General features: G+C 64.6%; 69 protein-coding genes and 1 tRNA gene (1 of these 70 cut by a window edge). 15 read left to right on the plus strand and 55 right to left on the minus strand.

Translation table 11 applies throughout. From position 1 onward, the window contains the following. Positions 1–141: 141 nt before the first annotated feature. Both ABF821_RS01520 and ABF821_RS01525 read right to left on the minus strand, forming a co-directional pair. On the minus strand, positions 142–1398 hold the full coding sequence (locus ABF821_RS01520) for an FAD/NAD(P)-binding oxidoreductase (protein WP_415528840.1): 1257 nt from the start codon (positions 1396–1398) through the stop codon (positions 142–144). A 97-nt stretch (positions 1399–1495) separates the two neighbouring features. Further along, a complete protein-coding gene (locus tag ABF821_RS01525; protein ID WP_114725014.1) occupies positions 1496–1738 on the minus strand; it encodes a DUF3297 family protein in 243 nt (80 codons plus the stop codon). 191 nt (positions 1739–1929) lie between these two features. Here ABF821_RS01525 and ABF821_RS01530 point away from each other — a divergent pair, with 191 nt between their 5' ends. The 5 genes from ABF821_RS01530 to ABF821_RS01550 all read left to right on the plus strand — a co-directional run bounded on the left by ABF821_RS01530 (position 1930) and on the right by ABF821_RS01550 (position 7192). Then, complete coding sequence (locus ABF821_RS01530; protein WP_415528841.1) at positions 1930–3186, plus strand: multidrug effflux MFS transporter; 1257 nt, start codon at positions 1930–1932, stop codon at positions 3184–3186. A gap of 303 nt (positions 3187–3489) precedes the next feature. Then, positions 3490–4275 carry an MlaE family ABC transporter permease gene (locus ABF821_RS01535; protein ID WP_182974469.1) on the plus strand — a complete coding sequence of 262 codons (786 nt, stop codon included), beginning with the start codon at positions 3490–3492 and terminating at the stop codon, positions 4273–4275. Continuing rightward, the gene (locus tag ABF821_RS01540) at positions 4272–5063 is read left to right on the plus strand and encodes an ABC transporter ATP-binding protein (protein ID WP_415528842.1); all 792 of its coding nucleotides are present in this window, start codon (positions 4272–4274) and stop codon (positions 5061–5063) included. The genes ABF821_RS01535 and ABF821_RS01540 overlap by 4 nt, the downstream gene beginning before the upstream one ends. 129 nt (positions 5064–5192) lie before the next feature. After that, the gene (gene radA / locus ABF821_RS01545) at positions 5193–6596 is read left to right on the plus strand and encodes a DNA repair protein RadA (RefSeq protein WP_182974403.1); all 1404 of its coding nucleotides are present in this window, start codon (positions 5193–5195) and stop codon (positions 6594–6596) included. Beyond that, on the plus strand, positions 6593–7192 hold the full coding sequence (locus ABF821_RS01550; protein ID WP_415528843.1) for an IMPACT family protein: 600 nt from the start codon (positions 6593–6595) through the stop codon (positions 7190–7192). Before radA ends, ABF821_RS01550 begins: the two co-directional genes overlap by 4 nt. A gap of 91 nt (positions 7193–7283) precedes the next feature. On the opposite strand, the gene ABF821_RS01555 is transcribed toward ABF821_RS01550, so the two are convergent. Beyond that, complete coding sequence (locus ABF821_RS01555) at positions 7284–8180, minus strand: DMT family transporter (protein WP_415528844.1); 897 nt, start codon at positions 8178–8180, stop codon at positions 7284–7286. Positions 8181–8366: 186 nt separating this feature from the next. Between ABF821_RS01555 and ABF821_RS01560 the strand changes: the two genes are divergently transcribed. Then, the gene (locus ABF821_RS01560; protein ID WP_182974405.1) at positions 8367–9317 is read left to right on the plus strand and encodes a helix-turn-helix domain-containing protein; all 951 of its coding nucleotides are present in this window, start codon (positions 8367–8369) and stop codon (positions 9315–9317) included. Here ABF821_RS01560 and ABF821_RS01565 read toward each other — a convergent pair. The 3 genes from ABF821_RS01565 to ABF821_RS01575 form a co-directional block, all read right to left on the minus strand. Further along, positions 9292–11244: an EAL domain-containing protein gene (locus ABF821_RS01565; protein ID WP_415528845.1), complete on the minus strand. Its 1953-nt coding sequence runs from the start codon at positions 11242–11244 to the stop codon at positions 9292–9294. The two genes, ABF821_RS01560 and ABF821_RS01565, sit on opposite strands and share 26 nt — an antisense overlap. A 204-nt stretch (positions 11245–11448) precedes the next feature. Further along, on the minus strand, positions 11449–12330 hold the full coding sequence (purU, locus tag ABF821_RS01570; RefSeq protein ID WP_415528846.1) for a formyltetrahydrofolate deformylase: 882 nt from the start codon (positions 12328–12330) through the stop codon (positions 11449–11451). Positions 12331–12399: 69 nt separating this feature from the next. Continuing rightward, positions 12400–12663 (minus strand): hypothetical protein, encoded by a 264-nt coding sequence (locus ABF821_RS01575; RefSeq protein ID WP_415528847.1) that lies wholly within the window; start codon positions 12661–12663, stop codon positions 12400–12402. 157 nt (positions 12664–12820) lie between these two features. Here ABF821_RS01575 and ABF821_RS01580 point away from each other — a divergent pair, with 157 nt between their 5' ends. Both ABF821_RS01580 and ABF821_RS01585 read left to right on the plus strand, forming a co-directional pair. After that, entirely contained in the window at positions 12821–13309 is a 489-nt protein-coding gene (locus tag ABF821_RS01580) for a DUF2721 domain-containing protein (protein WP_182974409.1), read from the plus strand. 320 nt (positions 13310–13629) lie between these two features. Then, positions 13630–13761, plus strand: coding sequence for a hypothetical protein (locus ABF821_RS01585; protein ID WP_259654542.1), 132 nt, complete (start codon positions 13630–13632; stop codon positions 13759–13761). Positions 13762–13926: 165 nt separating this feature from the next. Here ABF821_RS01585 and ABF821_RS01590 read toward each other — a convergent pair whose 3' ends face one another. From ABF821_RS01590 to ABF821_RS01670, 17 genes are all read right to left on the minus strand, one after another. After that, entirely contained in the window at positions 13927–14883 is a 957-nt protein-coding gene (locus ABF821_RS01590) for an ABC transporter substrate-binding protein (RefSeq protein WP_415528848.1), read from the minus strand. A gap of 143 nt (positions 14884–15026) precedes the next feature. Then, positions 15027–16685, minus strand: a complete 1659-nt coding sequence (locus ABF821_RS01595; protein ID WP_415528849.1) for an ArnT family glycosyltransferase — start codon at positions 16683–16685, stop codon at positions 15027–15029. Positions 16686–16784: 99 nt separating this feature from the next. Further along, positions 16785–17558 carry a glycosyltransferase family 2 protein gene (locus ABF821_RS01600; RefSeq protein ID WP_375288976.1) on the minus strand — a complete coding sequence of 258 codons (774 nt, stop codon included), beginning with the start codon at positions 17556–17558 and terminating at the stop codon, positions 16785–16787. After that, on the minus strand, positions 17555–18049 hold the full coding sequence (locus tag ABF821_RS01605; RefSeq protein ID WP_182974412.1) for a F0F1 ATP synthase subunit B: 495 nt from the start codon (positions 18047–18049) through the stop codon (positions 17555–17557). The genes ABF821_RS01600 and ABF821_RS01605 overlap by 4 nt, the downstream gene beginning before the upstream one ends. A gap of 31 nt (positions 18050–18080) precedes the next feature. Continuing rightward, the gene (locus ABF821_RS01610; RefSeq protein WP_310888876.1) at positions 18081–18692 is read right to left on the minus strand and encodes a hypothetical protein; all 612 of its coding nucleotides are present in this window, start codon (positions 18690–18692) and stop codon (positions 18081–18083) included. A gap of 14 nt (positions 18693–18706) precedes the next feature. Beyond that, positions 18707–18931: an ATP synthase subunit C family protein gene (locus ABF821_RS01615; RefSeq protein WP_012224283.1), complete on the minus strand. Its 225-nt coding sequence runs from the start codon at positions 18929–18931 to the stop codon at positions 18707–18709. 58 nt (positions 18932–18989) lie between these two features. Further along, complete coding sequence (locus ABF821_RS01620; RefSeq protein ID WP_114725044.1) at positions 18990–19739, minus strand: F0F1 ATP synthase subunit A; 750 nt, start codon at positions 19737–19739, stop codon at positions 18990–18992. A 13-nt stretch (positions 19740–19752) separates the two neighbouring features. Further along, positions 19753–20094: an AtpZ/AtpI family protein gene (locus tag ABF821_RS01625; RefSeq protein WP_183008054.1), complete on the minus strand. Its 342-nt coding sequence runs from the start codon at positions 20092–20094 to the stop codon at positions 19753–19755. 267 nt (positions 20095–20361) lie between these two features. Continuing rightward, the gene (locus ABF821_RS01630; protein WP_375288975.1) at positions 20362–21069 is read right to left on the minus strand and encodes a hypothetical protein; all 708 of its coding nucleotides are present in this window, start codon (positions 21067–21069) and stop codon (positions 20362–20364) included. A gap of 121 nt (positions 21070–21190) precedes the next feature. Then, a complete protein-coding gene (gene purH / locus ABF821_RS01635; protein WP_182974415.1) occupies positions 21191–22768 on the minus strand; it encodes a bifunctional phosphoribosylaminoimidazolecarboxamide formyltransferase/IMP cyclohydrolase in 1578 nt (525 codons plus the stop codon). Between the two features lie 224 nt (positions 22769–22992). Beyond that, positions 22993–23790 (minus strand): aminotransferase class IV, encoded by a 798-nt coding sequence (locus ABF821_RS01640; protein WP_182974416.1) that lies wholly within the window; start codon positions 23788–23790, stop codon positions 22993–22995. Beyond that, entirely contained in the window at positions 23787–25166 is a 1380-nt protein-coding gene (locus tag ABF821_RS01645; protein WP_415528850.1) for an anthranilate synthase component I family protein, read from the minus strand. Before ABF821_RS01645 ends, ABF821_RS01640 begins: the two co-directional genes overlap by 4 nt. Positions 25167–25172: 6 nt before the next feature. Continuing rightward, a complete protein-coding gene (ptsP, locus tag ABF821_RS01650) occupies positions 25173–27026 on the minus strand; it encodes a phosphoenolpyruvate--protein phosphotransferase (protein ID WP_415528851.1) in 1854 nt (617 codons plus the stop codon). After that, the gene (locus ABF821_RS01655) at positions 27013–27333 is read right to left on the minus strand and encodes an HPr family phosphocarrier protein (protein WP_415528852.1); all 321 of its coding nucleotides are present in this window, start codon (positions 27331–27333) and stop codon (positions 27013–27015) included. Before ABF821_RS01655 ends, ptsP begins: the two co-directional genes overlap by 14 nt. 6 nt (positions 27334–27339) lie before the next feature. Beyond that, positions 27340–27795, minus strand: a complete 456-nt coding sequence (locus tag ABF821_RS01660; protein WP_182974420.1) for a PTS sugar transporter subunit IIA — start codon at positions 27793–27795, stop codon at positions 27340–27342. Next, the gene (gene rapZ / locus ABF821_RS01665; RefSeq protein WP_415528853.1) at positions 27792–28847 is read right to left on the minus strand and encodes an RNase adapter RapZ; all 1056 of its coding nucleotides are present in this window, start codon (positions 28845–28847) and stop codon (positions 27792–27794) included. Before rapZ ends, ABF821_RS01660 begins: the two co-directional genes overlap by 4 nt. A 132-nt stretch (positions 28848–28979) precedes the next feature. Continuing rightward, positions 28980–29432, minus strand: coding sequence for an HPr kinase/phosphorylase (locus tag ABF821_RS01670; RefSeq protein ID WP_415528854.1), 453 nt, complete (start codon positions 29430–29432; stop codon positions 28980–28982). A 94-nt stretch (positions 29433–29526) separates the two neighbouring features. Here ABF821_RS01670 and ABF821_RS01675 point away from each other — a divergent pair, with 94 nt between their 5' ends. Continuing rightward, complete coding sequence (locus ABF821_RS01675; RefSeq protein ID WP_182974423.1) at positions 29527–29850, plus strand: hypothetical protein; 324 nt, start codon at positions 29527–29529, stop codon at positions 29848–29850. 57 nt (positions 29851–29907) lie between these two features. On the opposite strand, the gene ABF821_RS01680 is transcribed toward ABF821_RS01675, so the two are convergent. The 4 genes from ABF821_RS01680 to ABF821_RS01695 all read right to left on the minus strand — a co-directional run bounded on the left by ABF821_RS01680 (position 29908) and on the right by ABF821_RS01695 (position 32211). Continuing rightward, the gene (locus ABF821_RS01680) at positions 29908–30420 is read right to left on the minus strand and encodes a UPF0262 family protein (protein ID WP_310889103.1); all 513 of its coding nucleotides are present in this window, start codon (positions 30418–30420) and stop codon (positions 29908–29910) included. A 146-nt stretch (positions 30421–30566) separates the two neighbouring features. Then, positions 30567–31313: a 2-keto-4-pentenoate hydratase gene (locus tag ABF821_RS01685; protein ID WP_415528855.1), complete on the minus strand. Its 747-nt coding sequence runs from the start codon at positions 31311–31313 to the stop codon at positions 30567–30569. 55 nt (positions 31314–31368) lie between these two features. Further along, positions 31369–31800 (minus strand): YjjA family protein, encoded by a 432-nt coding sequence (locus tag ABF821_RS01690; protein ID WP_183008062.1) that lies wholly within the window; start codon positions 31798–31800, stop codon positions 31369–31371. Between the two features lie 102 nt (positions 31801–31902). After that, positions 31903–32211: a YggT family protein gene (locus ABF821_RS01695; protein WP_415528856.1), complete on the minus strand. Its 309-nt coding sequence runs from the start codon at positions 32209–32211 to the stop codon at positions 31903–31905. A gap of 126 nt (positions 32212–32337) precedes the next feature. On the opposite strand from ABF821_RS01695, the gene ABF821_RS01700 reads away from it, so the two are divergent. Then, positions 32338–32413 (plus strand) — tRNA-Ala (locus tag ABF821_RS01700). 122 nt (positions 32414–32535) lie between these two features. Here ABF821_RS01700 and ABF821_RS01705 read toward each other — a convergent pair. Beyond that, positions 32536–32853, minus strand: coding sequence for a hypothetical protein (locus ABF821_RS01705; RefSeq protein WP_415528857.1), 318 nt, complete (start codon positions 32851–32853; stop codon positions 32536–32538). Between ABF821_RS01705 and ABF821_RS01710 the strand changes: the two genes are divergently transcribed. Then, positions 32847–33260, plus strand: coding sequence for a hypothetical protein (locus tag ABF821_RS01710; protein WP_415528858.1), 414 nt, complete (start codon positions 32847–32849; stop codon positions 33258–33260). The two genes, ABF821_RS01705 and ABF821_RS01710, sit on opposite strands and share 7 nt — an antisense overlap. On the opposite strand, the gene ABF821_RS01715 is transcribed toward ABF821_RS01710, so the two are convergent. From ABF821_RS01715 to ABF821_RS01820, 22 genes are all read right to left on the minus strand, one after another. Next, positions 33235–35685: a lytic transglycosylase domain-containing protein gene (locus tag ABF821_RS01715; RefSeq protein WP_415528859.1), complete on the minus strand. Its 2451-nt coding sequence runs from the start codon at positions 35683–35685 to the stop codon at positions 33235–33237. The two genes, ABF821_RS01710 and ABF821_RS01715, sit on opposite strands and share 26 nt — an antisense overlap. After that, a complete protein-coding gene (locus tag ABF821_RS01720; RefSeq protein WP_415528860.1) occupies positions 35675–37228 on the minus strand; it encodes a hypothetical protein in 1554 nt (517 codons plus the stop codon). Before ABF821_RS01720 ends, ABF821_RS01715 begins: the two co-directional genes overlap by 11 nt. Before the next feature lie 5 nt (positions 37229–37233). Continuing rightward, positions 37234–37860, minus strand: a complete 627-nt coding sequence (locus ABF821_RS01725) for a hypothetical protein (RefSeq protein WP_415528861.1) — start codon at positions 37858–37860, stop codon at positions 37234–37236. Further along, a complete protein-coding gene (locus ABF821_RS01730; protein WP_415528862.1) occupies positions 37857–38285 on the minus strand; it encodes a DUF2824 family protein in 429 nt (142 codons plus the stop codon). Before ABF821_RS01730 ends, ABF821_RS01725 begins: the two co-directional genes overlap by 4 nt. After that, positions 38285–38509, minus strand: a complete 225-nt coding sequence (locus tag ABF821_RS01735) for a hypothetical protein (RefSeq protein ID WP_415528863.1) — start codon at positions 38507–38509, stop codon at positions 38285–38287. The genes ABF821_RS01730 and ABF821_RS01735 overlap by 1 nt, the downstream gene beginning before the upstream one ends. Further along, a complete protein-coding gene (locus ABF821_RS01740) occupies positions 38490–38711 on the minus strand; it encodes a hypothetical protein (protein WP_415528864.1) in 222 nt (73 codons plus the stop codon). Before ABF821_RS01740 ends, ABF821_RS01735 begins: the two co-directional genes overlap by 20 nt. Beyond that, positions 38711–38902 (minus strand): hypothetical protein, encoded by a 192-nt coding sequence (locus tag ABF821_RS01745; RefSeq protein WP_415528865.1) that lies wholly within the window; start codon positions 38900–38902, stop codon positions 38711–38713. Before ABF821_RS01745 ends, ABF821_RS01740 begins: the two co-directional genes overlap by 1 nt. Then, positions 38899–39369 carry a DUF5681 domain-containing protein gene (locus tag ABF821_RS01750; protein WP_415528866.1) on the minus strand — a complete coding sequence of 157 codons (471 nt, stop codon included), beginning with the start codon at positions 39367–39369 and terminating at the stop codon, positions 38899–38901. The genes ABF821_RS01745 and ABF821_RS01750 overlap by 4 nt, the downstream gene beginning before the upstream one ends. Continuing rightward, positions 39369–39545 (minus strand): hypothetical protein, encoded by a 177-nt coding sequence (locus tag ABF821_RS01755; RefSeq protein ID WP_415528867.1) that lies wholly within the window; start codon positions 39543–39545, stop codon positions 39369–39371. Before ABF821_RS01755 ends, ABF821_RS01750 begins: the two co-directional genes overlap by 1 nt. 217 nt (positions 39546–39762) lie before the next feature. Then, entirely contained in the window at positions 39763–40476 is a 714-nt protein-coding gene (locus ABF821_RS01760) for a hypothetical protein (protein WP_415528868.1), read from the minus strand. A 327-nt stretch (positions 40477–40803) separates the two neighbouring features. Beyond that, positions 40804–43335 (minus strand): DUF927 domain-containing protein, encoded by a 2532-nt coding sequence (locus tag ABF821_RS01765; RefSeq protein WP_415528869.1) that lies wholly within the window; start codon positions 43333–43335, stop codon positions 40804–40806. Next, positions 43332–43646, minus strand: coding sequence for a hypothetical protein (locus ABF821_RS01770; protein ID WP_415528870.1), 315 nt, complete (start codon positions 43644–43646; stop codon positions 43332–43334). The genes ABF821_RS01765 and ABF821_RS01770 overlap by 4 nt, the downstream gene beginning before the upstream one ends. Further along, positions 43643–44515 carry a hypothetical protein gene (locus ABF821_RS01775; RefSeq protein WP_415528871.1) on the minus strand — a complete coding sequence of 291 codons (873 nt, stop codon included), beginning with the start codon at positions 44513–44515 and terminating at the stop codon, positions 43643–43645. The genes ABF821_RS01770 and ABF821_RS01775 overlap by 4 nt, the downstream gene beginning before the upstream one ends. Before the next feature lie 349 nt (positions 44516–44864). Then, positions 44865–45107, minus strand: a complete 243-nt coding sequence (locus tag ABF821_RS01780; protein WP_415528872.1) for a hypothetical protein — start codon at positions 45105–45107, stop codon at positions 44865–44867. A 302-nt stretch (positions 45108–45409) separates the two neighbouring features. Next, the gene (locus ABF821_RS01785; RefSeq protein ID WP_415528873.1) at positions 45410–45607 is read right to left on the minus strand and encodes a hypothetical protein; all 198 of its coding nucleotides are present in this window, start codon (positions 45605–45607) and stop codon (positions 45410–45412) included. A gap of 17 nt (positions 45608–45624) precedes the next feature. Beyond that, positions 45625–45819 carry a hypothetical protein gene (locus tag ABF821_RS01790; RefSeq protein ID WP_415528874.1) on the minus strand — a complete coding sequence of 65 codons (195 nt, stop codon included), beginning with the start codon at positions 45817–45819 and terminating at the stop codon, positions 45625–45627. Next, positions 45819–46088 (minus strand): hypothetical protein, encoded by a 270-nt coding sequence (locus ABF821_RS01795; protein WP_415528875.1) that lies wholly within the window; start codon positions 46086–46088, stop codon positions 45819–45821. Before ABF821_RS01795 ends, ABF821_RS01790 begins: the two co-directional genes overlap by 1 nt. Further along, positions 46085–46213 carry a hypothetical protein gene (locus ABF821_RS01800; RefSeq protein ID WP_415528876.1) on the minus strand — a complete coding sequence of 43 codons (129 nt, stop codon included), beginning with the start codon at positions 46211–46213 and terminating at the stop codon, positions 46085–46087. The genes ABF821_RS01795 and ABF821_RS01800 overlap by 4 nt, the downstream gene beginning before the upstream one ends. Further along, complete coding sequence (locus ABF821_RS01805) at positions 46210–46503, minus strand: hypothetical protein (RefSeq protein ID WP_415528877.1); 294 nt, start codon at positions 46501–46503, stop codon at positions 46210–46212. The genes ABF821_RS01800 and ABF821_RS01805 overlap by 4 nt, the downstream gene beginning before the upstream one ends. Then, the gene (locus ABF821_RS01810; protein WP_415528878.1) at positions 46500–46772 is read right to left on the minus strand and encodes a hypothetical protein; all 273 of its coding nucleotides are present in this window, start codon (positions 46770–46772) and stop codon (positions 46500–46502) included. Before ABF821_RS01810 ends, ABF821_RS01805 begins: the two co-directional genes overlap by 4 nt. Next, entirely contained in the window at positions 46769–46978 is a 210-nt protein-coding gene (locus ABF821_RS01815; protein WP_415528879.1) for a hypothetical protein, read from the minus strand. Before ABF821_RS01815 ends, ABF821_RS01810 begins: the two co-directional genes overlap by 4 nt. Before the next feature lie 11 nt (positions 46979–46989). Next, positions 46990–47181, minus strand: coding sequence for a hypothetical protein (locus tag ABF821_RS01820; protein ID WP_415528880.1), 192 nt, complete (start codon positions 47179–47181; stop codon positions 46990–46992). A gap of 112 nt (positions 47182–47293) precedes the next feature. Here ABF821_RS01820 and ABF821_RS01825 point away from each other — a divergent pair, with 112 nt between their 5' ends. The 3 genes from ABF821_RS01825 to ABF821_RS01835 all read left to right on the plus strand — a co-directional run bounded on the left by ABF821_RS01825 (position 47294) and on the right by ABF821_RS01835 (position 49568). Beyond that, on the plus strand, positions 47294–47554 hold the full coding sequence (locus ABF821_RS01825) for a helix-turn-helix domain-containing protein (RefSeq protein WP_415528881.1): 261 nt from the start codon (positions 47294–47296) through the stop codon (positions 47552–47554). A gap of 3 nt (positions 47555–47557) precedes the next feature. After that, positions 47558–47737: a hypothetical protein gene (locus ABF821_RS01830; protein WP_415528882.1), complete on the plus strand. Its 180-nt coding sequence runs from the start codon at positions 47558–47560 to the stop codon at positions 47735–47737. 1033 nt (positions 47738–48770) lie between these two features. Then, positions 48771–49568, plus strand: coding sequence for a DUF1828 domain-containing protein (locus ABF821_RS01835; protein ID WP_182984903.1), 798 nt, complete (start codon positions 48771–48773; stop codon positions 49566–49568). 164 nt (positions 49569–49732) lie between these two features. Here ABF821_RS01835 and ABF821_RS01840 read toward each other — a convergent pair whose 3' ends face one another. Then, positions 49733–50962 (minus strand): tyrosine-type recombinase/integrase, encoded by a 1230-nt coding sequence (locus tag ABF821_RS01840; protein WP_415528883.1) that lies wholly within the window; start codon positions 50960–50962, stop codon positions 49733–49735. Between the two features lie 533 nt (positions 50963–51495). On the opposite strand from ABF821_RS01840, the gene ABF821_RS01845 reads away from it, so the two are divergent. Continuing rightward, complete coding sequence (locus ABF821_RS01845; RefSeq protein WP_415528884.1) at positions 51496–51720, plus strand: DUF333 domain-containing protein; 225 nt, start codon at positions 51496–51498, stop codon at positions 51718–51720. 41 nt (positions 51721–51761) lie between these two features. Here ABF821_RS01845 and ABF821_RS01850 read toward each other — a convergent pair whose 3' ends face one another. The 4 genes in view from ABF821_RS01850 to ABF821_RS01865 are tightly spaced (at most 36 nt apart) and all read right to left on the minus strand, a layout consistent with a single transcriptional unit that may run on beyond the window. Continuing rightward, on the minus strand, positions 51762–52442 hold the full coding sequence (locus tag ABF821_RS01850; RefSeq protein ID WP_415528885.1) for an SOS response-associated peptidase: 681 nt from the start codon (positions 52440–52442) through the stop codon (positions 51762–51764). 3 nt (positions 52443–52445) lie between these two features. After that, positions 52446–53330, minus strand: a complete 885-nt coding sequence (locus tag ABF821_RS01855) for an aldose 1-epimerase family protein (RefSeq protein ID WP_415528886.1) — start codon at positions 53328–53330, stop codon at positions 52446–52448. A gap of 36 nt (positions 53331–53366) precedes the next feature. Next, positions 53367–53816 carry a protoporphyrinogen oxidase HemJ gene (gene hemJ, locus ABF821_RS01860; RefSeq protein WP_182974430.1) on the minus strand — a complete coding sequence of 150 codons (450 nt, stop codon included), beginning with the start codon at positions 53814–53816 and terminating at the stop codon, positions 53367–53369. Continuing rightward, a protein-coding gene (locus ABF821_RS01865) for an HAD family hydrolase (RefSeq protein ID WP_182974431.1) crosses the window boundary here: on the minus strand, positions 53813–53908 show its 3' portion. It continues 627 nt past the right edge of the window; 96 of the gene's 723 nt are visible here — the last part of the coding sequence; its start codon lies off the right edge, out of view; its stop codon occupies positions 53813–53815. The genes hemJ and ABF821_RS01865 overlap by 4 nt, the downstream gene beginning before the upstream one ends.

Consider the following 53908-nt stretch of genomic DNA (forward strand, 5'->3'; position numbering starts at 1 on the left):
TCGTGCGACACAATCGCTCATGGGCGCCAAAAACAGCTTGATCAAGACGGATACTTTGCCCTTGACCCACCAAAGGGCGGCGGCCCTTTGGAAACCCAATCGTCTGGCGATGATTGGGGAGTTGGGATGGCCGCCGGGGCTTCAGATATCCTTGATGGGCTTGTGCGGCAGATGCACGTCGCGGCCGGTCAGCATCATGTTCCAGTAAAGCCGTGGGAACACTTTCGTCTTGAGCGCCCAGGCGAAGCGGCTGGGCTTGCGCTGGTCGTAGTGGAAGCTGGGGGCCGGCACGCCGCCATAGAGGAATTCCGCCAGCACCACGCGCCCGTAGGACACCGTCAGCGGGCAGGCACCGTAGCCGTCATAGGCGCCGGCCAGCGGGCGGCCATCGAGCGAGGCCAGCAGGTTTTCGACCACCACCGGCGCCTGGGCGCGGGCGGCGGCGGCCGTCTTGGCATTGCTGGTGCCGATGACATCGCCCAGGCCGAACACGGTGTCGAAACGCGCATGGCGCAGGGTCGTGGCATCGACATCCAGCCAGCCGGCGGTGTTGACCAGCGGGCTGGACTTGATGAAATCGGGCGCGCTCTGCGGCGGAGTGACATGCAGCATGTCGAAACCGCGCGTGACCATGCTGCTGCTGCCGTCGGGCGCGGTGACGGCGAAGGTCGCCTGCCGCTTCGGCCCATCCACCGCCACCAGATTATGCTTCAGTTGCAGGTCGATGCCGTAATAATCGATGGCATCCTGGAGCGAAGGCACGAAATATTTGACCCCGAACAGCGCATCGCCCGCCACCGCGAATTCGACCTTCATGCGGCTGAGCACACCCTCGCGCCGCCAGTGGTCGGACGCCAGATAGGCGATTTTCTGCGGGGCGCCGGCGCATTTGATGGGCATGGGCGGCTGGGTGAACAGCGCCGTTCCGCCCTTGAGCGACTGGATGCAGGCCCAGGTATATTCGACCGTATCGCGCGAATAATTGCTGCACACGCCGTTGCGGCCCAGCGTCTCCGTCAGGCCGTCGATCTTGCCCCAGTCCAGTTGCAGGCCGGGGCAGACCACCAGGCGGCGATAGCCTATACGCCGGCCGTCGGCCAGGGTGACGGCGTTTTCTTCCGGCGTGAAGGACGCGACGGTGGCCCGCAGCCAGCGTACGCCCTTGGGGATCAGCCCGCCTTCCTGCCGCAATGTGTCTTTCAGGGACATGACGCCGGCCCCCACCAGCGTCCAGCCCGGCTGGTAGGCATGGGTGGTGGCGGGGTCGATGACCGCGATCGACAGGTTGGGCCGCGCGCGCCGCAGGCGTGCGGCGACCGTCAGGCCCGCCGCACCGCCGCCGACGATGACGACGGTGAAGCGATCGCTGTCGGGAATATCCGTCTGGGTCGGGGCCATGGGTGTCTCCTTACGCTGGTATTCGTATGGAGGACGATCCTAATGGCCCGGTTCCGAAATTCGTAAGCGAAATTCGGAGGTCAGCCGAGCGGGCGGGTTACTCCGCGTCCTTGAACCAGACTTCGACCGGGCCCTGGAGCTTGATCGTCATCGGGTTGCCGCGCCGGTCCGTCGTGCGGCCGACGGCCAGGCGGACCCAGCCCTCGCTGATGCAATATTCCTCGACATTCGTCTTCTCGACGCCCTTGAAGCGCACGCCGATCCCGCGCTCCAGCAGGGCGGCGTTGTGGAACGGGCTTTCGGCATTGGCGCACAGGCGATCGGGGGGCGTGTCACTCATTCAGAGGGGACCTTATGCTAGGGACGTTCGGTAATTGGTGGTGACATAGCGGGTCCGGGCCGCCAATCCAACCACGGGCGCGCATCTGCCATGTGCCGGTGCGGCATCACGCCCGCCGAATGCAATGGACAGATGGCGCGGAAACCGTGACATACGGTCCCTTTCGTTATTCGTATCCACGGCGCGGCCCCATGTCGTTTTCCAGTTCTCCCTCCTCGTCCGCACTGGCCTATCGCCACCGCATTCCCGTTGGTTCGCTGCCTGCTTGGCTGGTGATCCTGCTGGGGCTGGTGACGGCGATCGGGCCGCTGGCGACCGACATGTACCTGCCGGCCTTTCCCGCCGTGGACAGCGAGCTGGGGGGCGGACCCGGCTCGGCACAGATCACGCTGGCCGCGTGGTTCGCCGGGCTGGCGATCGGGCAGTTTTCGCAGGGGCCGCTGTCCGACCGGCTGGGGCGGCGGGTGCCGCTGCTGGGCGGGCTGACGCTGTTCAGCATCGCTTCGGCCGGGTGTGCGCTCTCGACCGATTATCACATGTTCTGCGTCTGGCGCTTTCTGGGCGCGTTGGGCGGATCGGCCAGCGTGGTGGTGCCGCGCGCCATCGTGCGCGATATCGCCACCGGTGCCCAGGGCGCGCGGATCATGGCGCAACTGACCCTGGTGTTCGGCCTGATGCCGATCCTGGCCCCCAGCCTGGGCAGCCTGGTGCTGTCGGTGGGCCACTGGCGCTGGATCTTCTGGTTCGGGACGCTCTACGGCATGGCCGGGGTGATCGCCATTGCGTGGACCCTGCCGGACACATTGCCGCGCGACCGGCGGATTGCGCTGTCGGCCTCGACCGTACTGTGGCGCTATGTCGGCATCGCACGGGAGCCGATGTTTCTCTCGGCGGCGCTGCTGCTGGGGTTCTCGGCTTTCGTGATGTTTGCCTACCTTGCCAGCGCGCCGATCCTGTTTGAACAGATCCTGTCCTTCACGCCGCAGCAATTCGGGCTGTTCTTCGGCATGAATGCCGCCCTGTTCATCGCCGGTGCCCAGATCAATGGCCGGCTGGTCCACCGCGTGGCGCCGCATGTGCTGATGCAGCGCGGGGTGGTGGCGATTACGCTATCGGCCGGGCTGTTCCTGACCCTGTCCGTCGCCGGGCTTGCCGGGCCGCGCCATCCGCTGCTGGTCTGCGCCATGGTCGGGCTGGTCACCGGCTCGCTGGGTTTCGTCAACCCCAATGCCACCGTGCTGGCCTTTACCCGGCACGGGCACCATGCCGGCAGCGCCTCGGCCCTGCTGGGGACGCTGCAATTCACCATCGGATCGCTGAGCGGGGTGCTGCTGGGCTACCTGCCGCTGACCAGCGCCGTGCCGGTGGCGGCCACGATGGCGGGCGGCGTCGCCGGGATGATGGGCTGCATGCTGTGGCACCGGCGGCATGCCGCCGCCGAGATATGACGCGCCGAGATATGACGCGTGGGGGCATGACGTGCCGGGGCGGGATGCGCGCGGATATATTGCATCGCACAATTTTCTTGACTCGGGGCGTCTTCACGATTATGAGATAACGTCGAAGTAGCACTGTTACGCGCTTCATGGACGTTTCCTCCCTAGACTACGGCGGCGCACTTCGGGGCGCCGTTTTTTTTCGGGGGTCGTCCTGTTTTTCCTTCCTTTGACGCGCCGGGCCTGCCGCGCTACGGCAGGAGACATGATGCGCTCCACCCCTGTTGCCCGGCCGGCTGGCCGGTTATGCCCCGCGTGAACGCCGTGCTCGATTTCATCGCGGCGCTCGGACGGGCGGCGTTGAATCTGGTCCGGACCGCCGGTGCCCTGACCCTGTTCGGCGTTGCCGCGCTGTCGCATCTGGTGCGGCCACCCTTTTACTGGCGCATCTTCTTCGGTTCGCTGATCGAGATCGGCTTCTTCTCGCTGCCGGTGGTGGCGCTGACCGCCCTGTTCTCGGGCGGGGTGATCGCGCTGCAATCCTATACCGGCTTCGCGCAGTACCATGCCCAGGGCGCGATTGCCGGCATCGTCGTGCTGGCGGTGACCCGTGAACTGGGGCCGGTGCTGGCCGGGCTGATGGTGGCCGGGCGGGTGGGCGCGGCGATGGCGGCCGAAATCGGCACCATGCGGGTGACCGACCAGATCGACGCCCTGACGACCCTTTCGACCAACCCGATGAAATATCTGGTCACGCCCCGCCTGCTGGCCGGCACGATCGCCCTGCCCTGCCTGGTGCTGGTGGCCGATATCCTGGGCGTGCTGGGCGGGTTCGTGGTGTCGGTCGTGAAGCTCGATTTCTCGGCGCCGGCCTATATCGCCGCCACCTTCACGGCGGTGAAGACGATCGACGTGACCGTGGGGCTGGCCAAGGCGGCGGTGTTCGGCTTTCTGATCACGCTGATGGGCTGCTACCATGGCTATACCAGCCGGGGGGGCGCGCAGGGCGTGGGGTCGGCCACCACGGCCGCCGTGGTGGCGGCGTCGATCCTGCTGCTGGCATCCGATTACCTCCTGACCGACGTGTTCTTCTCGCAATGACCCAGACCACGCCCAAGATCCGTATTCGCGGCCTGCGCAAGGCGTTCGGGCCGAAAATCGTGCTCGACGGGATCGACCTCGATGTCATGCCCGGTACCTCGATGGTGATCATCGGCGGGTCGGGGAGCGGCAAGTCCGTGCTGCTGCGCTGTATCCTCGGGTTGATTCCGGCCGATGCCGGGACGATCGAGATCGACGGTGTGGATGTGCTGTCGCTGCCTGCCCGGCGGCGGGAAGCGGTGATCGAGACCATCGGCATGCTGTTCCAGAACGGGGCGCTGTTCGACAGCCTCAGCGTGTGGGAAAATGTCGCCTTCGGGCTGCTGGCCGCCGGGCGACGGCATGGCAAGCGCCCCAGCCGGGCCGAAGCCCGCGCCACCGCCGGCCGGGTGCTGGAACAGGTGGGGCTGGACCCCTCGGTGGGTGCGCTGTCGCCCGCGGAGCTTTCGGGCGGGATGCAGAAGCGCGTGGGCCTGGCCCGCGCCATTGCCGGCCAGCCCGATATTCTGTTCTTCGATGAGCCCACCACCGGGCTGGACCCGATCATGGGGGCGGTGATCGACGGGTTGATCGTGGATTGCGTGCGCAGGCTGGGATCGACCGCGATTGCGATTACGCACGACATGGCCTCGGCCCAGCGGATCGGCGACCAGGCGGCGATGCTCTACAAGGGCAAGCTGATCTGGCAGGGCCCGGCGACCTCGCTGCTGAACAGCGGGAACCCGATGGTGGACCAGTTTACCCATGGGCGGCGCGAAGGGCCGATCAGCATGGAATTGCGGCGGTGAACGCAAAAAGACTTTCATCCGTTCAGGAACACCGCAAGTCCCCCCCCCCAAGGCGCCTGAACGAATCAAAGTTTTTTGGTTCTTTTTTTCAAAAAAGAACAGGCTTCCCTTACCCTTCCCGGAGTCACCGTGGCCCGCCGTCCTTCCGTCCATTACGTCTGCCAGTCCTGCGGCGCCGTCTTTCCCAAATGGGCCGGGCGATGCGAGAGCTGCGGCGCGTGGAACAGCATTGTCGAGGAAGCCGCCGAGCCCGCCGCCACCGGGGGCACCGCGCCGCGTCGCGGCCGGGGGGCCAAGGTCGCGTTCGTCAGTCTGGCCGGCACGGCCGAGCCGCCGCCGCGCATCGGCACGCGGATGGCCGAACTGGACCGCGTGCTGGGCGGCGGGCTGGTGCCGGCCTCGGTCGTGCTGGTGGGCGGGGACCCTGGCATCGGCAAATCGACGTTGCTACTTCAGGCGGCCTGCGCGCTGGCGGCCGCCGGTCGGCGGGTGAAATATATCTCGGGCGAAGAAGCGGTGGACCAGATCCGCCTGCGCGCGCGCCGGCTGGGGCTGGATGCGCCGGGGCTGGAAATCGCCGCCGCCATCAACGTGACCGACATTGCCGGCACGCTGGAGAGCGAACCCGATATTGCGCTGGTGGTGATCGATTCGATCCAGACCATGTGGCTGGAATCGGTCGAGAGCGCGCCCGGCACCGTCAGCCAGGTGCGGGCTACCGCGTTTGAACTGATCCGGCTGGCCAAGCAGCGAGGGTTCAGCCTGATCCTGGTGGGGCATGTGACCAAGGAGGGCGCGCTGGCCGGACCGCGCGTGCTGGAGCACATGGTCGATGCCGTCCTGTATTTCGAGGGCGATCGCGGCCATCAGTTCCGCATCCTGCGGGCCGCCAAGAACCGGTTCGGCGCGACCGACGAGATCGGCGTCTTTGCCATGACCGACCAGGGGCTGGTCGAGGTGCCGAACCCTTCGGCGCTGTTTCTGGCCGAACGGCGGGGGAATATCGCGGGTTCGGCCGTGTTTGCCGGGATCGAGGGCACGCGGCCGGTGCTGCTGGAGGTGCAGGCGCTGCTCTCGCCCAAATCGGGCGATTCCGCGCCGCGCCGCGCCGTGGTGGGCTGGGATACCTCGCGCCTGAACATGCTGCTGGCGGTGCTGGAAGCCCGGTGCGGGCTGAAGCTGCATGGGATGGATGTGCATCTGAACATCGCGGGCGGGCTGCGCGTGCTGGAACCGGCGGCCGATCTGGCGGTGGCGGCGGCGCTGGTTTCGGCCGCCACCGGCAAGCCTACCCATGCCGGGGCCGTCTATTTTGGCGAGATCGGTCTGTCCGGGGAAATACGGCAGGTGGCGCAGGTCGATGCGCGGTTGAAGGAGGCCCAGAAGCTGGGCTTCGATGCCGCGTTCCTGCCCCGGCGCATCGCGCGCGGCAATACGCGGCTGGTGGCGCCCGAGGGGCTGCATTTGAATGAGATCGGCCATCTGGGCGATCTGGTGGCCCTGTTCGGCGGCACGGACAGCGAGGAGGCATGAGCGCCGACGGCCTGGTGATGCTGGCCGAACCCGCCCGACTGGAACGCGAGGTGCGCAAGAGCCTGTTTCTGGCCCAGGCGGCACCCGTGACGACGCCTGCCGACGCCCTGGCCTTTGTCCGCGCCGTGTCGGACCTGGATGCCACGCATAATTGCTGGGCCTATCGCATCGGGCAGGATTATCGCAGCGATGACGACGGCGAGCCCGGCGGCACGGCCGGCCGGCCGATCTTGCAGGTGATCGACGGGCAGGGTTTCGACAATGTGGTGGTGGTGGTCACCCGCTGGTTCGGCGGCATCAAGCTGGGTGCGGGCGGGCTGGTGCGCGCCTATGGCGGCACGGCGGCGGAATGCCTGCGTCTGGCGCCGCGCGTGCCGATCGTGCGGCGGACGCGCCTGACCTTTCATTGCGGCTTTGGCGATCTGGCGCTGCTTCAGGCGCGCCTGCCCGCGCTGGATGCGGTGGTGGAGGACGAAGCGTTCGACGCGGAGGGGGCGCGGATGGTGATTGCCGTGCCCGAAGGGGACGTGGAGAACGCCATTGGCCGGATTGCCGACCTGACGCGGGGGCAGTCGGTTCCTCGGGTGGTGGCGTGAAGGAGTCTTCTTTTTCTGAAGAAAAAGAAGCAAAAAGACTTTTGATCGTTTGGGGACGTTGCGTGTCCCCAGCACAAGGCTCCTGAACGAATCAGGGTTTTTTGGTTCTTTTTTGCAAAAAAGAACGAACATTGTCGATCCGGGCGAAGGTCACGAGATTGCCCGCCAGCACCAGCCCGACCCCCCGCGTCATGCCCGCCGTCCAGTGCGTGCCCTCGAACAGGATCGAGATCAGCAGGGCCACGACCGGGGACAGGATGGTGGTATAGGCCGCGCGGTCGGCGCCGATCCGGTGCACCAGATGCAGATAGGCCAGGAAGGCGACGACCGATCCGGGCAGGGCGAGATACAACAGGGCCGCGATCCAGGCTGGATCGGTCGATCCGGCCAGCGATTCCCCGCGTGCCACCTGCGAGACCGCCAGCACCGCGCAGCCCCAGAGCATGCCGCGATAGACCGCGTTGGGCAGGTCCACCCCCGCCATCGCCACCCGGCGCGACAGGATATTGCCGCAGGAGAACAGGAAGGTTCCCGTCAGCGCCAGGGCCGCGCCGGTCTGCGAGATGCCGGCGACCCCGCCCATGCCGGTGAGGCAGGCGACGCCGGCGATGGCGATACAGCCGCCGGCAATGCTGCGCACGCTGGGACGCAGGCGGAAGAACAGCCACTGATTCAGTGTGTTGAACAGGGTTGCCACACTGAAGATGACCGAGACGGTACCGCTGGCCAGAGTGATCTCGGACCGGTAGATCGCCAGGAAATTGCATGAAAACATGCATGCCCCCATCGGGGCGAGCCAGAGATGCGTACGCCATGGGACCCGGCGGAGCCGGCCGGACAGGTACAGCCATGCGCCCATCGCGGCCGACGCGATCATGAACCGCCAGAAGATCGCCGTGCCCGGCACGGTGACGCCGACCTGCACATGGATGGCGAACCAGGTGGTGCCCCAGATGACCACGACACACAAAAACAGCAGGCCGAGCATGCGGTTTCCTCTTCGAAAGACCGTCATCCTACCGGGCCGCCTGCCTTGCCGCGCGGGGGCGGCTGTCAGAATCCTGCGCTTTCCTGCATTGCGGCGTGGCGCGCGGCCGTCGATCGCGGTCTATAGTCGGGAGGGCGGCGCCGGCCATCCAATCCGTTCACCCTCCGCTCCCTGCCCTTGTCCATCATGACCGCACTGGCCGACCTGACGATTGTCCGTACCCTGCACGCGACGGGCGCCACCCGGCGCGCGGCGGCCCATGTCGGCCACGGGTTGGCCGTCGCGGTGTGGGATCGCGACGAGATCGCCCAGACCCGATACGACACGCCCAACCACCATACGCTGAGCCTGTATCTGGAACATGGCGAGGGGTTTCGCAAACGTCTGGGCAATAGCTGGAAATGCAGCAACGGCGCGGGCGACCTGTGCCTGATGCCCGCGCGGGCGACCAGCGACTGGGAGGTGTCCGGGCCGATCCGGATGTTCCATCTCTATATCGTTCCACAAGCCTTCGATCGCGCGACGGTGGAACTGTTCGACATGGACCCCGCCCGTGTCACCCTGCGGGAGGACGCCTATTTTCGCGATCCACGGATCGAGGCGCAGGTGCGCGCGATGATCCTGTCGCGGCATTGGAGACAGCCGGCGGACAGGGTGGCCGTCACGCAGGCCGGAACCGAGCTGATGACCTATCTGCTGGCGCACATGACCGATCGCCGGCCGGACATGCCGCGCCGGGGCGGGCTGTCGCAGGCGGCGTCCCGCCGGGTGCGGGCGCTGATCGACGCGCACATGGAACGGCCGCTCTGCCTGGACGACCTGGCGGGCGCGGCGGGGCTCAGCAGCTTTCATTTCGCGCGGGCGTTTCGCCAGACGCATGGCGAAACGCCGCATCAGTTCCTGACCCGCTTGCGGATCGAACGCGCCCGGCAGTTGCTGCGCCGCGACTTACCGCTGGCGCGGATCGCCGAATTGTGCGGATTCAGCAGCCACAGCCACCTCACGGCCCGTTTCCGTGCGCAGACCGGGCTGACACCCAGCGATTACCAACGCCATTGTGGCGTGCGGCCCGAACCGGGTTTCGGTGGCAATGCTCCGGGTGACCGGATGGTCAGCGGGGCAGATCGGACCGGTTGATCTTTTCGGCAAACGGGCCGATTTCTTCTGCCGGACAGGGGCGGCTGATCAGGAAGCCCTGGATTTCAGAACAATTGATGCCCTTCAGGTAATCGAACTGTTCCTGCGTCTCGACCCCCTCGGCGGTGGCGACGACATTCAAACTTCCGCACAGGCCGGTAATCGCCCGGATGATTGCCGCGCCATCCCCCTCCCCCCCATGAAGATCGTTGACGAAGCTGCGGTCGATCTTGATCCGCGTGAACGGCAGGCTGTGCAGGAAGCTGAGCGAGGAATAGCCGGTTCCGAAATCGTCCAGCGCGATCTGTATTCCCTGCTCGCGCAGACGCTTCAGGACGCAGGCGGCCCTGGGCACGTCGTCGATCATCGCGGTTTCGGTAATTTCCAGTTCCAGGCGCGAAGGCGGGCAGCCCGTACGTTGCAGGGCCGTTTCCACATTGTCGATCAGGCCATCGTGTCGGAACTGCGCCGCCGAGACGTTGACCGAGACCATGATATCATCCGGCCAGTCCTTCGCCTGCCGGCATGCCGTCTCCAGCGTCCAGGCGCCGATCTCGTGCATCAGGCCCATCCGCTCGGCAACCGGGATGAAATCGCCTGGAGGAATCAGGCCCTGTTTCGGATGTCTCCAGCGGATCAGGGCTTCCACCCCGACGATGCGGCCACTGCGGACATTCAGGAACGGCTGGTACAATAATATGAATTCGTCCCTGGCCAGCGCGTGATGCAGATCGCGCTCCAGATCCATACGCCGCTGGCGCAGGCTGTCGCGTTCGGGATCGTAGAAACAGATCCCGTCATCAATGCCACCCTTGGCACAATGAAGCGCGACATCGGCTTTGGACATCAGTGTGTCGCGATCGTCGCCATCGGTCGGAAAACGCACGACCCCGATCGCGACGCCCACCGTCACTTCATGTTTGAGGACCGACAGGGGGCGGGAAAGGACGCTGCGCAGCATCCGGGCAAACCGGCGAATCGCCTGGTCACCCTGTTCGGAGTGCAGAATCAGCGCGAACTTGTTGCCCCGGATATGGGCGACGGTATCTCCCACCCCCACCGTGCGCCGCACCCGCAAGGCTGCGATCCGCAGCAATTCGTCACCTGCCGCGTGGCCCATCGAATCATTGATGCGCTTGAACCCGAACAGATCGAAATAGAGGACCGCGAACGATCCCGATGCCCGTTCGCACAACGTGCCCAGTTGCAGTCGCAGCCCCTGGAGGTTGGCCAAGCCGGTAAGGTCGTCATGCTGTTCGAGAAAACGTGTGCGATTTTCCAGCCGCCGCAGGTCGGTGACATCGCGGCACAGCAGCAGGAAGCGCCCATCCTGCAAGCTGATCCAGGAGAGGGCCAGCGTACGCCCGAGCCGCAGGATTTCGGTCGACCAGCCTTTGGACAAGGCGGGCCGGGCAGTCTCTTCCGTGGTCCATTCCGTGCGGGTCAACGCGGCGAGAATCGTTCGGGCGGCGGCGCCAGGATTCAACCCATCCTCTACCCGACCGATCAGGGCATCGAAGCGCATATTATAATGCAACAGGCTCTCATCGGCGCCGAACAGGGCGATGCCGTCGGGCAGCGCGTCCAATGCCCCGTGCAGTTCTGTACTCCCCTGCCTTGCCGCGTCCGGATCATCCTGCGCGATCGCGACCGTCACCGGCACATCGATATCCGCCCGCTTGCCGGACAGGGCGTGGCGGCGGACGCGAACACACAGATGCACCCCGTCCTGACGGACGAATACCCCCACATGCCCGTCCGGCGCGTGGGTAGCGGCTGCCGAAGCGGGAGGAGAAACAAGGAACAGGCCGGAAAAGGGGCTGCCGACCACATCATCGGCAGTATGCCCGGTCAGCCGCTCGGCTTCCCGGCTCCAGGACGTGACGCGCTCCGCCGGATCGAGAAGGCAGACGAAATGTTCAGACACGCGCGCGCATTCCGTAACCCGGAACCGCACCATGACGGCCGGCCATCCAATTCAGATCTCTGTCAAAAAACAAGGAAAAACCCAAATCGTCTATGCATGCCTCAATGCCTTCCGCACCATGTCGCGGCAATAGAGCCCAGGAAATGACACCAAAAAAGAATTAAGAAAATATACCCTCGACCGCGCGATCCGCGGGGAACGCGATCAATCTCCAAATACGACCGTCTTGCTGCCATTCAGGATCACCCGGTCGTCCAGATGGCAGCGCACGGCGCGCGCGAGAACGCGCCGTTCGATATCACGCCCCTTACGCACCAGATCGTCAGGCGTGTCGCTGTGGCTGACACGTTCGACATCCTGCTCGATGATCGGTCCTTCATCGAGATCCGCCGTTACATAATGCGCCGTGGCGCCGATCAGCTTCACCCCACGTGCGTGGGCCTGATGGTAAGGACGCGCGCCCTTGAAGCCCGGCAGGAAGGAATGATGGATATTGATGCACTGGCCTGACAGCCGCGCGGACAGGGAATCCGACAGCACCTGCATGTAGCGGGCCAGCACGACCAGTTCGGCATTGGTCCGCTGCACCAGGCCCCACAATTCTTCTTCCTGTTCCGCCTTGTTGTCGCGCGTGACCGGCAGGTAGTGGAAGGGAATGCCCCCCATGTCGATATGGGCGTAGGTCTCGCGCGGGTGATTCGCGACGATCGCGGTCGGGGTCATCGGCAGTTCACCGATTCGCCAGCGATAGAGCAGGTCGACCAGGCAGTGGTCGAATTTCGAGACCATCAGCAGGACCCGGCGGCGCACCGCGCGGTCATGCAGCGTCCAGTTCATGCGGAAGCGCGACGCCACGGCATCGAGCCGCGCCCGCAGCCATTCGGTCCGCTCGGCATCGGCCCGGCCGGTGAAGACGACGCGCATGAAGAACACGCCGCTTTCCGTATCGTCGAACTGCTGGGCCTCGATGATATTGCCATCGGCTTCGTACAGGGTCGTGGCGATCGCCGCCACGATGCCCGGCCGGTTGGGGCAGGACAGAGTGAGTGTCCAGGTTGTCGGCCCCTGCGCCCCGTGATCAGTCATGCCGGACAATCCACCAACAGAAGCTCCTGAAAACGCACGCCCGATACCATAGGGGGCGCCTCCGGGAACTCAAGCCCCCCGGTTGCGTTCCGCCGGCGGCCGCACGGCCCGCCATGCGGCTTCCAGCGCATCGGCCATCGTATCGAACGGCGCGCTCCATCGGTCTGCCGGGCAATCGCCGCTCCCCGCCTCGCCGATCGCGGCCCGCCAGCGCGGGGCCTGCGCAGCATCCGGCGCGCGTTCGATCCGCACGACGCGGTCCTCGGGGATGCGCGACAGCAGGCGGGCCAGGCGGCGCTCCGGTGTCATGGGCGTTGCGTAATTATGAGACATCGGCCGTTCTCCCGACAGTGAAGCTGGGCCGTCTGGCGGCATCGGGCAAGTGGTTTCGGTTGCATCGGAAGCCCCGAGCGGTTTCAACAGTGGAACGCCCCCGGACCCTTCGTCCGCCCGCCATCCCCCGCAGCAGCACCATATATAAGGAGCCCCCGTGTCCCCTTTCCCCGGCTTTCTGCCCGACGAACCGATCGACAGTGTCGCTCACCTGATCCAGACCGCGCTGACGCCAATCTTCATGCTGTCGGGGATCGGCACGCTACTGAACCTGTTCAACACCCGGCTGGCACGGGTATCGGACCATATCGAGAAATCCAACGACGCGCTGGCAACGACCAAGGCCCCGACGGAGCGCCGCCATCTGCGCCAGCATATCCGGCACCTGCACCGGCGCACCCTGCTGCTCGATGCATCGATCCTGCTGGCCGCCGTCGGCGGAGCGGCCACCTGCGGCGCGGCCTTCGTGCTGTTTCTGGGCAGCCTGCGCGACTCCTCGGTGGCGTCCTGGCTGGTGGTGATGTTCGGCATGGCCCTGATCTGCACAGTGGCCGCGCTGGCCGCGTTTCTGTGTGACAGCCTGGCCGCATGGCATGGTCTGCGCATGACCACATCCTGGGCACGGTCCACCCACCCGAAAGACTGAGCGATCGGCCGGCAGGGGCCGGATTTCTTCATTAAAAATGTGAAAGGCCATATAATGGGCAATATGCCTATTTTATGCGCTTTCTTGTTGAGTCCAGTCGTCGGTCGCCCGTGTTCCGCACAAAAATTCGCCAGAAACGGGCCGATTCGTTTTTCTGACTCCGGACAATAAACAGGACGCTGTTTACGAAGTGAACAGACTATTCATCCGATGGTTACTATGCGTTTTTTAACCATCAGGTCTCATGTTCTTTTGTATTGCGAGAGACCCGATTTCGGTGTTGGTTCCGCACCCAACACCAACCCATAGGATTTCGGATAATGTTTATTCAGGAAATTGGCAATCTCGTCGCCAGTTCGATGAACGTCGCGTCGTTCCTCCCGCTCGTCGCATTTCTGCCGATCGTTGCCGCGCTGATGCTGGCCACTGCCGTCGCCGACCGCATCGCCTGATGCGGCGGCCATGGCGGCCGGTCTGTGTGACCTGCACCATGGCCTGCCTGCCTGACGGCGGGCATAAGGTCCGGCCTGAGTCGGATCCGGCTGGCTCTGTCCTGGGGGCGGGCCTATCTTTGACCGAGACTTTCCCCATGCCCCGGCCTGCTCGGGCCGTCGTTGTTACGGCGCGCTGTCGGTCGGATCGATCGCGTAGGCGGAGAGGTCCAGCGTGCGGTGCATCACGCCCTGGGCGCGCAGGAAATCCATGAAAACGCGATAACGCCGGCCGTTGAGCAGCGCCGGCTGCTTGCAGACGCGCGGCAAGGTCGCGGTCCAGGCGGCGCGGTTCAGCGGCGTGTCGAGTTCCGGGTGGTCGTGCACCGCCTGGGCCAGGATCGCGTCCGGATGGTTCAGCAGGGCGTTGGTGCCTTCTTCCAGCGCCTGCATGAAGCGGACGATCTTCGCATCGCGGGCATGGTCGCGCGGGGCGAGAAAGATCAGTTCGTCATTCAGCGGAACGCCATGTTCCTCGGGATAGAACGCCACCGGGTCGAACCCCTTCTGCCGGAGGTCGATCAGTTCGTAGGTCCGGGTCGCGCCGATCACCGCATCGACCGAATGCGACATCAGGGCCTGTTCGAGCTGGAAATTGACGTTTACCTGCCGCACGTCGGACAGCGACAGGCCGACCGACCCCAGCATCGCCGCCAACACCGCGTCATCGACGCCGGCCATCGAGATGCCGATTGTCTTGCCTTTCAGATCCTTCAGGGATTTGAGGCCCGGTGCCGCGATCAGCGTATCCAATGGCGTGTCGATCATCGTGCCGACCCGGACCAGCGGAATGCCCTGGTCGGCGAGCATGCCGAGCTGGGTCTCGTAGGACACCGCCAGATCGGCCTGCCCTGCCGCCACCAGCCGCGCCGGCGAGCCGGGGTCGGACGGTGCGATCAGGCGCACCTGCAACCCGTGACGGCGAAAGGCGCCGCTGTAATCCGCCGCCAGCAGGGCCGCGTGATCGGCGTTCAGGAACCAGTCGAGGATCACCGTGACCGTTTCGGGTGCGTCGGCTCGTGCCGTTGGGAGGCCGAGGAACACACACGACAATATTATCAGCAGGCGGCGCAGGGTGATCATGGGGGCTCTCTCTTCTTCTTTTTCTGAAGAAAAAGAAGCAAAAAGACTTTTATCCGTTCAGGGACATCGTATGCCCCAGGCACAGGGCTTCTGAACGAATCAAAGTTTTTTGGTTCTTTTTTTCAAAAAAGAACGACCTTCCGTTACGGCGGTGTCGGACCGAACAGGCCGATATCAAGATGCTTGCCAGTCGAATAGTTCAACCCCGAGACGCGCCCGAATTCGATCACATCCAGCCCATCGGCATGGAGACGGTCGCGGAATGCCGGCTCGTCCTTTCTGTCCACCAGCGCCAGGCCGCAGGCCCGGTTGTCGCGCAGTACGTCTGCCGCATCCTTCGGGCCGACCAGGACCGTGTTCTGCCCTACGAGGAAGACCAGGCTGGGCTCGGAGAAGGAGGGCGAGACGACCAGCGTATCGGGGCATGGCCGGTAATCATCGACCAGCGCCGCCAGACGGGGGCTGAGCCAGATCGTCTTCAGCGCCGGCACCACCGTCAGGAACAGACCGACATGAATGATGATCGCGGCGGCGATGGCGGACATCGCCGCGTGCAGTATCTGGCGGCGGACCAGAAGCCGGGTGGCGATGACCAGCAGCGGTAGCGCGCCGAGGGGTATCAGCAGGGACGCCGGCACGATTTCATGTTCTAGCCACCACAGCAGCACCGGTCCGGCGACGGACAGGACGAGGCCGACCGCCAGCCATAATGCGCCATATAGCGCCAGCACTGCGCGGCCGGCGCGCGAGGCGGGCCAGCGCCAGCGGTCGGGCGTGGTCATGATCGCCGCTGCCGCCAGCAGGGCGATGGCCGGGTAGGTCGGCAGGACGTAATGCGGCAGCTTGGTTGCGATCGCCTCGAACACCAGCCAGTGCGGCACGATCCAGCACAGCAGGAAGCGCACGGGCGGCGTGTGGCGCCGTGCCCAGACGAAGGGCAGCGCCAGAGCCGCGAAGAGCGATCCGGGCCAGAAGGCCAACGCGAAGGCCGCCAGGTGATAACCCGGCGGCAGGCCGTGCGCCTGCTGCCCGCTGGCGACCTTGCCGAGGAAATTGGTGCCGACGGCGCGCGAGAAGAAATCGCCGTGGCTGACCACGCCGATCGCGATGCACCAGGGCAGGACGATTGCCAGCATCACCAGCCATCCCCATGCCGGCCGCAATCGGCGCCACCAGTCGATGCGCCGTTCCACCAGTGCCAGGGCCAGCGGGGTGCCGAAGCCGGGGATCAGGACCACCGGGCCCTTCAGCATCAGGCCCGCCCCCAGCGCCACCCAATAGAGCAGGGCCGCCGAAACGGGCGTGGGTTGCCCCTTTTCACGATCCAGATAGGCGCGCAGCAGGCCGGTTTCGGCCAGCAGGACCGTGAGCAGCAGGGTGCTGTCGATGGTGGCCATGCGGCCTTCGGCCGTCATCAGCACCGATACCGCCAGCAGGGCCGCCGCCAGCAGCCCGCTGGCAGGGCCGAACAATGTGGCGCCGATCCAGGCCGTCAGCACCACCGAAGCCGTGGCCGCCAGCAGCGAGGGAATGCGGTAGGGCCATACCGCCCGGCGGTCCAGCGTACCGGTGGCGGCCACCGATGCGGCCTCCAGCCAGTAGATTCCGGCCGGTTGCAGATAGCGCGGCTTGTCCTGGAAACGGACATCGATGAAATCGCCACTGCGCAGCATCTGTGCGCTGGCTTCCATATAGCGGGGTTCATCGCGATCCAGCGGCGGCAGGCTGGCCCGCCCCGGAAGCAGAAGCATGAAGGTGCCCAGCGCGAGCAGAAGATAATGACGCACGGTCAGCCGTGTCATCCGGCACGTCTCCTCGGGAAGGATCGGGATGGGGACTGTCGGTTCGAGCGCGCCGAACCGGCCCATCAGGCCGCCAGCGGCGGCATTTGCAACAGGCTCTTAGCGTTCCGTGACCCGACGCGGCAACCGCGTGCGGTTGATCAGCCATATCACGCCGAGCAGATCCCGGAACCCGACCAGCGCACGATTGAAATTGGTATATTTGGACGATCCGTGCAGCCGGTTGCGGTGCCGGACCGGCTGGCAGAGCAACGGCGTGCCATAATGGCCGAACAGCGCCGGCAGAAAGCGATGCACGCCTTCGAATTGTGGCAGGCGCAGGAAATCCGCCCGTCTGAACAGTTTCAGCGGCGCGCCGGTATCCGGGCATCCGTCCCGCAACAGGCGCCGACGGAGACCATTGGCGAACCGGGTTGCCAGGCGCCGCGACAGGGTGTCCTGCCGACGTAGCCGGACGCCGACGACCAGCGGTGCCGGCCCCTGGGCCTTCTGCGCCAGCTCGAACATCCGGACGATTTCCATGGGATCATCCTGCCCGTCACCATCGAGGGTGGCGATCCACTGGCCGCGCGCAGCCTCGACCCCGGTGCGTACGGCGGCGGATTTGCCGAGCCGGCGGTCGTGACTGAGGATGCGCAGATCGGGAAGGATGCCGTCGGTCCTGGCCGCGACCAGGGCCTCGACGGTGCCGTCGGTACTGCCGTCATCGACGAAGATGATTTCGCACGGCGGCAGCGCGCGGGCGGCCTCGGCCAGTTCGGCGCAGACCGGGCGGATATTCTCCGCCTCGTTCAGAACCGCCGCCACAATGGACAGGACCGGTTCGGAACGATCGGAAGTGGCGAGCGGGGCCAGTAACCCGGTTCCGCTCAGGCAGCGCGTGAGGACAGGGCCGACGGCAGGTCGGCGATCGAACGGTCGACGATCTGCTGTCCGGTTTCGGCCGGCAGGGCAATCGTCAGCGCGTCGCGCGTGGCCTGGACCGCCACGTCGATCGCCACCTGACGGACTTCACGCACCGCGCTGCGCTCGGAGGCGGCGATACGGTCGCGGGCCATCTGCTCGCGACGGGCGGCCACGGCCTCGGCCTCGCGCTTCGCGTCCTCGGCAATCCGGCTGGCTTCGGCCAGCGAATGCTCGACCAGGGCGCGGGCCTCGGCCAGCGCCGTTTCACGCTCGCGCGTGGCATCCTCAAGCATCTGCTCGGCCTCGCGGCGCAGGCGGGCGGCTTCGTCGAGGTCGGCGCGGATGCGCTCGGCCCGCGCGTCGAGAGCCGTGGCCAGCGGTGCCCAGATCTTCCTGCCGAACAGGATGAAGAAAAGGAAGAAGGCGACGGCCGTCCAGAAACGGGGTTCGTGCAGCATGGTCTTGAACCTGTTCCTTACTGTGGCGCGATCAGAGGCCGCGCGCCGTGGCGGCGTGGTCTACCGTCCGGGCCACCACATCGGCGGGCACCGATGCACCGGTCACCTGACGCACCAGCGCCTGTGCTGTTTCATCGGCGATCTGGCGCAGTGACCCGAGAGCAGCCTTGCGCGCAGCGGCGACGCGGGCTTCCGCCTCGTGAATCTCGACGGCCAGACGGGCGTTCATCTCCTGCGTCTGCCGCAGGGCGCTGAGGCGCGCGTCCTCGATCACCTTGTCGACATTCGCCTGCGCCTCGGCCATCGCGGTGCGACGGGCCTGATGCAGTTCGTCCACCGCGCCATCGGCTTCGGCCTTGGCGCGACGGGCGATGTCCAGATCGTTGTCGATCGTCTGGCGGCGGCTGGTCAGGACCGCTTCGACCTTCGGCAGCGCCGACCGGCTGAGCAGGACATACAGCACCAGGAAGATCACCGCGCCCCAGATCACCTGACCGATGACGTAGGGGTTGGCGAAATCCAGCTGTGGCATGCCCGCGGCCCGCGCGCCCGGCGCAGCCATTACCATCACGGGCAAGGCCAGCGCGAGCGGCGTCGCGAGAGACGCCACCCGGCGGATGCTTGAGGCCGCGGAACGTGCCACGTTGGTCTCCGGTCTCAGACGAACAGGATCAGGAAGGCGATCAGCAGGGCATACAGGGCCACGGCTTCCGTCAGGGCGAAGCCGAGCATGCCCAGGCCGAACACGTGCGGACGCGCGGCGGGGTTGCGGGCGATGCTGCTGACCAGCGTGGAGAAGATGTTACCCAGGCCGATGCCGACGCCGGCGAGGGCGATAACGGCGATACCGGCACCAATTTCCCGGGCTGCAGCGATGTCCATAGCGAGGCTTTCCTTGTATTTGGTTCAGGCGTTCAAAAGGGCTGGGGCGGCGTCGCGGTCAGTGCGCGACCGCCTCCCGCAGATAGATGCAGGTGAGGATCGCGAAGACGTAGGCTTGCAACGCACCCACCAGCAATTCGAGCGCCATCAGCGCGACATTGATGACCACGGGACCAACGGCGAGCGCATCGCCGATCAGTCCGAGCCCGGCCAGCATGATCGTGAAGGCGGCGAACATTTCCAGCATCACGTGACCGGCCACCATGTTGGCGAACAAACGGATCGACAGGCTCACGGGACGCGACAGGAATGAGAGGATTTCGATCGGCACCAGCAGCGGCGCCAGGGCCATCGGCGCGCCTGCGGGCATGAAATGCGCGAAGAATTTCGCACCCTGCACCTTCAGCGAGACGATCACCGACAGCACGAACACCATCAGCGCCAGCGCAACGGTGACGGCGACATGGCTGGTAAAGGCGAAGGAGAAGGGCAGCAGGCCCAGATAATTACCCGCCAGGATGAAGAAGAACAGCGTGAAGACGAACGGGAAGAACGCACGCCCCTCCGGACCGATCGTATCCACGGCCATGTTATGAATGAAATCGTAGCAGATTTCAGCCGCTGCCTGCAGGCGACCCGGCACCACGGCCTTGGGACGCATGCCCACATACAGAAACGCCAGCACCGCGACCGAGGCCACGATCATCATGAGGGGCGACTGACTGAAACGCAGCGCCTCGCCCAGGCCACCCAGAACGGGATGGAGCTCGAACTGACCCAATGCGTCGATGGTGGATCCGGCCGCCAACTTCGTCTTCCCTCTACCGTTCCGGCCCCGCATCCGGGCCCGGCTTGTCCTCCAGGGCGTCCTGCGGCCTGACGAGACGCCAGACATTCAATACGCCCGCGGCCCCGCCCAGTAATGAAAACAGGATCAGGAACACTGGGCGACAGCCCAGCCAACGATCGAGCCCCCATCCCATCGCGACCCCGACGACCAGGCCCGCCACCATTTCGGTGCCGGCCCGCAGAACGGTGCCTACGGTGGTGATGTCGTTACCTTGCGACCCTGCCTCGGCTGCCCGGTTCGGATTATTCCGATCCATGGCCTGCTTCAGGCGCTTGTCGAAGGCGTGACGGGAGCTGTCCGTTTCCTTACCCAATTTTTACACCTCCAGGCAGGTGCAGGCGCTAGCTAACGATGCGGCAGAAACCTGTCAAGCAAACGCTTTTGTTTCGGGACGCGGAAAAGCGGCGCCCCTGCTCTGTCACGCATGGAATGGGTGACAGTTCCCGGCATGGCTGCCCCAGAGGCACAGATGACATCGCGTTAATGCAATACAGGAATATCAGACATGATTTTATTGCATGAACAACGACAGCGATTTCCTGGGCTTCCCGTTCCCCGAAACGCCAGTCCGACCCGGCTTTTACGGATGAACGCTGCCACCGGGGATTTCGTCATAAGCCGCACTGCCCGGGAAGGGACCCGCCACCGGAGCGGCAGCCGGAGCGACATGGACGGTCTGGCCCATCGCCGGACCGATTTCCCGGGCGTCGATGGCGGTCCCGAGCGCACTGGTGCTGCCATTGCCCACGGCATGCAGGGTCTGGCCCGGTTTCAGCCATGCGGCCAGGCGCGTCGCTTCCGCCGGTGCGAGGTGAATCACGCTGTAATCCTGCATCACCGCGCCCACCAGCCGGCCATGCAGGCTGTAGAGCGGCGCGCGGACCGTGCCGTCGATCACGATATCCGGCCCGGACGTGGTGACCGGCAGCCGGGCGGATATTGTTTCGGCATCCTCGACCGCGCGGCCGCGCTGGTCTTCGATCTCATAAGCGCGGACGATGGGCAGGTCGCGTCCGTGCAGGCCGCGTGCGGAAATCTTCTCGCCCGGCTTGACCAGGCTGGCCACGGCCAGCCCGAGTTCGTGCGAGCACAGGATTTCGGTGCCGTCGGTGAGGATCAGGCCGTCGATATCGCCGCCCGGCGTCGGCAGATAATGCGCCACCGTGCCGGTCGTGACCGGCAGCGGCGATAAATCATAGGCCGAGACCGGCTGGCTGGCAGCCATCGCCGGGCCGGCGATCAGGACTGACAGACCGGCCATCGCCGGAAGAAGGTGGGAACGCCGCACACTCGCCATGCCTGCTCTCGTCATCTGCCTGATCGTCTTTTTCCATCGTCCCGGAACGGATCCGCCGGGCGGGATAGTGAAGTCGATCCCGCCCGGCGCGACAATCCCCCGAGGAAGAGGATCAGTGCCGGAAGTGGCGCATACCTGTGAACACCATGGCGATGCCGGCACGGTCGGCGGCGGCGATCACCTCGTCATCGCGGATCGACCCGCCGGGCTGGATCACGGCCGTGGCTCCCGCCGCGATCGCGGCCTCCAGCCCGTCGGCGAACGGGAAGAAGGCGTCGGACGCCACCACGCTGCCTGCCGTCAACGGCTGGTCGAGCCCTGCGGCGCGCGAGGCGTCCGCCCCCTTGATCGCGGCGATGCGCGCGGAATCCACGCGGCTCATCTGGCCCGCGCCGATCCCGACCGTGGCCTGATCCTTGGCGTAGATGATGGCATTCGACTTTACGTGCTTGCACACGCGGAAGGCGAAGATCAGATCCGCCATTTCGGCCTCGGTCGGGGCGCGCTGCGTCACCACCTTCAGTTCGGCCGGGACGATGCGGCCGTTATCGCGCGTCTGGGCCAGGAAGCCGCCCGCGACCGAGCGGATGATCACGCCTCCTTCGGCCGGATCGGGCAGCGCGCCGGTCAGCAGCAGGCGCAGGTTCTTCTTGCGCGACAGGATCTCGCGTGCCTCGTCCGTCGCGTCGGGGGCCACGATCACCTCGGTGAAGATGGCGGCGATGCGTGCCGCGGCCTCGGCGTCCAGCGTGCGGTTCAGGGCGACGATGCCGCCGAAGGCCGAGACCGGGTCGCAGCGCAGCGCCAGGTCCCATGCCGCCGACAGGCTGTCGGCGGTCGCGATGCCGCACGGGTTGGCATGTTTGACGATGACCACCGCCGGCGCATCGAATTCCGCCACCGCCTCGAACGCGGCGTCGGTATCATTCAGATTGTTGTAGGACAGCGCCTTGCCCTGGATCTGCCGCGCGGTGGCGACGCCGGGGCGGTTGCTGCCATCGGCGTAGAAAGCCGCCTGCTGGTGCGGGTTTTCGCCGTAGCGCAGGCTTTCCCGACGCTGGCCCGCCACCGTCAGGCGCTCGGGCAGCACGTCGCCGCGCTGGGCGGCGAACCAGGCGGCGATGGCGGCGTCATAGGCGGCGGTGCGGGCATAGGCCGCGCCGGCCAGCGCGCGCCGTGCTTCCAGCGTGGTGCCGCCTTCCGACAGCGCCGCGATGATGGCGCCATATTGCGCCGGGTCGGTCAGGACCACGACGTGATCGTGGTTCTTGGACGCGGCGCGGATCAATGCCGGACCGCCGATATCGATATTCTCGATACAGTCCTCGGCGCCGGCACCGGAGGCGACCGTGGCCTCGAACGGGTAGAGATTCACCGCGATCAGGTCGATCGGCGCGATGCCGTGCTGTTCCATCTGCGCGACATGGGCCGGCAGGTCGCGGCGGCCCAGGATACCGCCATGGATCTGCGGCACCAGCGTCTTGACCCGGCCATCGAGGATTTCAGGAAAGCCGGTATGGTCCGATACCTCGGTCACCTTCAACCCGGCCTCGCGCAGGGCACGGGCCGATCCGCCGGTCGAGAGGATCTCGGCCCCATGCGCGATCAGGGCGCGGGCGAGGTCGAGCAACCCCGTCTTGTCGGAAACGGAAATCAGGGCACGGCGGACCGGCACGGGCGTCTGGGTCATCGCGGGGGCGACCTTTCACGATTGGGCGGCAGGAAAGCCCGCGTCCTTAGTCCAACCTGGGCGGACGGAGCAACAGACGTGTGGGCGGGGCTGTCGTATCCGCAGGGGAGGTCTTCTGTTCTTTTTTGCAAAAAAGAACCAAAAAACTCTGATCCGGTCGGGAGCCTTGTGGTCGGGACATGCGCTGTCCCTGAACGATTGAAAGTCTTTTTGCTTCTTTTTCTTCAGAAAAAGAAGAAACCTTTCCGCACCGTTTCGATCATGTCTCGCGCGATCGGCAAAGGCGCGCCATCCAGACTGACGACCGGCCGAACCGACAGGCTGTTAACCAGAATAGCCCCCCCGGCGAGATCATCCGGCATCAGCGAGGCTTCCGCGACCAGACCGGCTTCCAGCAGCACGGCCCGCGCGATGCCGGGCAGCGCGCCGTCCGCGACCGGGGGCGTCAGCAAGCGCCCGTCACGCAGGGCGAGCACGGTGCTGACGGTGCTTTCGGCCACCTGGCCCGCGCCGTTCAACAGCAGCGCGTCGTCGGCGCCGCGCTGCTCGGCTTCCAGTCGGGCCAGGATATTGGGCAGGTAATTCAGGCTTTTGATCCGTGAGAGGGGAGAGTGCGCGTCGCGCCGGATCCGGGTGCTGACGATCAGGCTTGCTGGCCCCGGCGCGGGTGCGGCCGGAAAGGGTGCGATCAGAAGCGTGGGATGCGGCCGGGGGGGCGGGAGCAGGCCGCGCGGGCCACAGCCGCGCGTCAGCGTGAGGCGCAAGGTGCCCTCGTCCAGGGTATTCCGGCGTACGACCTGATGCAGGGCAGCTTCGATCGCGTCCAGGTCGGGTTCGGGGAACAGGAGTGTCGCCGCGCCGTCGCGCAGCCGGTCGAGGTGGCGCGGGAGATGGGCGATATGGCCGGCCGAGACCCGCATGGTCTCGAACAATCCGTCGCCCAGGGTCAGGCCGCGATCGGCGGGGTCGATCCGCGCCGCGTCCCGCGCGATCAGGCGGTCGTCGAGCCAGAGGAAATTCATGGTATCGCCTCGAACAGGGCCAGGAGCGGGGCGATTTTCAGGCACATTTCCGCGTATTCCCGCTGGGGGTCCGACAGGATCGTGATCCCGCCGCCCGCCGCCGCCACGATCGTATCGGGGGTCGCGGCCAGGGCGCGGATGATGACTGAACTGTCCATGGCACCATCGGTTCCGATGCGGAAAACGATCCCGCAATAGGGTCCGCGATCCGTTTCCTCCAGTTCGTCGATGATGCGCATTGCCTGATGCTTCGGCGCGCCCGTCACCGATCCGGGCGGCAGGGAGGCGCGGAGCAGGTCGATCGCGTCCTGCCCCGGTGCGAGCGTCGCCGCGACTTCGGAGACCAGATGATGGACATGGGCGAAGGTTTCGACCGACAGCAGTTCGGGCACGCTGACGCTGCCGATCCGCGCCACGCGGCCCAGATCGTTGCGCATCAGGTCCACGATCATCAGGTTCTCCGCCCGCTCCTTGTCGTCCGCGGCCAGGTCGGCGCGGAGACGGTCGTCCTGCTCGGGCGTGGTGCCACGCGGGCGGGTGCCCTTGATCGGCCTCGTCCGCGCCACCCGGTCGCGCCCCAGATGCACGAACCGCTCGGGGGAGGCCGACAGCAGGCTGAATGCCCCCCCGCAGGCCAGCCATGCACCGAACGGCGCCGGCACGGCCCGACGCAGCGCCCGGTAGATGTCGATATCGGCCAGGCCATGCGGTCGCCGGGCGACATGACGGCCGGTGATGTTGACCTGAAAGATCTCGCCGGCGGCGATCCGCTCGACCGCCGCCGCCACGGCGGCGACATAGTGATCCGGGGTGCGGTCGGGCATGAATGGAGCGGACGGGAGCGTCACGGGCGGCGGGGCCGGAGGCAGCGCGGCCCATTCGGCATGGAATGCGGCGAACAATTGATCCGCGTCCGGACGGATGGCCGCCAGATGCACCTGACGATGCATGCGATCGAACAGCAGCGCATGGTCATACAGGGCTGCCGACAGGTCGGGTCGGGTGGGATCGGGCTGGTGGCGGGTCGGGATTCCCTCGGCCCATTGCCCCACACCATACCCAGCAAACCCGATGACACCGCCGGCGAACGGCCACGGCCCGGTGTCCGCGACCGGTGCCAGGGCCAGAAGAGTCCTGAGCGCCTGGAGTGGGTCGGTGCCGGCTACGGGCACGCCGTCACGCCGGCAGAGGCCGCCGCGCCACTCCAGCACATGAACGGGACGGCGGCACAGGATGATCCAGCGGGCGCGCGGACCGGGCGCGCCGCCGCTGTCCAGGCAGGCCAGCCATGGCTCGTCCCGCCATGCCCACAACACATCGTCCGGGTCTCGCCACGGCAGGAATGTGGTCGTTACGATGCCGGCTGGCCGGTCCATCGGACCTTACGTCCCGGTGGCGAAATCGTCGATCAGGTCCATGACCTCGGCGACGTCCGAGGCTTCCATCACCCGGTGGGCGAGGCGGCGGCAATCCTCGAAAGACAGGGCACGCACCGTCTTCTTGACCCGAGGCACGGCCGAGGCGGTCATGGAGAACGAGCGCAGGCCCAGGCCGATCAGCAGCGGCACCACGCGCGGGTCGCCCGCGATCTCGCCGCAGAGCGAAATGGGGCGATACTGGCGCAGCGCGGCCTCGGTCGCGGCCTGGATCAGGCGCAGTACGGCTGGATGGAGCGGGTGGTAGAGCGACGCGACCTCGGCGGAGGCCCGGTCCACCGCCAGCGTGTACATCGTCAGGTCGTTGGTGCCGATGGCCAGGAATTCGGCCTCCTGCGCCAGCGCGTCCCCCATGATGGCGGCGGCCGGGGTTTCGACCATGATGCCCAGCGGTGGCAGGCTGTCGCCCAGCGGTACGCCCTTGCGACGCAGCCGGCGGGCCACGCGATGATAGATCTCCCGCGCCTCGCGCAGTTCGGGCACGATCGTGACCATCGGCAGCATCACCCGGACCGGGCCGGCGACGGATGCCTTGAGGATGGCGGCGAACTGGGTTTCCAGCACGGCGGGATGGCGCAGCAGCAGGCGCAGCCCGCGCATGCCCAGCGCGGGGTTGATGGTGTCGCCTTCCTGGTTCAGCCCGGCGCGCTCCAGGGCTTCGCTGTGCTTCTCGCCGCCCCAGTCCACGACGCGGATCGTGGTGGTATCGCCCGCCATCGTGCCGATGATCTCGGCATAGATCGCCGCCTGCCGGTCTTCATCCGGCATGGCTTCGGCATTCATGAACAGGAATTCGGTGCGCAGCAGGCCGATGCCCGAGGCGCCGGACTGGGCGATCAGCGGCAGTTCGGCCGGCAGTTCCAAATTGGCCTGCAATTGCAGTTTCTCGCCGCTGGACAGGCGGGCGGGCAGACGGCGCAAACGGCCCAGCGCCTGCCGTTCGCGCGCGTGGTCGGCCACGCCGCGACGGGCGACCGCCAGTGTCTCCTCGTCCGGGTCGATCACCACCTGGCCCGTCGTGCCGTCCACCACCATGGTCGCGCCGTCGCGCGCGCGCGCCGTAAGCCCGTGGGCGGCCAGCACGGTGGGAATGCCCAGCGCACGGAGCATGATGGCGGTGTGATCGGTCGACCCGCCCTCCTCGGTCGCGACCGCGACGATGCGTGAGGGATCGATCAGCGCCGCGTCGGCGGGGCGCAACTGCTCGGCCACCAGCACGGTGCCAGCGGGCACCGCGCTGAAGGAACGGAATGGCGCGCGGCCCAGATTGCGCATCAGGCGCTGGCCGATTTCACGAAACTCGCCGGCGCGGCGCTGGGCGGCCGCGGCATCCTCGCCGCCGAATTGGGCTCCGTCGTGCAACAGGGCCTGCGCCAGGCTCTCGGTTTCCTCGCGAACCGCCAGTTCGGCCGTGCGCCCGTCGCGGACGATCCGGTCGTGAATGCCGCGTTGCAGGCGCGAGGGGCCGAGCATCCGGCGATAGACTTCCAGCAGCGAGCCGATCTCGATCTGGCCGTCCTCGGGCAGGATCGCCAGCCGGTCGCGCAGCCGCTCGATCTGCCGCACCGAGCGTTCGATCGCCTCGGCCAGACGCGCCAGTTCATGGTCCGGGTCGTCGGTACGGGCGGAGGCGTCGATATCCGGCGCGGGGCTTTCCAGCACCAGCATCGCCGGGCCGATCGCCACGCCACCGACCGTCGCGTCGCCGCTCAGGCGGATTTCGGCCGTTGCCGGGGTCGCGCTCCGGGGGCGGCGCCGGCGGCGGGGAGGAACCTGGCCGGGGGTGTCAGTCGTCTTCATGGAAGCCAGCCTCGATCAGGGCCGTCAGGGCCTCGATCGCCGCATGGGCATCCCATCCGGCGGCCATCAGTGTCACGGATTCTCCGCGACCGGCCCCCAGCATCATCAGCCCCATGATCGAGCGCGCCGAGACCGTCTGGTCGCCACGCCGGACCTCGACATTCGCATCGAACTGTTCGGCCACCGTGACCAGGCGCGCGGCGGCGCGGGCATGCAGACCCCGGCGATTGACCATCGTCGCCGTCACGGACAGGACATCGGGGTCCTCGGGATCGAGCCCTCCGGGGGACATTTCGGCGCCGGACATGTGGCCTCAGCCGACCGACGCGGCCCGCTGCTCGCCCATCAGGCAGCTCCGGGCACCGCCCAGGCATTGCGGCGGCAGGTGGGAGGCGGTGGAGATATATTTGCGCCCGGCCCCCTCGGCGAGGTCGGCGCATTCCTCCAGCGTATGGCCGTTGCGGATCTGCGCCAGCTTGACCAGCATCGGCACGTTGACGCCGGCCAGAACCTCGACCCGCGCGCTTTCCATCATGGAGATCGACAGGTTCGAGGGCGTGCTGCCGAACATGTCGGTCAGCAGCAGGACGCCGTCGCCCGTATCGACGCCGGCAATCACCTTTTGCAGATCCACACGACGCAGCACCGGGTCGTCCCCGGCCTCGACGTTCAGCGTTGCGAGTTGTTCCTGCGGCCCGACCACATGTTCCATCGCGCGCCTGAGTGTCTCGCCCAACGCGCCATGGGTAACGAGGACCATACCGATCATGAAGAATATCGCCCTTCCACGACGTCCGTCACAGGCTCTTTCGGCCGGCTGGCCCACCGCCAACGATATCGGCCCTGCCGCGCCAGTTCACGATGCATGACGATGACCGACCATGCGCCCTGTCCGTCCGCCCCTGATGACGGGACATCGGATGGCGCCGCGCCAATGTCAATACGATGCGTCTTTCCTGGCCTCTCGCATGTTCCCGCGCATTCCGCAAGACGCTCGGCCAGGGCCTCGACGATCGTGACCGAACGATGCCGGCCGCCCGAACAGCCGATGGCGATGGTGGCGTATTTCTTGCCCTCGCGCACGAAGCGGGGCAGCACCAGCCCCAGCATGCCGTCGATCTGGTCCAGGAAGCGCGGATAGTCGGGATCGGCGGCGACATATGCCGCGACCTCGGGGTCCAGGCCGGTTTTGGCCGCCAGTTCGGCGACATAATAGGGATTGCGCAGGAACCGGGCGTCGAACACCATATCGGCCTCGCGCGGCAGCCCGGCGGGAAAGGCGAAGGACATCAGCGCCACCGTCAGCCCGCCGCCCTGCCGTTCGGTGCCGGGAGCGAACCGCGTTTCGATCACCTGCCGTAATTCGGGAGGCGGAAGGTCCGAGGTGTCGATCACCATGTCGGCGGCCGCCCGCAGCCGGGCGGTGAGTTCGATTTCCGCCTCGATCCCGTCCTTTACCGCGCCGCGCATCGCCAGCGGGTGGCGGCGGCGGGTGGCGGTGTAGCGGCGCAGCAGCACGCTTTCCTCGGCGGTCGCGTAGATCAGTTCGGCCTGCAGGCCCGGATTGACGCGCAGGCGCCCCAGCGCGGCCATGACCGCCGCCGCGTCGAACCCCCTGGTGCGCGAGTCCACGCCGATCGCCACCGGCTGTTCGGCACGGGTCACGATTTCGTCCAGCATGCCCAGCGGTGGATTGTCGATCACCTCGTATCCCAGATCTTCCAGGATGCGCAGGATCGACGATTTTCCCGCACCGGACAGGCCGGTTACCAGCAGGATGCGGCGCGGCGCCGGGGCTCCGTCGAGTAAAGAATCCGTCACGGGAAATCCTGGCTGAACAAGAGGCCGGACACTTTCGGGCACGGGAGCAGCCTGGAGATCAGGCGGGGCTCACGACACCGTCCCCCACGCATGGGATACTGAAAGGGCCGACTATGGGAAGCGGCATAGGGATTACAATTGCTCGAAGGTTAAAATCTTGCAACGACCGGCGAGCCCGTCAAGGGCCAGGTTGATCCGCGCCACGGCCGACGACAATGCCGGGTCCAGCCGGATTTCCGGCAGGCCGGTCACAGGATCGTGCAGCGATGCGGGCAACCGGTCGGGCCGTTCCTCCGGCCTGACCAGCCTGACGACCAGGACCGCCTGGGCCTCGACCACGAACGGCAGGCGGGCGATCCCCATGCCCCGGACCTCGATCAGTCCGGCCAGGGCCGGCGGTGCCGAGACCCGGTGGCCGTCGAGAACCACGCGATCGTCGGCGACCAGATCGTAGCCGGCATCGACCAGCCGCAGCAGCAGGTCCGACTTGCCGATGCCCGATGGCCCCAGCAGCAGCACCCCCTGCCCGCCGCGCGCCGCGCAACTCGCATGGACCTGAACCTTTGGTGAGCGTAATTGTTCCATGTCCGTTAAAATGACCCCTGAGGGTTGAAATTCATTGTGAACTGAATATGACGATTTCGTTATTTTATGTCCGGGTTGGGAGATCACGCACGGTATGACGGACCAGGAGATCCATGTGCGGCACCTGACCGGAATCGATCCACGCAGCACGGGAAACCCGCCCGGCCTGAAGGACCAGTGCCGCGTGGCGCTGGACCGTGGCGCCCAGGCCCTGGCACGCGATGGCTACCGGTTGCAGGACGTGACACGCATTATCTTCCTGATGCGTGACACGGACGATTTCCCGTCCTGCTTTCCGCTTCTGCGCGATGCCTTCGGCGCCGGACGGCCTGGCACCACCTTGCGTCTGGTGCCGGGATTCGACGATCCCGCGACCCTGATCGAGATCGAACTTGTGGTTGGTCCCTCGCATTTTTGAGGGCCTGCCGGGAAAAACGCGCCGGATCGCAATGCGTGTTTCAGGCGGTGAATCGTGTCAGCGTCGCTGCTGGAGGATACTGGCCAGCGTGAACAGGCGGCGGGCGGTTTCGTCATCCATGTCGATCTTGCCACGCAGACGTTCGACCATCAGTGCCGCGCCGTCATTATGCAGACCTCGCCGGCCCATATCGATCGCCCGGACGCGCATCGTGTTTCCCTCGCTTACCGCTTCGTCGAAACTGTCGACCAGCAGGACGTAATCCTTGATCAGGCGGCGGAACGGGGTCAGCGAGATCCGATAGATGCGCAGCGGCTTGTCCTGCGCGTCGCGCACGTCGAAGACCAGTCCGTTGGTCTGAACCGACAGATGCAGGATGAACGGCCCGATCAGCCCCTCGGGCAGGAAGCGGGCTGTCTGTTGCAGGTCGGCGATCGCCTGGTTGACATCGTTCTGCCGCGCCCGGCTGGTTGTGAGCGCGTTCTCGACATCTTCAAGGACGACACGCGCCAGTACCGTGGGGCTGGTCGGCCCGCCGCCATGCGATGGGTTGTCGGGTAATGGATGCACTGACCCCCCTTTCCTGCCCCGGCTGGCTCCCGCAGCGGGAGCCAAGGTCGGCGACCATATTACACGTCATGCGCGACGGGCACATGAGGGACCGGAAGACAATGCTCCTGCCGAGCGATCGCCTCCGGTGCATATCGGTTCAGATTTCAATCACAGGTCAGTGAAAGCGCGCCCAGATGGGCGAACGTGACAGCGACCCGTGTCCCTGGTTCGACGAAAAGGGTGCCGGATCGCGATCCCGTCGTGACGATGGTGCCGGCGGCCAAGCCTCCGGCGTAACGGGCGGCATGCGACGCCAGCCATACCAGCAGGCGGATCGGATCGCCCGCCGCATTGCCTCCGACATGATCGACAGCCACGCGACCGTCGATCGAGAGGGTTACCCGCTCTTCCATCGGCACCAGGGCGCGCCAGTCCGATATGCCCGGCCCCACGAACAGGGCCCCATGGCTCTGCTGATCGGCCAGATGATCGAATACCGGCTGGCTGCCCGGCGTGACGAAACGGGTGTCGATGATTTCGATGGCGGGATGGGCGGATTCGATCGCGTCACAGACTTCCTGGGTCGTATAGGGCACGTCGCGCGGCGGCAGCGCGCGGCCGAAACGATAGGCGATTTCGGCTTCCACCCCGATCAGGCGGCACAGGCCGCGCGGCAGGGTATTCGCCGCATCGAACAAGGTCGATACCGCGATCGGCGCGGCGGCCGGTTCGGACTCCGGCGTGTCGGCCCCGACCTTCCAGCCGGCGATCCTGCCACCCAGCGCCCGCAGCGTCGCGTGCTGGATGCGATAGGCTTCATCCGCCGACGCGACATGATAGCCGCCGGGAAGGCATTCCAGAGGAGATGCCCCGGCCCGGACCCGAAGGAAGGCTTCATCGACCGACACCATCACGCGCGCCCTGCCCGGAGCCTGCGACCGGCCTCCGGATGGCGATCGTGGCCGGTCACAGCAAGGACTGCGACCGGCTGAGCACCATGTTGCAGACTTTCTGCGTCATCTGCTGCTTGAGGCCCTGCCCGACCGATGCGAGCGAGAAGGTCTTGCCGTTGCCGGTATCCAGCAGGCCGCGCTGGCCTGCCTGATAGGCGCTGTCGCCCTGACCGCTGATCCCTGCCTTCTGGCCGAGGGCATTCATGACCGGCGACGCGGTGCTGGCGCCGAGGAAATTGTTCTGCACGCAATAGCCCAGAAGCCCGACCAGATTGCTGGACCCGGCGGAGGAGACCGACGGGAGGCCCATCGACCCCATCATGCCCTGCCCCATGTCCGACATGCCGGGCATCGAGGGCATCTGGGCGTGCGCCACGCGTGCGCCGGAAAGCGACGCAGCCGCCACGACGGCCGCGAATGACAAGGCAACGAAATGACGGCTCATGCACCACATCCTTTTTTTTGGCTCTTGCCGAGCATAACCTGACGATGTGGCCAGAATATGAATGACGTTGCCCTGGCAGGCGAACAAAATCCGAGGGTTCGGTCAGAATCCCGAATTGAACGCCACCGAATAGTAGAGCTGCCGGACCAACGGCGTGAGCAGGTACTGAATCAGCAGCAGGAGCACCAGCGGGCTGAAATCCATATTGCCCGTGGCAGGGAGGATACTGCGGATTGGCCGCAATGCCGGCTCGGTCAACCGATTGAGGAAGCGGCCGATCGACCAGACCATCTGACTGCGCGTATCCAGGACGCCAAACGCGTACAAAAAGCTGAACACGCAGGAAATGATGACCACCCATGTATAGAGCCTGATGACATTGAGCAGCAGGCTGAAAATAAGCGTGAGCAACGTGATGATCCCTGCGTTGACGGGCGATAACTCTATCGAAGCCAACCGGAGCATACAACACCGGGCGGCACCAATCGCGCTTGACAAACATCCTGCACCCGCTATTTATCCACCCCGTCAGGCAGTGGGGCTGTAGCTCAGTTGGGAGAGCGCCTCGTTCGCAATGAGGAGGTCAGGGGTTCGATTCCCCTCAGCTCCACCACTGTCATGATATTTTCCCTTAAAAATCAACAATCTAAGAGAAGGCGGGAAATTCCTACCCCTCTTGCTATCCCTCTTAGAAACCGCGCTACCCTGATACAGAGGGGAGCGGCGGGGCACAGATCACGCGGACCCAGCTTGTCCGGCCCCTCGCGCGCGGAGCATTGAGCGCCCGGTAACAGCCAGTGCGACTTCATTGACGATGATGGCGCTGATCCGATCGAGCGGAAGCCCTTGTCCAAGCATGGTCGCCAAGCCGTCGCAGGCTTTTTCTCTCAGCAGGTCCATGAACTCCACCTCGTTGTGGCCGCCGACAGCGGCGATCTCCGCAATGTGCTTGCCGACGCTATAATTGGGGCTTCCGGGCTGGCCCGACATGGCCGCACACAATTCTTCCATGGTGCTGGCATCACGAACCGCATTATCCTGATCATATGACATGGTTCGGCGGTATCCTTTTCGTTGCGTGGGTAATCTGGTGGGTGCGTGGTTCGATCTGGCCAGGCGTTATCCTTTTCTTGATCGCAACGGCAGCAATCATTGAAGAACACGCTTCTTATATGTTTGAAGCCAACGCCCCTCATCGTGCTTATTTGGCGCTTCAGCAGATGTGTCCGGCGGGGGCTATACAGCCTTGTGATTATGTAAAGACTTTTGATGGGAGCCTGATGCAAACCATCTCTATCGGCGGAGAAGCGCCGGCTAGAGACGGATCATTGCCTATATTCGGAGTTGTGATTGTCGTTTGCGCCATCATCTCCTTCATCCCCCACCTTCTTGCTCGGCGGCGCACCCGGCAGATCGAGCGCACCTTGCACGGCGTCAGTTTCCTCGCCGTGCGGGATTGAGCAGCATATTGTCCAGGGCATCGTAGGTCGCGGCCTGGGTGTTTGCCAGCCGGCCGGCTACGCGCCGTGAAGCCCCGGCTGCCAGAGCATTCCCCAGCATCGTCCCGACTGCTCCACCCTCAATGCCGCCGGTCAGCGCACCGCCGAGGCCAACGCCCGCCGCACCGGCCAGCTTGCCGGCGATGCCCTGCGCCATATCCGCGACGCGCCCGCTCGTCGTCAGGTTGATGTTGGTGTCCGACCCGCGCGCCTTGCCGATGTCGATGCGTGACGCCAGCCTCATGTCGTCGCGCAGGGTCTCCAACGCCTTCAACTGCTCGTCCGTCACGCTGTCAGCCTCGCGATAGCCCGGCTTGCCCTTCTCGCGCCGGATCGCCTTCAGCAGCGTGTCCAGTTGCCCCAACCGCACATTGCCCTGCGTGTCTGTCAGGTTGCGCGATTGCAGGAACCGCATAGCGTCGATCGGCCTGGACAGTTCCTCATACCGCTGGGCATACGCCTTGAAGCCCGGCGCGCCTTCCTCGATCGCATCTGTGATCGTCGGCTTGAGGGCCATAAGCTGCGATGCCGCCGCGTGCCCGCTCTGCGCCGTCCCGCGCGCTGCCGGCGAGATGATGTCGCCCATGTATTTCCGGACGTTCCACAGATGCTCCGGCAGCGCGTTCCCGTCTTTGTCGGCCACGGCGCCGATCTGCTTCAGAACGCCGATCAATGGCGCCTGCACCGTGTCGCGCCCGCGATTGTCATCGATCAGGCGTGCGAGATGCTGGCGGATCGGCGTCACATCTACCGGCTGCTGGTTTCCGAACGCCGCGTTTCGGTGCTCGGCCTCGATCGTGCTGCGGGCTGCCTCAGCTGCCTGCAACTGATCTTCCGTGCCAATCACGTCGCGCGCGAAGGCATTGCGTGCTTCGCTGTTCTGCTGCTCCAGGGCCGTGAAGGGCGACGGGTTCGCGGCGCGGCGGACGCGCTCCAGTTGCGCCAGGCCGGCATTACCCGTGGCCTGCGACGCGGTGAGTTGCACGCCGGGAATCTTGGACTGAACCAACGCAACCGGGCCACCCTTCTGGTAGTCGGTCCAGATCCGGGCGGCCAGCTTGTCGGCATCCTTCGGTGATGCGAGAAGCCCCAGCCGGATCGCTTCGGGCGCTGGGTTCGATGGCGGGGCCGACGACGCGCGCGTAGTCCCCGCACCGGCGGCAGAAGCAGGCGCCCCCGTTACCCCGCCGGGGATTGCTGATCCCTCATCCAGCGGGAGCTCCGTTGCCTTCGGTGCCAGATGGTTCAGAACGCGCGCTCCCGCCGACGACGCGCGACCAGCAACACCGCGCGCGCCTCGGGCCGCCATGGGCAAACCTGCCCCCAGCGCGCCGCCAAGCGCAGCACCGGTCAGCGGGTCGCCGCCCGTCAGCGCGTTTGCTGCCGCTCCTTGGGCTGCGCCACTGGTCGCCCGCGTCAGCAGGCCACCACCGCCCGTAAGTGCATTCGTCGCCGCCTTGATGATCCGTCCGGGTATGCCGCCCGCGGCACCCGCCAGTGCGCTGCCTCCTGCGCCGATCGCCCCGGCGCCCAGTTCCGTCGCGGCACTGGCCAGCAGAGCGTTCGTGAGAAAGCGGCCCGCTTCGTTCGCCGTCGCGCCGGAACCGTCACGCTCGGCCACTGACCGGTCCGCTTGATCCAGGCCCGCGAGCCGGGCCTGAAGATCAAGTGCCGTTCCCTTCAGCAGCCCATGGACGCCGGGGATATGGTCAACAGCCTCGACGCCGATGCGCATCAGTTGGTTGCGCGCCGCATGGTCCATGTCCTGCGCGAACTGCGCCATGTTCCCGTACCATGAGCCCTGATGGGCGCGCGCTTCGGGGGGAATGGCAGACGCGGTCTCGTGTCCGAACATGCCGTCGAATGCGCTTTCGTTGGGCACTTGATGCGCGCTGCCGCCGTGATCAGCGCCGAACATGCTGCCGAACGCATCCTGGGTCGTCGGCGCCCTCTGCTCTGGACCGGATACACCCGGCCGCGCATCTGTTCCCGGCCCGGCAAAAGGGTCATCGGCCGGCGCCTTGAGGGCAGCATATCGGTCGGCCACCTTGTGCGGATAAGCCATGGTCTCGTCGTTTCCCCATTTCGACCGGTCCGTGCCGCCGTTGTAGGCGCGCAGGGCATCGGGAAGATTTCCGTAGCGGTCCATGTTCTCCCGGAGCACCCGCGCGCCGCCGTAAATCGACTGGACGGGATCGCGCGGGTCGATGCCGATGGCCTGGGCCGTGGCTGGCATGATCTGCATATGGCCGAGCGCCCCGGCCCGGCTCCGCGCAGCCGGATCTCCCGACGGGTCCTCCACCTGGTGGACAGCCCGCAGGATGTCAGGGTCTACCCCCCAATACTGTCCGGCGCGTTCGTAATGCCCGTCGAGATCATCGGCCACTCGGCACCAGCCCGGCGGCGGCCATGCGGTTATAGGACCGCTTGAACTCGTCCATCTGCCCGCTCTCGCGCATGCCCTGGAACATCTTCTGCCGTTCTGCCGGTGTCATACGCAGCACCTGGAACGCGCGCGGGTCGAAGCCCTGGCTGAATTCCTGATCCCACGACTGGTATTGAGATGCCGGCAACCCCGATGCGCGCCACGCCTGCGCCTTGGCATTGATGGCGTCTTCATTGCCCATCAACTGATGAATCATCAGTTGGTTGGTTTCCTTCTGGAGGCTGCTGTTCGGGTTGGCATGCTCGGCGGCCGAAAGCCGTGCATCGGAACTACCGAGCGCCTGGGACTGAGCATTTGCGAGCTGCTGGGCCCACTTGTTGAAGGACTGGGCAGCTTCGATCCTGTCTGATCTGATTGACGTGCCGAAAAGATTATTGAACTTCGCCAGCCGGTCGCGCCAAGCCTGCGTTCCAGCTCCGGACTCAAATCCATCCAGATCCGTCGCCATATTCCCCAGCATACCAAGCCGGTCGTTCCTGCTGGCAGCGGCCGACATGAGGGCATTCGCACCTTTGGCGCCAGCCTCGGCAGTCGCGCGCTGTGCTTCAAGCTGGCCAGCGGGCGGACCTGCGGAGAAACCCGCCGGCTGCGCGTTGGTTCCGGCACCGGAGAAATCGTTCTGGCTGCCTTGATAGCGGCCGCTGCCCATCACATCGAGCGGGACAGTGGGCTTGTTGGTAGTATCCACATACCCGCCTTGCCCGTTCGCCTGGGCAACCTGCGCGCGCGTGCCGATCTTCGGCTTGCCATCTGCGTCGTTATACGGCTGTGGCGCGGTAGCCTCACCCGGTGTCAGCGTCTTGGCGATCGGCGCGCCCTGATTGACGCCACCCTGGCCGCTGGCCGGAGAGCCGACGTTCTGCCACTGGAGATGGCCACCAACATCAACGAGCTGCATCGAGCCGAATGCATCTGCGGACTGCCCGGCGCCCGGCATCAAGCTATCCATCAAGCCACGGACAGAGGTGCGGATGCCCTTGCTGTCCGCCGGAAGCGACGAATAGACCTTCTGCGCCGTGCCGAGGTCGATCGTTCCCGTGGCAACCCCAACGCCGAGTTGCCGCGCAACATCAGCCTTTGTCACGTCCGGGTTGTTCATGAGCGGGGCAGCCAGCCCGGCAATATGACCAGCCCGAGTAGCCTGCAACTGGGTCTGAGCCTGGTCATTCTCAATCGCCTGCTTCTGCTGGCTGCGGAGCTGCGTCACGGTCTCGGGCAGCGCATACGCCCCCTGATCTGTGGAGGACATTTCTTTCTGAATGCCCATCAGATCGTATTTGCCGCTCAGGGGATTGTAATTGTCGGCATAGGCCTTGCCGCGCGCCCTAGCGCCTGCCAAGGCCAGGGCAGTCTGTTCATAGGCAAGCGCAGTGTTTTTGATGCTCTGCGCCGTTGCAATGTTCTGAAGCTGATTGGTCTGGGGCTGCACGACGCCCTGGCCGATCCCCATCAGGGCATTTGCATTGAAATCATATTGGCTCATCAGATTTATCCCCCGAGCAGGCTTTTGTAGGCCAGATAATTGGAGCTGAGCCCGGACGCCTGGTTGCCCAGGCTATTCAGCCCGTTCGTCAAGGCGTTCGACATGGCCGTGGTCCCGCTCATGGTCGCACCGACGCCGGCCATGCGTGCTTGTGCGGCGAGGTTGGCCGTATTCATCGTGTTGGTGCTCTGCGCATTCAGGGCGTTGTAGCCGTAGTTGGCCAGGGCGTTCGTGTCGTTGAACTGGTTCTGGTAGGTGCTGTCGGCCAGCCCGCTGGCATATGTCGCAGCGCCCTTGAGCGCAGCGCCGCTATTCGCCAGCCCACGCGCCGCCGCGCTGTTCGTGACGCCCTGCTCGCCTTGGTTCAGATTGAACTGATAGCCCGGCGTGCTTTGCAGGTAGCTTTCCGTCAGGCCGTTCGACAGGCTATTCAGAGCATTCGTGCCGGCCGTGGCATAGGGATTGAGCAGGTTGTTTGCATAGCCGCCCGCCTGCTGGATGTTGGATGCGACATCCTTCGCGGTCGAGTTGGCGCGATCCATTGCTTTCTGGGTCATGACCATCTGTGCGGCGGTCGAGGCTGCGGTGGTCGCCGCCTGTACGCCCTGACCGATGCCGAACATATCACTCATTGCGGACGCTCCATCTGATAGGCGACATATTCGCGCTCGATCCCGTCATTGCTGACGGCGCGATATGGGCCGATGCGTTGAAAACCGAGCAGGTGCATCAGGAAGCGCGCCGGCTTCTTGTGCTCCGGGATGGGGGCAATCATCAGATCGGACGGCTGTGTGGCCCACCACCAGTCCCGAACCCGACGCATGATCTCCAGTGCGGGACGCCCCCTCATTTCAGGAACCACCGCCTGGTGGCATTCATGAACACGGGGCCGCACCTCCTGGAAACCCACGACGACGCCAGGCACCGAGACGATGAGGCCCGAGCCCATGTCCTTCAAGCGCGCGGCCTCTCCGAACACGGCCGGGTGCGTCAAAACCGCATTGATCGCATCCAGATCGTTGATCGCGGCGCCCGGGATAGGTAGCAGTGCAATCATCACGCAGCTCCTTCGAATTGATGCCTCGCCGGCGCGGCGATGAACCGCACAACGAGGTGTTTTTTTCCGAGATCGGCGGCCTTCTTGGCGATCTGCCCGCTCAGAACCTCGGCCTCTTCGTCGGTGGCCGATGAGGGAACGAAACCCACGTGCACGCCATGGTCCGGCGGCGCGATCCTGCGCTCAAGCGCATCGAGGCGCTGATTAAGTTGACTGGACGCCATCCGCCTCTTCCTCAAGTTTGCTGAAGTTCCTGATAATGATCGTCAGGCACCCGCGCGGGGCCGGCGGCTGCTGGGCCAGCCACGCTGCGCACGCTTCGGGATTGCCATCGATCCCAGGCGGATGGAAAAGCACGCGCCAGGACGGACGTGGATTTAAAGAAGCCTCCAGCGCATCGAGGCGCCGAGCCAGTTGTGTTGCCATCAGATGCTTCCCTTTTCAGGATGAATAATCACCCCGCCAGCGCTCCCACCTGCAAAAGAAGCCAGTTCTCCGGAGATGTAGGCGGCTCGGTCTTCTCTCGACGAGAAGCGCGGCACCATGATAACGCCCAGCTTTGACAGGACGTTTTCCAAATTACGCTCCAACGCATTCAGGCGAGCTTTCAGGTTCATGGCTTGCCTCCTGCCGATCGTTGTTCGAGCGCCTCAAGCCGCGCGGCAAAGTCGTGAGTCTCGATCGTCTTGCGCTGCGCCTCGATCAGTGCCGACAATGCCTGTCCCTCTTCCGGTGTGATCTCGCCGGCGGTCACGGCCTGGATGATGGTGGCCATCGCGGCAGAGAGATCGGCGGCATAGGTCAACGGCGGCAATGACAGGCTGAGGGGACGTCCCTTCCGTTCGGGCCAGATCCGCCGAAGCATGATCTCTGCCGCCCGCATGTCGCCACTCAAGGCCGACGTCGTCACAGCCTGGACGATCTGTTCCGCGTTCTCCTGACCGATCTGGTCGAGAGCAGCAAAGGCCGGATGGCGACGCCCCTTCTTCGGACCATCGGGATTGCCAGATTGCCCTTTGGGAAAGGGGCGCCCAGGGCCTCCACGTTTCTTTTCTGGCTGCTGACTCGCTGCCACGTCAGCCATCACGACTGCTTCCCGAAACGGGCCGACGGCAGCGACCCGAGCCACGCAAGAGCATGCTCGATATCGATCAAGGTGCGCTTCCCGACCTTGACCGCCCGGATCTCGCCCGATCCCAGCAGGTCATACAGCTTGCATCGGGTCAGGCCCAAGAAAGGAGAAGACAGACTGAGGGGCATATAACGGGGCGTCAGTCCGGCATTCTCCAGCGGAGAAGGTTTTCGGCGGGGACCGCTGTTTTTCTGCATTTCAGGCATAACGAGACGATACAATTTTATATATGAAAGTAAAAGACAAATATTTATTGCGAATTACTTGTGTCCCCAGTTGTCCCATGACGTGTCTGGGCGTCCCAGATAGGCGCCTCGACTCGGCGGCCAGTGGCATGCCGTCGCATCACCGCTCGGTGCCGATCTCCTTTCCCGGCGCTGTGATGGCGACGCCCGGCGGGGGCGGATGGCAGGTCCGGCAGACCCATTCCCGACTGGCGACGTCAGGCCTGCGCCACCAGAGGGCGAGCCCACACAGCGAACAGGGCACCTCTGCGGGGTCCATGTCGGGCGCCGGCTTGCCGTTCACGCTCTGCCTGGGCGCAGGCTGGACGAACCATTCCGACGTCGGGTCGGCAACATCGTGCGGATATGGCGCCATCCACCGGTGCCGAGTGCGGCACCACGTCCAGCCGCGATCCGTCAGCCACCGCTCATCCGGAGCATCTCCAATGAGATGCAGCTTGCCCGTCGCCTCGTCCCGCTCGATATGCTGCCCGTCGCCCCCAGAGGCCGATACTGGCGCCGGATCGTCAGCGGGGACCGGGTCACGGGGCGGCAGCCATTCCCGCGCCCAGCAGTCCAGCACAATGGCGATCTCACGCCGATGTTCGCGGGCCAGCGCCATTGTCTCTGGCTGGACGTCCGCCCCGCCTTTGATGACCGGCACGCCATCCTTGAGCAGGACCGTGGCCCCGCACCATTCAAGCTCGCGGATCACGCCCCTGGCGTTTCCAGCCAGCGCGGCGGCGCGCTCGTCATCGGTCACGGCCGCCAGATCGATGGGGACGCCCTGTCTCGGCCCGGAGGACGTCGGGGCCTGATCTTCTGCCCAGCGCATGAGGTTTGGGCTCACCATTAGGATCGCCCCTCCCCGGAATGCCGCCGATCATGCAAAAAAGCCGGTAACTTTGGTAACCTCGGTAACCGGCGCATAAACTGGCGGGAAACAGCCATTTTTTCGGTTACCAATCCGAGGGGGCTGCCGGTAACCCTGGTAACCAGAAGCAGCTTTCTGCCCTCCCGGTTACCGTGGTTACCAGGCGAAAATATCCTCCGGTAACTCTCGGTCTTCGAAAAAACGGCAGTTTTCTGCGCAATGCGCAGATTGGTTACCGAGTTACCCAGGTTACCAGCGGAAAATGACACTTCGATCGAGGAAGGGAGATTATGCACCTTCGCCTCCCATGATCGCGCCGCTCACAACATAGCCACGTGTTGGCCCCTCGCTGGGAACCTTGATGACGCGAGTTTCTCGCCCATCATTTCCTGGGGTCAGATACCCGGCATCACGAAGCACCTTGGCGACGTTCGCCGCATCCAATCCCTTGCAGACCTCCGTTTTCCACATCACTGGCAGGATCAGGTATTCCCAGCGCGTCCCATCCTGGGTAGTCACACGCCGCTTGAAGCCCGCGCGGTTGATGGTTCGAACCCGATCGTCTGTCCGCTCGTCCCCGGTGGTTGGATCGGGGGTCAGGTTGGTGAACCGGCTTTCGCCGTGCTGCTCGATGAAGGCCCGGACCTGCTCGATCGCCTTCACGTCTTCGCTGGCGCCGATGCTGCCGCGTTCCCCCAACCATGCCTGGAAGCATGCACCCGCCGCCTTCAGGGCTTCGCCCCGTTCCCAAGGCAGCACGCCATAGTCGGTCGCAAGCTCGCCCGCCGCCGCGATCAGGGCAAACCGGGCCGCGACACTGCGGACCTGCCCATCGACATTGCCGGCAGGCACATACGCTTCTTCGAACCGCGACCGGATGGCACGAACCACCGTTTCCAGTGCTTTCGGATCGGCCGCCCGATCCCGCACCAGAGCGTCGAGGAAATGCCGCGAGGCCACGCCATAGAAGGTGCGGGACGCCACCCGGAGATGGTCCGCCAGCGCGCCGGCCGACCGCATGTCGTGCAGTTTCTCGAAGGCGCCCATGCCCGCGCCGGCATCGGCCGGGATATTGACCAGACGAACCTCCTGGCCCGCCATAGCGCGCTTGCCGGCCTCTCCCATCTTGGCGGCCAGCGTGACCTCGCCGGTCGAGAGGAATAGCACCCGCCACGTCTTGCGTGCTCGGGCATCGCCATTCCGCCCGGCCCGCTGCTTGCCAGTGTTGTTCGCCAGCATGTAGGCGATCTCGCCCACCTCGCGCGGTTCGGCTTGGCCCATCTCGTCAAGGATCAGGACCGTGTCGGATGTCTCGCTGGCGATGCCCTCCAGGCCGTTGGCAGTGCCGCGCCACGCCCGGATCTGGCCGTCACGATCGCCCTTGCCCCACACACTGCCGGCGATGAAGGCGGACGTGCTCTTGCCGGACTGGGACTTGCCGACCAGATGGATGCCGCCCGACTGCTCACCCATGATGTCGAGCAGTGGGCCAGCAAAAGCCGCCGACAGGAACAGGGCCAGCCGGCTGTTGCCCACCGCATAGGCCGCCACCTGCTTCTGCCAGTCCGCAAGCGTACCGCCGGGCGTGAACTCGCGCCCGACAGTGGCCCGGCTGGACTGGAACACGACCGAGCGCCGGCCGCCGCCGATGGTGAAGCCGCCCGGCAGGATGAAAGCATGCCCATCGTCAGTGCGGTGCCAGCCCGCCCGATCGACGCATCGCAGCCGGGTCTTCGTGTGCACCGAGGCGATGAACTGGCGCAGGTAACGCGTGGCCGAGATCGAACAATTCAGGCCGGCATCCTCAAGCTCGCCGGCGATGTCCTTTCCTTCGCCATGCACCATCCGCTTCGGGATGGCCCACTGATGTTCGCGCCGGTCACGATCCAGCCAGCGGATCAGCAACCCCCAGCCGAACCCGTCACCGTCGTTCGTCTCGGCTACCACATCGAACGGAGCCGAGATCCAGACGGGGAACACCGGCACATCACCGGTCTGCTCGGGCAGGAATTGCAGCCCTTTGCCGGTCATGGCGTAGCCAGGGGGCATCTTCACGTTGGCCTCGGCCAGGGGGGCCTGATCGAGGTAGGGCCGCAGGAATTCGACGCCGGCGATCTCCCCACCGGTCAATTCCGGCGGCACGTCATCGGCAACGTCCCATCCGTCCGGCAGACCCGCCGGCAGGGCGACCTGCCGCACGATCAGCGCCCCAGCATCCCGCATCGCGCTGATCGCCGCATCCGCATAGGCCATGCCCGGTTCGTCGTTGTCCGGCCAGATCGTAACCGTGCGCCCGGCCAACGGCGCCCAGTCATTGTTGCCGACCGCCTTGCCACCGCCCTGCGACGTCATCGCCACATAGTCTGGAAACAGGCGCTGGGCCGCATCTGCTGTCTTCTCCCCCTCGACTAGCAGAACGGGCGCATCAGGCTCGGCGGCCAGCCGATCCAGGCCATAGAGCGGCAGGGGCTTGGCCGCCTGCTTCCAATGCCAGCCGGTGATATCCCGACGTTGGGCCGTCCGATCGATCCAGACTCGACGTCCATAGGTCAGCGGCAGGATGTCCTTCGCGCCGCCCTCACGGTCCATGCGGAACCGGGCACAGAGCGGCCGGCCTTCCTCGTCGCGATAGACCCACACGGCCGACGCCCCGCGCGGCAACTCGGGCTCGCACGATGCCGGGGACAGCGGCTCCCACACCTCGTCCTTGCCGCCAGCGGAAACTGCATTCTGCCTCTCCGCCAGGGTCAGCGGCTGGAACGGGTCAGCAGGAATTCCTGCCGGCAGGGTGGCTGGCGCATTGGGTGGTACCGCGTTCATGCCTCACCTCCCAGGCCAAGCATGACGGCCAGCCGCTGGGCGGCTTCCCCCTGCTTCAGGTCGAACAGATAGGCAGCAAGGGACACGGGATCGCCACCGCGATCGCCGGTCGCGAAGTCGGACCAACGGCAGTTATTCATGTTTACCTTGAAGGAGCCGGGCGAGCGATCACCGCGGCGAGGATTGCGCGCCACCCACTCGTGGCCCTGGCGCCGGCCGTCCGGCAGCCAGCGGGCCAGCAGGGACGGCAGCACGTTCATGGCGGTGCGGTTGATGTGGTCGAAGTCGAGGCGGGGAATGGGAGTGCTCATTCCAAGCCCTCCATTGCCTTGCGAACAAGGGCTTCCGTCGCGAAATAGGCCAGACGGTCAGCACCTGCCGCCCAAGCCTTCCTGGCACGCGAAAACGGGTCCTCATTGGGCCGGCCCTCCTGCGCAGGAAGGCTCCGGTAGAAATCGACAATGTCGTTAACCAGCCGGGAGAGGGCTTCATCAAGGGTGACGTTGTCCCGTCGCACTTCGTCGGCCATCGACCTGCCACGGTCTTCGTCTGTTTCGAGGGCATCGACCGCATCCATTTCGGTCAGCCAGAACACAGCAGCCTCGCGAACCCGAGCTAGCCACGGCGCCACATAATGAGGCTGGATCACGCCACACGCGCAAAAGATGCTCTCGATATGTGTCAGAGCCGGGCCCAGGGCATCGACCAATTGCGCGAGAGATCGATCTTCTCCGAGGACGTCATTGGCGATATTGATGCCCAGGGCGACGAGATTGAGGTGAAAGCGACCAGTCCTTTCATCATAGGACCAAGGATCACCCGGAAGATCCGCATCAAGTTCGGACGGCTCGATATCGACGGTGGCTTCTGCCTGAGACATGAGTTGCCGACGGGGGCGCGTCATATCCCGAACCGTGCGGTCGTGGATGGCGGCCCACCGATGGCAGGTCTGCCGCGCCGCCTCCAGCGATCCGATGGGACCGATCATCGACCAGGTGTCATCGCAGAAGACCACGCACGGCGCATAAACTGGCCCGTCGTCGCTTTCCATTTCCAGCACCCAGAGGTGCAACACCGAGCCCCAGTCGATGATCGCTTCGGGGACGATGTCCTGTGGCGCCTCCTTCCCACTGCTCAGATAAGGCACGGGCAGTTTCATCTGACGCGTGCGTTTGCTCATCGCGCAGCCCTCCCGGCCTCGATGGCAGCACTGGCGGCCGCGATCGATGGAAAGAGGACAGGCAGCCGGCAACCCGGCATCAGCACACCGATGCGCGGCTCGCCATCGGGGCGGCAAGCATCGGACAGGAGGATCAGACGGGGCACAGTTCCCCCACTGCGGACGCACTTCGGGCGCCCGCGCTTTTTCAAGCTCGGCATGGCACTTTTCCTATGTGCCAACCGCGATTTTTCTGGACGAGCGACCCGGCGGACCGTATCAATCGAGGTGTTTGGTAGCCTCAATCGATAAGCCTTCAACGGGACGCCGGTCTGCAAATCGCAGGCTGGCGTTTTTCCGTTTCAGGCTTTCATTTTGTCGTCGTGATCTCTGCATCAGGCCGTGCTCGAAGCCAGGCCAAGCCATGCTGAAAATCGATCAGCGTACGGCGTCCGACCTTTTTGGCACGCAAAACTCCGGCACCTAACTTGCGATAGGTGTCGCTCTTGCTGATTCCTGTTCTGGAACACCAGTTGTCGACCGTCACGAAATACGGTTCTTCGATCACTACATGGCTTGCTGTAGCAGGATTTTTGTTCAGGATAGTCGTCATGATGCTCCTGGATGGGTTTACGAGACCCCGGCCCAGTTGCGCCTGACGATGCTTCGGAAAAATCCAAACCGGCACGACGGACACAACCTCACACGCATCTTGCGTGCTTAAAACCGAGGCTAATTGTGACCCGTCACGGCGAAAGCATGACGACGCAACTTTCTCGAACTGACCGAGAAACTCTTTGACCTGAGCTGGAAGTTGGCCGCCTACGCTTTCGCGCGCCGTGCTTTGATCATTAAGAAAAATGGGACGAGTGTGCAAGCACGATTTTCCCAATGTAGAAAATGTAATCCGTCCTATCACGACAGCATCTCCTCAATCGCCGCAACCCGCCGATCGATCTCGACCCCGACCCACTCCATGGCCATCGCGTAATCGCTGGGCCTGAGCGGATTATCCAGCAGCGCGGCCCGACTGGTGCCGATCATCAGCACCGACAGCATGGAAAGGTCGCGTGTCTGCTGGGTGATTGCAGCAATGCGATCAGGCGTCGCCACGGGCGAGGCTTTCCGTCTCATGTCACAGGCCTCCGATCTTCCGATTGAACGCGATAGGCTGGCCGCCCCAGCACCTCCTGCCAGAAGCGGGAGCAGGTGACGTGCGGCAGGCCGAGCTTCGCGCCGATTTCCTTCCAGGTGCGTCCGGCCTCGCGCAGCCGGACCAGTTCCTTGACCCGCGCTTCGGGCCAGACTTTGCGGGGACGGCCCATCAGGCCGTCCTCTCGTCGCGGAGCAGCATGGCTTCGAGGATCTCCAGCCGCTCGAGTTGGCGCTTGGCGAGCCACTTGATGGCTTCCGGCTCACTGTCCTCGGGCTGCCGATCCCCACAATTCAACATCACCATCAACTCGGAGATGCGTCGGGCATCCTGCGCCAGGATGACCTTGTCGCGCACGGCGTCGAGGATATCCCTCTCTTGCTCCGTGACCTTCCGGTCATGCACCCGGTCGAGGATGAAGGCGCGCACTCCCTCGTTCATAGCGCACCCTCCCGCCGGGCCAGGTGCAGCGTGAACTGGCTGAGCGCGCCGGCCGAGCGCATCGCCCAGCAGGATACGGGCAGCAGGACGAACAGCGCCGCCCGCCTCGATGCGGAACGGATCATCGCGCGATCCTCCCGCCGCCCAAGACGGCCAGCACGTCGCGGGCCAGCCGGGCGCCTTCGGCCGCGTCCATCCCATCAGGGTCAGATACGGCCAGGCGGGCGCGGGCGATCAGGTCACGCTGGGAACGGGCTGGCCCCGACCAGGCGGCATCCCATGCCCGCCGCCACCGGCTGATAGCTGTGTCCATCACGTCTTCCTCCGCCGGCGTTTGAAGGCGGTTCGAAGGGATGGTTCGCGTGACGCGGCGATTGCAGGTCAGCGCGGCCTGCACAGCGGATTGAATGCTCATGCCGCACCGCCTTTGCGCTGGGCTTCCGCGTCTCTCTCCGCGACCTCCGCGATCCGCTCGGCATAGGCCGCCAGCCAAAGCAGCGCGCCGTGCCATTCCGACACCGTGCTCTCAGGCGCGTCCTGCACCAGGTTCATGTCCCGCCCGATCGCCAGGGCGATGTCGCGCAGGTCGCGCGTGTGGAAAGTCTGCCGGTCGAGGGCGTAGGCGCCATCTACCGGCGGCGGAGCAGCCGGGATCTTCCGGCTGGCTGCGGGGCGGGCGCTCATGACTGCCCTTCCAGTTCATCGATGCCGTTGGTGATTTCATCCGACAGCCGGGAGAGTTCTCCGCCGGCCCACTGGATGGCGCATCCGAGGGCGGACAGCCGCTCTTTGGTGGGCTCGAAGCACGCCTGGCCGGCCGCATTACCTGCCCAGATCAGCAGGGTCGCGATGTTCTGGGCCTTGAAGCCGGCCGCCGCGATGGCATCCATGCGCTCTTGGCTCATCGGCCGCCCTCCGCCAGCACCAGGGGCGCGTGACCGACTTTTGCGCCGCTGTGGCGCAAAATCTCCGGCTGGGCGAAACCCGCCAGGGCGACGAAAAAGAGGAACGCCATCGCAACCGATGTCCCGGTGGCGCGTACGAGTGTCCATGCCCACGATCGTGGGTGCGTGCTATAGGCACGATCAGCCATTGCCTGCTCCTGCTGCGAGCGGTTGTGGTTAGGCCGGGCGCGGGAGCTTCCACCTTCCCGTCCGGCCGCTTTATCCCTTGCGGGACGTCATCATGGATGACACTGTAACAACATGACCGCAAGCAAAAATGTCATCAATGATGCTATTTTACCAGCCCAGATCAGGGCTGGTCGCGCGCTGATCGGCTGGACCCAAGAACGACTCGCTGTTGCCTGTGGGCTTCCTAAGCGGACGATCGCCCGTATCGAACTTGCGGAGGGCAACCCGCGCCTCACCACCCTCACAGCCATCCGCACCGCCCTGGAAACCGCCGGCGTGGAGTTCATCGCGGAGAACGGAGGTGGGGCTGGGGTGCGGTTGAGGAAGGATTAAAGCATGAGCGACGCCAAAATTGCCGTCCATCGAGACGGCGAGTTCATCGGGCACTATATCGTCAAGGGCGGGATGATCACGGTTTACAGCCCGAACGGACATAGCAAGACCACGCGGCAGGCTGGCGACGGAGACAGCGCAGGCCTGGCACGCCTGATGCTGTCCGAGGCTTGGGCTCGATAGGCTCGCCCGTTCCTCACATCTGAGGAGCGACCTCCCGCACGGCGCTGGCCGCTCGTTTAGGCATCTCAGAAAGACGCTCCGCCGGCACCTGCCCACCGTGCCGGGTCTGACATGCGTTCGGTTGGGGCGCGCCATCTATTGAGGCGGACGTTCAACTGATCGAGCGGGCGCTCCGGCAGCCCTATCCGGGCTCGATCGCGGTGACACCGCTTCGAACCACGGTCTGCTCCAGCACAGCCCTGCAGCCACGCAAGAAGCCGTGCAAGCGAGACTGCTAAATCTGTTGGATCAGCCAAGGAAGCGCATAACCCGGGCGGCCAGATCGCCAACCAAAAAAAATCTTCGTGATCAAGGATCAGGGCCAATAGGCTGATGAGAAGGGAAAGATTGTCACGCCGGCCGACTCATGGAATGCATTCTAATCTAATGACGGCGATGGTGTCGCAAGGATTTGAAGCGACGATTGTCTCGTCTAATAGCGCAACAGTTCCTCAGTGAGGATTACCCGGCATGGGCAATGCCAGATGAATGAAACCCTAGGACATAATAGACGCATTATTCTGTCAGAGAAGATAGCTTCCCAGTCCGACACGGGTTGGCAAGCACCTCCTGCACCGCCGCGTCTTCTCCCATTCGCACGATCAATGAGATTGAATGGTGACTGGCAATGGCGGGCCCTAACATGTCAAAGTTTGCGCGACGATTTTATCCTTTTGGCGCGAGTAAACCTGCGTATGGGCAACTATCAGGCTTGGTTGCTTAAACAGAATAGTGATGGTTTGGCATTGCTAGCCCGATTAGAAGATCACAGCAGCCACCCAGGATTACATGCCCACACGCACTGCGGGGATGAACTTCCGTTGACCGGCACCCAATCCATTCGCCAGAGGAATGATGGGGGGAAATTAACAAAGCGTCCCCAAAAGAATGGGCGAAGAACGGTTCAGGGTCAGCCGCTATCATTTTTCTGGTCTACAGCACGCCGTGTGTTTAGAATCTCCGACCCGGTAGGAACGCAAGGGGAACTGAAGATATGAACGCCGAGCATCTCAAAGAGAAGCTTTGCGCGGCATTCTGCTCAGAGCTCTCCGTAAATCCCGTTCCGGCAGGGCTAGCTTTTAGCGGGATATTTGAAGATCTTAATGGTGATCGTGTCACGGGGTACCTAGTGCGCGACAGAGGCGCCCCATACCTATCTGACGACGGATCGTTTTTGAGCGATCTTGAGTCTTCTGGGATTGATATTTCAGAAGGAACGCGCGCGCAATTTATGCAAGGCGTTTTAGCTTCTGCGGGTGCATTTATTGATCCGGAGACGCTCTCAATTCGCACGCATTCTACTGACCGGGAACCCACACCTGATCAAATCGTGCTTTTTATGTCAGCACTGGTGCGTGCTCAAGATGTTTCATTCTGGTCAAGGGAACGAGTGAAAAGTACTTTTTCAGAAGACCTGATGATAGCTCTCGTGAACAGGTTTGGTAATGAAGCAAAATTTATCAGGCAAGGCATATTGGGAGAAGAATTTTCCGATTTTCCGTCAGATATACTATTGAAGCCCATCAATAAAGGGATTCCAGTAGCTATGTTTTTGGCACAAACGACTGAACGTCTGACAGAAGCTATGACTTTGTCACAAGAGATGCGTATACGGCATTTCCGGTCAGCAAAAATATTGGCTTTGACTGAGAATGGTGAGAACCTGTCGTTAGCTAGCAGAAAGGTTTCTCGGGCGGTCAATCGAATAGATGGCCTACTTGTCTACCGCCATGATGAAGATGCCGCGTTGGACAGAATTGGCCGCCTTGCAGAACTCCCCATCGCCGCTTAATCCCTCACCCCCGCTTCGGCGGGGTTTTCTTTGCCCAGGCCGAGCGTACACGTGCAGACATGATCCGGACAAAAACACGCGCTCGCCACCCATAAGTGGCAGTTTTTTCGGGATTTCATGGTGGAAAGATGAGGGCGCACCGGCGCGCGATCGACGTCCGGCGCTCAGGATGTCTGCTCACCCCCCTTCTGGGCCGGTGCCCACACCCAACGCGCCCAATCGTCCATCATTTGCCGGCGCTTCTCGAACAGATCCCCGCGGCGGTAGGCTGCCTCCACCTTGTCGCCAATCGCGTGCGCTAGGGCCATCTCGGCCACCTCGCGCGGGTAGTCGGTTTCCTCGGCTGCCCAGTCGCGGAAGGTGGAGCGCAATCCGTGGACTGTGACGGCCTTCGTCCCGGCGGCCAGGTGCAAGGCCTTGGAGAGTGCCACATCGGATAGCGGCTTGCCGCGTTTCTGACCGGGGAACACCAGGTCGCCAGCCCTCGGGTCTCGCAGCGCCTCGACCTCGCGCAGGATGGCCAGCGCGCCATCGGTCAGGGGAACCCGATGCTCCTTCCCGGCCTTCATCTTGTGTGCCGGCACGGTCCAGGTTCCTTCGCTCAGATCGATCTCCGACCACACCCCCGCCCTCACCTCGCCAGATCGGGCGGCGGTCAGGCAGGCAAACCGCACGGCCTTGGCCGCAATCCCGTCCGACTTCGACAATGCTGCCATCACCTTGCCGATATCCTTTCGGCCCACCGCTGCATGGTGCTCGACCTTGGCGACCTTGGACGGAGCCGGGAGAATTGCGGAGAGGTGCCCCTTCCAGCGCGCTGGATTTTCGCCATCTCGCCAGCCATGCATCCGGGCATAGTCAAGGATGCGCTCGATCCGCCCCCTCACCCGCGATGCCGTTTCGGTCTTGGTGCTCCAGATCGGGCGCAAGATTGTCAGAATGTCCTGGGTGTCGATTTCCGCCACCGGCCGGTCGCCCATGGACGGGAAAGCATTCAATTGCAGGGATGCCAGCCAGACAGGGGCCGATCGCTTGTCCCGCCAGCCCGGCGACTGCTCAGTGATGTAGCGCTCGGCCACCTCTTGGAAAGTCAGGCCTAATTCGCGCTTGGCCGCAGCCTCTTCGGCACGCCGCTGCTCCAAGGGATCAAGCCCGGAAAGCAAAGTGTGCCGAGAGTCGGCGGCGCGCTTGCGGGCTTCGACCAGGCTGACGTCCACGGCCGAGCCCAGCCCCATCTCCCGGCGCTTGCCTGTCTTCGGGCTGGTATAGCGGAAGGTCCACACCTTGGAGCCGCCCTTGGCGACGACCCACAGGTTACCCCCATCGGCCAGGGTTCCGTCCTTCAGGGCAGTCACCTGCCGCACGGTCAATTGGTGTGGCGCCAGCCGGCTCATGATTTCCTGTACCCCTCTTGGTACCCATCTTAGAAACCGGGCTTTCAGGGGTCAATCAGGGACGCCCAGAGACAAGGCGATTAGATTCTTCCTTTATTTCAATCCCTTTATGGGACACCCTGATACAGCCATGGACATGAGTTAGGTGGACCTCAGCTCCACCACTTGCCTTGATAAGACCCTGTTTTTCCATATGAAAATATGTAGATGAAAATCGACTCATTGGTCGGTTGTCCGTCGTGTTGCGCTCAGCGCCGTCGTTCGGCTCCGGTAGAATGCAAAGCGGGTCTTTCAGCACAATCCATGCATTCATGATCGCGGGCGTCCTGGTGAGATCCACGCCATGGACCGACGCTGCCAGGCGCACTCGCGCCTTTTTTATCGCGGCAATGATAGCGCCCGCATCATGACCCCAATGCAGTATCTTTCCACCGGAAAAGAACCGTAAGGCTGCTTATTCGTTGCAGGATACCATGGTCTGCGGGAGTATTGAGAGCCCCGTCACACCTTTGGTAAAACAGAATTTGGATGACATGAAAAAAATCATGACCGTGGCGGCGATACTGGTCTTGTCGGGATGTACGGCGACCGAGAAACCTCGGCAACTCGGCATGACCAACCCTGCTTCGACCTACTGCGTGAAGCAGGGGGGCACGCTGGAGATCAGAACGGAGCCCGGCGGGCAGGTCGGCTACTGCCATCTTCCCGACGGTCGCGTCGTCGAGGAATGGACGTTGTTCCGCAGTGCACGGCGCTGAGAAAAGACTCTTGTGAAAACGTTTTTTAAAATCACAAGATTTCATTTTTCTTCAGGGAAGATTCCACCTTCAACGGGAGCCAGAAGATCCGGCCCGTCGTGTCCCACCTTGTTGATCCGTGTTCCGACGCGCCATGCCTGCAACATGTCGACCGGCGCCGGGACCAGCAATCGTTCCGCGATCGCGGGTGGGGCATCGAACCACGCATCGCGATCCTGATCCGCGATGATGACCGGCATCCGGTCATGGACGGAACGGGTCGCCGCATTGGCCTGAGTGGTCACGATGGCGAAACTGCGCAGGATATCGCCCTCATATTCCCAGGATTCCCAGATTGCCGCCAATGCCAGCGGCTTGCCGTCGCGCCGGGCGAATGCCCAGGGTTGCCGGGGCGGCGGGCCGGACTGCCATTCGTAATAAGCCGTTGCCGGCACCAGGCAGCGGCGCGAGCGAAAAGCGGCGCGGAACATGCCCGAGGTGGCGACGGTTTCCGCCCTGGCGTTGATCGGCTGGCGGCCCATATCGTGCGCCCAGTTGGGAACCAGCCCCCATAACAGCAGATCCAGCCGGAGATCATGACTGACCGGGTGACGGCGCACCACCGCCACGGGTTGGCGCGGCGCGATATTCCACGAAGGCAGCCAGTCGGGCGCGGGGCCGGCGAGATGGAAAGCCTGCCGCATCTGCTCCAGCGATAGCGCGTTGGCGAAACGCCCGCACATCGTTCAGGCGGGTGCGGATTTCGGGTCGACGGTGACCGACCACGATCCATGCCATTCCTCGCCCGGCCCGATATGCAGAAGGCCCGGCTTGTTGGTAAAGTCGCCTGAAAATCCTTGAGGTGTTGAAAAACCATGCCAGGGTTCGATGCACAGGAAATCGGCCCCCGGCTTCGTCCATAGTCCCAGTTCGCGGAAGCCTTCCCAGGCGAGTGTTACGCCGGTTCCGTCCGGAGCATGGAAACTGACGCTGCGGCTGGCCGGATCATCCATGATGATGGCATCGTCGATGAACAGATCATCGGATAAAGCCAGCGTCCGCCCGACGATCGGTGTGGGAAAGGACGTGGGCTGAAGCAGCCCGCCGGCGATCCGCCGGATCGGCGCGGGTTCGGGGCGTTCGAATGTCAGCACATGATCCTGCTTCGCCGTGCCTGGCTGCTGCGGCCAGACAAAGGCCGGGTGCGCGCCCAGTGAGGCCGGCAGGACCTGCGTCGGGTCGGGATTATGCAGGCGATAGCGCACATGCAGCGTATCGCCCTCGGCCTGATAATCGAGCGTCAGCACGAAGCGGAACGGAAAAATCGTGCGGGTGTCAGCATCATCGGTCAGGACCAATGTGCATCCGTCGGCGCGGCGATCCTGCCATGTGAAGGCCCGGTCACGCGCGAAACCGTGCTGGGTGATATGATAAGGCCGGCCGTCGATCCAGGCCGTGTCGTCCGGCAGGCGGCCGACGATGGGAAACAGCACCGGCGAGCGCCGCGGCCAGGCCGGCAGGCCAGACCACAGACGCTCCTGCCCTGCCCCGTCGGCCAGCGACTGCAATTCGGCGCCCTGTCCGGCAACGCGGGCTGTGATCCGGCCCGAACTGAAGACATGATCCGTCATCGCATTTTCTCCGTGTGCAGGCCCGCGTGTTTCCGATCAGAACGGGCGGACAATCACCATGATCACCACGACAGCCATCAGAATGGTCGGAATTTCATTTGCCGCGCGATAGAAATTTTCCGGCCGCGTGTTTCTGTCCTCGGCAAAGGTCCGCCGCCAGCCCGCGCATGCGCCGTGAAAGCCGGCCAGACCCAGCACCGAGACAATCTTGAGATACCACCAGCCGGCATGCCAATCGACCGTGCCGGGTGTGAGCGCCAGCAGGGTGCCGAACAGAAAAGTGCTGATCATGGCCGGGTTCATGATCTGGCGCAGCAATTTACGTTCCATCACCTTGAAACGTTCGCTTTCGGCGGAACCGGGCTGGGCCTGGCAGTGATAGACGAACAGGCGCGGCAGGTAGAACATGCCCGACATCCACGCGATCAGCGACATCACATGCAGGGCCTTGAACCATGCCAGCCAGGGCAGGAGACCAAAGATCAAGACCGGCCTCCGTGATGTGCTGCCTGGGCAGCCTGAATCCGCTCCAGGAACGGGGCGAATTCCGACAGGTGCCCGATCCGGAACAGGCCCGG

This window comes from Gluconacetobacter sp., assembly GCF_047721585.1.
GTDB classification, from domain to species: Bacteria; Pseudomonadota; Alphaproteobacteria; order Acetobacterales; family Acetobacteraceae; genus Gluconacetobacter; species Gluconacetobacter dulcium.

Bases quoted from the DNA above. Each gene is read 5' to 3' on its own strand.
- ABF821_RS01840 (WP_415528883.1), bottom strand. From the start codon at position 50,962: ATGAGCCGGCTGGCGCCACACCAATTGACCGTGCGGCAGGTGACTGCC.
- ABF821_RS01690 (WP_183008062.1), bottom strand. From the start codon at position 31,800: ATGAGCCGTCATTTCGTTGCCTTGTCATTCGCGGCCGTCGTGGCGGCT.
- ABF821_RS01575 (WP_415528847.1), bottom strand. From the start codon at position 12,663: ATGTCTCATAATTACGCAACGCCCATGACACCGGAGCGCCGCCTGGCC.
- ABF821_RS01845 (WP_415528884.1), top strand. From the start codon at position 51,496: ATGAAAAAAATCATGACCGTGGCGGCGATACTGGTCTTGTCGGGATGT.
- ABF821_RS01795 (WP_415528875.1), bottom strand. From the start codon at position 46,088: ATGAACGAGGGAGTGCGCGCCTTCATCCTCGACCGGGTGCATGACCGG.
- ABF821_RS01830 (WP_415528882.1), top strand. From the start codon at position 47,558: ATGAGCGACGCCAAAATTGCCGTCCATCGAGACGGCGAGTTCATCGGG.
- ABF821_RS01780 (WP_415528872.1), bottom strand. From the start codon at position 45,107: ATGACGACTATCCTGAACAAAAATCCTGCTACAGCAAGCCATGTAGTG.
- ABF821_RS01595 (WP_415528849.1), bottom strand. From the start codon at position 16,685: ATGACACGGCTGACCGTGCGTCATTATCTTCTGCTCGCGCTGGGCACC.
- ABF821_RS01805 (WP_415528877.1), bottom strand. From the start codon at position 46,503: ATGAGCATTCAATCCGCTGTGCAGGCCGCGCTGACCTGCAATCGCCGC.
- ABF821_RS01790 (WP_415528874.1), bottom strand. From the start codon at position 45,819: ATGGGCCGTCCCCGCAAAGTCTGGCCCGAAGCGCGGGTCAAGGAACTG.
- ABF821_RS01735 (WP_415528863.1), bottom strand. From the start codon at position 38,509: ATGGCGTCCAGTCAACTTAATCAGCGCCTCGATGCGCTTGAGCGCAGG.
- ABF821_RS01820 (WP_415528880.1), bottom strand. From the start codon at position 47,181: ATGGCTGATCGTGCCTATAGCACGCACCCACGATCGTGGGCATGGACA.
- ABF821_RS01585 (WP_259654542.1), top strand. From the start codon at position 13,630: ATGTTTATTCAGGAAATTGGCAATCTCGTCGCCAGTTCGATGAACGTC.
- ABF821_RS01675 (WP_182974423.1), top strand. From the start codon at position 29,527: ATGACGGACCAGGAGATCCATGTGCGGCACCTGACCGGAATCGATCCA.
- purU (WP_415528846.1), bottom strand. From the start codon at position 12,330: ATGACTGATCACGGGGCGCAGGGGCCGACAACCTGGACACTCACTCTG.
- ABF821_RS01825 (WP_415528881.1), top strand. From the start codon at position 47,294: ATGACCGCAAGCAAAAATGTCATCAATGATGCTATTTTACCAGCCCAG.
- ABF821_RS01705 (WP_415528857.1), bottom strand. From the start codon at position 32,853: ATGTCATATGATCAGGATAATGCGGTTCGTGATGCCAGCACCATGGAA.
- ABF821_RS01540 (WP_415528842.1), top strand. From the start codon at position 4,272: ATGACCCAGACCACGCCCAAGATCCGTATTCGCGGCCTGCGCAAGGCG.
- ABF821_RS01720 (WP_415528860.1), bottom strand. From the start codon at position 37,228: ATGAGCCAATATGATTTCAATGCAAATGCCCTGATGGGGATCGGCCAG.
- ABF821_RS01740 (WP_415528864.1), bottom strand. From the start codon at position 38,711: ATGGCAACACAACTGGCTCGGCGCCTCGATGCGCTGGAGGCTTCTTTA.
- ABF821_RS01560 (WP_182974405.1), top strand. From the start codon at position 8,367: ATGACCGCACTGGCCGACCTGACGATTGTCCGTACCCTGCACGCGACG.
- ABF821_RS01525 (WP_114725014.1), bottom strand. From the start codon at position 1,738: ATGAGTGACACGCCCCCCGATCGCCTGTGCGCCAATGCCGAAAGCCCG.
- ABF821_RS01640 (WP_182974416.1), bottom strand. From the start codon at position 23,790: ATGAATTTCCTCTGGCTCGACGACCGCCTGATCGCGCGGGACGCGGCG.
- ptsP (WP_415528851.1), bottom strand. From the start codon at position 27,026: ATGAAGACGACTGACACCCCCGGCCAGGTTCCTCCCCGCCGCCGGCGC.
- ABF821_RS01555 (WP_415528844.1), bottom strand. From the start codon at position 8,180: ATGCTCGGCCTGCTGTTTTTGTGTGTCGTGGTCATCTGGGGCACCACC.
- ABF821_RS01765 (WP_415528869.1), bottom strand. From the start codon at position 43,335: ATGAACGCGGTACCACCCAATGCGCCAGCCACCCTGCCGGCAGGAATT.
- ABF821_RS01590 (WP_415528848.1), bottom strand. From the start codon at position 14,883: ATGATCACCCTGCGCCGCCTGCTGATAATATTGTCGTGTGTGTTCCTC.
- purH (WP_182974415.1), bottom strand. From the start codon at position 22,768: ATGACCCAGACGCCCGTGCCGGTCCGCCGTGCCCTGATTTCCGTTTCC.
- ABF821_RS01815 (WP_415528879.1), bottom strand. From the start codon at position 46,978: ATGGATGCCATCGCGGCGGCCGGCTTCAAGGCCCAGAACATCGCGACC.
- ABF821_RS01685 (WP_415528855.1), bottom strand. From the start codon at position 31,313: ATGGTGTCGGTCGATGAAGCCTTCCTTCGGGTCCGGGCCGGGGCATCT.
- ABF821_RS01725 (WP_415528861.1), bottom strand. From the start codon at position 37,860: ATGAGTGATATGTTCGGCATCGGTCAGGGCGTACAGGCGGCGACCACC.
- ABF821_RS01850 (WP_415528885.1), bottom strand. From the start codon at position 52,442: ATGTGCGGGCGTTTCGCCAACGCGCTATCGCTGGAGCAGATGCGGCAG.
- ABF821_RS01550 (WP_415528843.1), top strand. From the start codon at position 6,593: ATGAGCGCCGACGGCCTGGTGATGCTGGCCGAACCCGCCCGACTGGAA.
- ABF821_RS01520 (WP_415528840.1), bottom strand. From the start codon at position 1,398: ATGGCCCCGACCCAGACGGATATTCCCGACAGCGATCGCTTCACCGTC.
- ABF821_RS01605 (WP_182974412.1), bottom strand. From the start codon at position 18,049: ATGCTGCACGAACCCCGTTTCTGGACGGCCGTCGCCTTCTTCCTTTTC.
- ABF821_RS01755 (WP_415528867.1), bottom strand. From the start codon at position 39,545: ATGCCCCTCAGTCTGTCTTCTCCTTTCTTGGGCCTGACCCGATGCAAG.
- ABF821_RS01800 (WP_415528876.1), bottom strand. From the start codon at position 46,213: ATGATCCGTTCCGCATCGAGGCGGGCGGCGCTGTTCGTCCTGCTGCCC.
- ABF821_RS01530 (WP_415528841.1), top strand. From the start codon at position 1,930: ATGTCGTTTTCCAGTTCTCCCTCCTCGTCCGCACTGGCCTATCGCCAC.
- ABF821_RS01745 (WP_415528865.1), bottom strand. From the start codon at position 38,902: ATGAACCTGAAAGCTCGCCTGAATGCGTTGGAGCGTAATTTGGAAAAC.
- ABF821_RS01775 (WP_415528871.1), bottom strand. From the start codon at position 44,515: ATGAGCAAACGCACGCGTCAGATGAAACTGCCCGTGCCTTATCTGAGC.
- ABF821_RS01855 (WP_415528886.1), bottom strand. From the start codon at position 53,330: ATGACGGATCATGTCTTCAGTTCGGGCCGGATCACAGCCCGCGTTGCC.
- ABF821_RS01835 (WP_182984903.1), top strand. From the start codon at position 48,771: ATGAACGCCGAGCATCTCAAAGAGAAGCTTTGCGCGGCATTCTGCTCA.
- ABF821_RS01670 (WP_415528854.1), bottom strand. From the start codon at position 29,432: ATGGAACAATTACGCTCACCAAAGGTTCAGGTCCATGCGAGTTGCGCG.
- ABF821_RS01810 (WP_415528878.1), bottom strand. From the start codon at position 46,772: ATGAGCGCCCGCCCCGCAGCCAGCCGGAAGATCCCGGCTGCTCCGCCG.
- ABF821_RS01770 (WP_415528870.1), bottom strand. From the start codon at position 43,646: ATGAGCACTCCCATTCCCCGCCTCGACTTCGACCACATCAACCGCACC.
- ABF821_RS01645 (WP_415528850.1), bottom strand. From the start codon at position 25,166: ATGGACCGGCCAGCCGGCATCGTAACGACCACATTCCTGCCGTGGCGA.
- ABF821_RS01615 (WP_012224283.1), bottom strand. From the start codon at position 18,931: ATGGACATCGCTGCAGCCCGGGAAATTGGTGCCGGTATCGCCGTTATC.
- ABF821_RS01655 (WP_415528852.1), bottom strand. From the start codon at position 27,333: ATGTCCGGCGCCGAAATGTCCCCCGGAGGGCTCGATCCCGAGGACCCC.
- ABF821_RS01730 (WP_415528862.1), bottom strand. From the start codon at position 38,285: ATGATTGCACTGCTACCTATCCCGGGCGCCGCGATCAACGATCTGGAT.
- ABF821_RS01710 (WP_415528858.1), top strand. From the start codon at position 32,847: ATGACATGGTTCGGCGGTATCCTTTTCGTTGCGTGGGTAATCTGGTGG.
- ABF821_RS01760 (WP_415528868.1), bottom strand. From the start codon at position 40,476: ATGCGCTGGGCAGAAGATCAGGCCCCGACGTCCTCCGGGCCGAGACAG.
- ABF821_RS01660 (WP_182974420.1), bottom strand. From the start codon at position 27,795: ATGATCGGTATGGTCCTCGTTACCCATGGCGCGTTGGGCGAGACACTC.
- ABF821_RS01750 (WP_415528866.1), bottom strand. From the start codon at position 39,369: ATGGCTGACGTGGCAGCGAGTCAGCAGCCAGAAAAGAAACGTGGAGGC.